We start from the raw sequence: 56384 nt of genomic DNA on the forward strand, positions 1-56384 counted from the left end.
CCCGCTCACGGGGCATCCTCACTCATATATGGGTTCGCGATACCCAGTTTGCCAAGTAGCAGGACCTCAATCCCTTCCATCAATGCGGCATCGCGGTCACGTATGTGATCATACCCCAAAAGGTGCAACAGTCCGTGAATGATGAGATGGCGGGTGTGATCGGTCAGTGCTTTTCCCGCTTCCAGGGCTTCCCGGGCGCAAGTGTCATAGGAAATCGCGATGTCACCCAGCGGGATTTCCCCTGTAAAATCAGCCTCTGGCGCCAGCGGCGTGCCGCCGTCCTCCTCGGCCGCCAGCTCTTCCGCCGGCCAGCTGAGGACATTTGTAGGCTGCGGTTTACTGCGAAATTCGGCGTTAAGTTCAGCAATGCGCGGATCATCACAGGCCAGCAGCGAAATTTCGCAATCCTCCGGGTCCAGTGCAAAATGAGCCAGCACGGCAGCAATGGCCTCTTCGGCCAGCGCCTCAAGCCCGGCATCCTGCCAGCGGCTGTCTTCGATAGTGATATCGAGCGTCATGGTACGGCTGCACATGCGGGGGGCAGCCCCCGCACCCCCGGAGTATTTTTGCAAAGATGAAGCCCGGCGGTTTTTTCGTCAGGCGGGTGGCGTGTCCGCGTCATAAGCCTCAATGATGGCAGCCACAAGCGGGTGACGCACCACGTCGCGGGCCGTGAAATAGTTGAAGCTGATCTTGGGGATTGTTTTCAGCAGCCGTTCGGCGTCCGCCAGTCCGGACTGCACCCCGCGCGGCAGGTCGACCTGCGAGCGGTCGCCAGTTATCACCATGCGCGAACCCTCACCCAGCCGGGTCAGGAACATCTTCATCTGCATGGTGGTGGCATTCTGCGCCTCATCCAGCACCACAAAGGCATTGGACAGAGTGCGGCCGCGCATGAAGGCCAGCGGTGCGATTTCAATCCGCTTGTCCTCAATCAGCTTGGCCAGTTGTTTGCCCGGCAGAAAGTCGTTCAGCGCGTCATAGAGCGGCTGCATGTAGGGGTCGACCTTGTCCTTCATGTCGCCCGGCAGGTAGCCAAGTTTTTCGCCGGCCTCCACCGCAGGGCGGGACAGGATGATGCGGTCGACATGGCCGGTGATGAACATCGAAACGCCCACAGCAACCGCCAGGTAGGTCTTGCCGGTACCCGCCGGGCCGATGCCGAAGGCCAGTTCGTGCTCGAACAGGGACTGCACATAGGCCTTCTGCGCCTCGGTGCGCGGCTCCACCAGTTTCTTCCGGGTCTTGATCTCCACCCGGCCGCCGCGGAACATTTGCAGCTGTCCGTCGGGTTCAGCATCGTCGGTGTCCGGCCCCATGCGCAGTTCCCGGTCGATGTCGCCGCTTTCGACGCTGCGGCCGGTTTCAAGCCGGTCGTAAAGCGCGGTGAGCACACCTGCCGCCTGCTCCCGCGCCGAATCCTCACCCATCACTGACAGCTGATTGCCGCGGCGGACAATCTGCACGCCCAGTTTTTGTTCGATGTCAGCCAGGTTGCGGTCATATTCGCCGCACAGGTCGATCAGCAATCGGTTGTCAGGAAATTCCAGCAGCACTTCGTGGGTTGCGGTCTGGGTCTGCGGGTCATTCAGGGCACTGATGGCCAAGCTGATCTCCTCAATCTGGCGTTGCCCTTTCAGTCTGCCTCCGCCGCAGCATTTGCGCAAGCAGGCGCTGCATAAAATCACTTCATTGAAACAAAACAGCCGCCCCGGACGGGCGGCTGCAATTCACGCTGTATGCAATTCTCAGATCGGGTCGCCGAAGGTCGATCCCTTCTTGAATGGGCCAGTTGCCACATTGCGCGGGAGGTCACTGTTGCAGACCGGCTTGCCGTCAGGCGTGCGCCGCAGGTCTGCATAACCTTCCAGGCCATCATCGATGATCCAATGCTCGCAGCCTTGGGGATCGACCCAAATACCAGCTTCGAGATTGGACAAATGTTGAGACTTGCCATCAGCGACATGACCGTCGGTAGTCTTGTTAACCGCCGGAGTACAGGCGGAAACACCTGCGACTGCGGCAAGGAGAACGGCTGCTTTCACTGTTTTCATCATCCCTCTCCCTCAGCGCAGGCAGTAAATTTCGACGCGGCGGTTTTGCGCCATGTTGGCCGCGCTGGTGTTGGGCACCCGCGGGTCCCGTTCACCATAGGCACGGACATCATTGATCCGGGCGCCAACCGATCGGGCAACCTGGGCCACAGCATTGGCACGGCGCTCTGAGAGGCGAATATTGTATTCATCGGAAGCGCGGCTGTCGGTGTGGCCCGCGATCACAAAGGACCGTGCACCATTCGACCTGGCCTGCTGGAAGAATTCGCCCAGCCGCTGCCGGCCGGCGGCATTGATAAAATGCTTGTCAGTGGCAAAGAATTGATCGGTCGGCATCACACCGCAGATTTTCCCGCGGCGGCAGACAGGCTTGCCGTCCGGAGTCACATGCGGCGTCATGAACCCCTCGGCCCCGTCATCCATCACCCAGTGCTCGCAGCCGTCCGGATCAACCCAGATCGTGGGCACATAGCGTTCGCCCTTGATCGTGCGCTGCCCGGTTTGCGCGCTGGCAGGCGCGGCAGCGATGCTGAGCGCAGCCGTGGCAGCGGCAGCCAGCGCCATCGCATTGTTCAGTTTGAGTATCATCACAACCACAATTCCTTTACCTAAAGTTCCCCCCAGGGTGTTGCCGCGCACAAGCGGCCACCGTTCAGGCCATAAGAGCCAAAATACCTGATAGGGACCGCGTATACATGCTAATTTTATTAATATTCCGCGCAAATTAGGCACCCACCACGAACACTCAATGAATTTTTGAAAAATTGTTTACAAGAGCAAAGCAATGAAGAATCGCCTGAATAAGGCGGCCTGTCACGAGAGGACGGTCCACGAAAAAGCCGCCAATGGATTCGGCCGAAATCCTGCTGATTAGCCGATCAGTTCACCAGCAAGAGAATTGGCGCCGGAAGACACGATCCGGACCCGCGCAAGATCACCAACCTGACGGCTGCAATCAGCAACATGAACAGCGTGCAGATAATCGGACTTGCCAACCATTTGACCCGGCAGGCGGCCTGCCTTCTCAAACAGCACACCAACCTCTCTGCCCACCATGCTGTCCTGAACCTCGCGCTGCTGCCTGGTGAGCAGGGCCTGCAAGCGCTGCAGCCGGTCATCTGCTGCCGCCGGGTCGACTTGCGCGCGCTCTGCAGCCGGCGTGCCGGGACGGGTCGAGTATTTGAAGGAATAGGCGGTGCCGTATTTCACCTCCTCAACCAGATCCATGGTGGCCTGGAAGTCTTCCTCGGTCTCTTCCGGGAAGCCAACAATAAAGTCTCCGGAGATCAGGATATCCGGACGCGCGGCTCGAATGCGCTCGATCAGCCGGATGTAGCTTTCGGCGGTATGTGAGCGGTTCATCCGTTTGAGGATCTTATCGGACCCTGCCTGCACCGGCAGATGCAGATACGGCATCAGCTTGGCGCAAGTGCCGTGCGCCTCAATAAGGTCGTCTTGCATATCATTGGGGTGCGAGGTGGTGAAACGGATCCGTTCCAGACCGTCGATTTTGTCCAGCTCCCAGATCAACTGTGCCAGGGTCAGGTCGCCGTTGGGACCGGCGCCGTGGTATGCATTCACGTTTTGGCCCAACAGGGTGATCTCACGCACGCCGCGCTCCACCAGGTCTTGTGCCTCACGCAGGATGCGGTCCGCAGGGCGCGAGACCTCGGCTCCACGGGTGTAGGGAACAACACAGAAGGCACAGAATTTGTCGCAGCCCTCCTGCACCGTCAAAAACGCGGTTGGGCCGCGTTTGGCCTTGGGCCGGTTCTTGAGCTTTTCGAATTTGTCTTCCTCGGGGAAATCGGTGTCCAGCACCTTTTCCCCTTCACGCGTCTTGGCTTCCATTTCCGGCAGCCGGTGATAGCTTTGGGGGCCAACCACCAGATCGACCAGCGGCTGACGGCGCATGATCTCTTCGCCTTCGGCCTGGGCAACGCAACCGGCAACACCGATCTTCAGGTCCGGTTTTTCAGCCTTGAGCCCCTTGAAGCGGCCAAGTTCGGAATAGACTTTTTCAGCCGCTTTTTCCCGGATGTGGCAAGTGTTGAGCAGGATCATGTCGGCGTCATCTGCCGATTTGGTCTCCACGTACCCCTCACCGCCCAGCGCCTCGGCCATACGTTCGCTGTCGTAGACATTCATCTGACAGCCATAGGTCTTGATAAACAGCTTCTTCGGGGCGCTCATGCGGGTCAGCCTTCCAGCCAGGGTGGGTAAACAGCGGCTTGCAATACAGGCAAATGCCGTTGCTTGCAATGCAGCGGGATTTACCCGATTTTAGCAGCAAAGGCCAGAAAGGCAGGGCAGACCGGCATGATGTATTCTTCGCTGCAGGATTTCCTGAAAGAGGGCAAGCCGCTGCTGGCCAAAGGGCCGGTTGCACTGGTTTTCATCGAAGACGAGGTGGAAATCGCCACCACCCTGCGGCACCATTTGCAAAGCGGCTTCAAGGCGGTCGTAGCACTGATGCCGGATGCCTTTGACCTGCCGCAGGATGTGCGTGCAAGAGTCCACCGAGTCCCCTTTGATTGCGGGCCTGAGGGGGCGGTGACCAGCGCCGTCAATGCTGTCATTGCCAGCGCGCAGCCGGGCTGCTGGCTGTACTACTGCTACAATGCGGAATACCTCTTCTATCCATTCTGCGAATCCCGAGGCATCGGCGAGATGCTGACATTCCACACCGAGGAACGCCGCGATGCGATGCTCACCTATGTCATAGACCTTTATGCCGGCGATCTGACTGAGAGCCCCACAGCGGTATCGCTGGAGAAGGCCTATCTCGACAAGTCAGGCTATTACGCACAGTCACGCAAGGATCCGGAAACGGGTCATCCGCGTGAGCGGCAACTGGATTTCTTTGGCGGTGTGCGCTGGCGCTTTGAAGAGCACATTCCAGCCGCCAGCCGCAAGATCGACCGGATTTCACTGTTCCGCGCTAAGCCTGGCCTGCATCTGCAGCCGGATCACACCTTCGACAATCAGGAATACAATACATACGCTTGCCCCTGGCACCATAATCTGACCGCCGCGGTCTGCTCCTTCCGCACTGCAAAGGCTCTCAAGCGCAACCCTGGCTCCACTTTTGATATCGAATCTTTCCGCTGGCATAACTCGGCGCCATTTGAATGGCACTCGCGCCAACTACTTGACCTAGGGTTGATGGAACCAGGTCAGTGGTTTTGAATGGGCCGGATAGCCGAAGGTTTCGCACCCCGCATTATGAAGAAGCCAATCACAGAGAGTTTCGCCTGGTACCGCATGGTCCAGCGGCCAAACTTCGGCTGTTGCTCCTCAATTTGGCAGGTGGTTTGGATCCGCAGGAGCACGCCAAGTGACGCTCTGCATAGCAACTTGCAGCTGTGAGGATGCTTCCTCAGACGGCAGCTGAGCGAAGGCAGAATGCAACAATTGATGAGCAGGCAAGCCGCGCGCCTGCCACCAGGCTAACCTGCTTGCAGCGGCTTTCGCTCCGCTTGCCAATCACGGGCCCATGCCAGGAACCGCTTGCGGTCCATTGGGCGTCCAAAGGCATAACCTTGCAGGATGTCAGCGCCGATTTCAGAAAGAACCTCCGCCTCGCCGGCGGTTTCCACCCCCTCTACAACCGCTGCCGCTCCGGCGCTGGCGGCCATCTCAATCAGTCCGCGCATCAAGTCGCGGCGGGCCGGCTTGCAATCAATGCCTGTCGTGAACATGCGGTCGATTTTCAACCTGTCGGGCTTAAGCGCCAGCACCCCTGCGATGCTGGCATGTCCGGTTCCGAAATCATCAATCTCAATGCCGATACCCATCGCCTTAAGAGCGTCAATCTGCTTGCCATAATCGTCATTAACATGATCAAGAAAAACCGTCTCAAGAAGCTCGAAGGCGAGGCCGCTTGCCGGGATGTCCGTGCGCTGCCGCAGCTCCTCGATCAGACCGGGGTGGCCAAGCCGCTCTGCAGAGACATTCACTGAGATACTGGGCAGAGCAACGCCCTGTTGCTCAAACTCCCAGTAGGCGGCCAAGGCGATATCCAGCACCCGCCGGTCCAAGTCCGCCAGCATGTTCACCTCCCTGGCGATCGGCACAAAGACGTCAGGGCCGACAATGCCGCGGCGGGGGTGGTTCCAGCGCGCCAGGGCCTCGCACCCTGCTAGCACCCCTGTTTTCCCGTCGATCTGCGGCTGAAAAGTGACTTCAATCTCGTTGTTCACGAACGCCTGTTTAAAGTCCCGGATGAGGTCCATCTTCTCATCATGTGCAGACCCGATAGAGGCGGAGTATGCGTTCACGCAGGATCGCCCGTCGGCCTTCGAGGCATACAGCGCCAAGTCAGCCCGCCGCAGCGCGGACAGCAGGGTTTCATGCGGTTCGCTAAGAGCAAAACCAATGGACGCCCCGACCTGGAGATCGGCATCCTTGTATCTTACCGGCTGAAGCAGCTCGAACAGAAGATCCGAGCAGAACTCAAATGCCTCCGCTTCGCTGCCGGCAAACTCCATCAGCATCGCAAATTCGTCCCCGCCGATACGGAAAGCAAAGTCGCGCCCGGCGTGGATCTTACCGGAAATCCGCTGCGCCGCGTGTTCCAGAACCAGATCACCGGCCTCATGCCCGTAAGTGTCATTGATCTCTTTGAACCGGTCCAGGTCCAGCGCGACAACCATTGTGCCTGCCTGCTGATCCGCCGCCGGAGCGGACGCAATTTCCTCCAGGTGCTTGCGGTTTCCCAGCCCAGTGAGCTTGTCATGCCGGGCCGACCAGGCGCTTTCCTCCTGCGCCTCCCGCATCGCCTCAAAGGCCTCTTCCGCCAGCACCCGGCTCATCCGTTCTTTGCGGATCGAGTCCACACGCAGGCTGATTTCATCTTCGACCCGGTCCAGCACACGGTTGTAACGGAACGCCAGCACTCCCAGATCAGTGGACCGTTCGACACGCACTCGGCTGCTGAAAGACCCGGACCTCTGATGCCGCTTCATCTCCTCCAGCATTTCCAGCAGCGCATTGCGCTGGTTGTTTTCAGCCAAGTTCAACCCCCGCACCTCGTCTCTGGGACGCGCTCGCAGCAGTCCAGCAGCTTTGAGAATTATAGCAAGCGGAACCGTGCACGAGATAACCCAGGCTGCTACAGCAGAAGCCCCCAAGGCCTGAATTCCGAGCTGGCCCAGCCTGCTCCCGGCAGGGAGCAGCTCCAGCGGGACCGTGAATGCCACCGCGAGCGTGCCGACCAGCCCGGCTGCCAGATGTACCGGTACCGCGCCCACCACATCATCAATTTTCAGTGCATCCAGAATGTCCCGTGCGACGATCACTGTCACCGAACCGACGCCCCCTATCAGGAAGGCCATCGGCCCTGTCACAAGATGGATACCCGCGGTTCCTGCCACCAGCCCGCCGAGAAAACCGTTGACCAGGATTTCAGCCCGGACACAACGGAACAGCCCTAGACCTATGATTATGCTGGCAATTCCCGCTCCCGCTGCCGACAGCATAGTGCGGGCGATCACCGGACCCACATTTGTGCTGAAAGCCAAAGCTGAGCCGCCGTTGAACGCGCCCCATCCGACCCACAGCAACAACCCGCCAAGGGTCACGAGGGAGATGGAGTTCTCTTCGAAAAACCGCTTCTTCGGCCCATAGCGGCCCAGCCGCGGCCCCAAGAGAACGACTGCCACCAGCGCTGTCCAGCCTCCGACACTATGCACCACTGTCGCGCCGGCAAAGTCGATGAAGCCAGCCTGCCGCAACCATCCGGCCTCATTCCAGACCCAATGCCCGGCAACAGGATAAATAAAGGCCCCGAGCATCACGGACATCACTAAGTAGCCCAGAAACCTCTCCCGCTCGGCCACGGCACCGGACACAATCGTTGCAGCTGTGGAAGCAAAAGCCATCTGAAACAGGAAAATTGCGGCTGAATGGCCTGCGGAGTTGTCGAGCTGTGGCCAGAAGCCGCCGGTCCCGAACAGGCCACCCAAGCTGGGGCCAAACATCAGACCGAATCCGGTCAGCCAGAATGCAGTGCTGACCACGCAGACATCTGACAAGTTCTTGAGTGCGACATTTGCTGCATTCTTTGCCCGTACCGTGCCGGATTCCAAGCATAGAAACCCAGATTGCAGCACAAGCACAAGAAGCGCGGAAAACAGTATCCAGACAGCGTCGGCCTCAGACATTAAACAACCCCAAGATTAAAAATAACACTCGCTAAAGACGTATATTAAATATCAGACGTCAAAAATTGGTTTCCATGATTTAGCACAGCTCAGGCCGGCCCTGGACTTCTGTGTTCATTTTTACTTGCCGGAATTCCACCCAGGCGCTTCCCGCACAAATCCGGCACCTGGCGCCGCTTAAGTTGCGGCAAATGGCAGCTCCACCCAACTCCCGGACGGCCGTGGGCAGCCACGCAACTAACGCCCGCCTTTGCACCGGCAAAGCGCTGCTGTACATGCGAAAGGCGGGCTACCAGCCGGCAATCACAAGGAACTTATGGAAACAAAGAGGAGACACCTATGCCGACCGCGCAGGGCTCCCTACAAGCCTATTTGTCCGCACTACGCCAAGAGCTTGCCGACAGGGCACCGGCGGCCAAAAGTTCACCACGCGAATCGTGAATTTGCCCGCCAAGTTGGCAATCGCGAAAAGGGTAGCAGCACTTGAAACCCCGAGATCATTTCAAAAAAGAAGACCCCAGTGCATCCAGAAACTGCCTACCCTTTACCGTATGCGAGACCCAAAACTATGGGCAATTTGCGCAAAAGTATGGGTCAAAAACACGCTTTTGGGCGATCCTACAACGGCCTCAGAAATCCAGATTTTCCACGCTAAGGGCGTTCTTCTGAATAAACTCCCGGCGCGGTTCCACCACATCGCCCATTAGCTTGGTAAACAAATCGTCCGCTTCGACCATATCATCAATACGGACCTGCAGCAGCGTGCGGGCATCCGGATCAAGTGTAGTTTCCCAAAGCTGATCGGGGTTCATTTCGCCCAACCCCTTGTAGCGCTGCAGAGTAAGGCCCTTTTCGCCCTCTTCCAGAATCGCCTGCAAGAGGCCCAGCGGGCCATGGATCATCTGGCTGCGGTCGCGGCGGACCAGTTGGGCGGTGGTGCCGTAAACTTCCTGCAGGCTTTTGGTGAAACTGCCAGTCTTGCGGGCTTCGCCCGAGCGCAGCATCGGGCCATCCAAGGTACGTACTTCCTCGACTCCGCGCAGGATGCGGGCCAGGCGGATCCCGTGGTCCTGGGTGATCCGGCCCTGCCAGCCGCGTTCATATTCCAATGCGATCAGGTCCAGCCGTTGGGCAACTTTGTCGGCCACGCCCTGCAGGTCGGAATCCACGGCACCGGGTACAAAGGCGCCGGCCACGGCAGCCTGCTCCAGGATGTGGCGCGGGTAATGGGTCGGGAAAGCATCCAGCACGCGTTTGAGCTGCCGCGCCTCGTCCACTACGCGAGTGAGGTCGGCACCGGCCATTTCAGACCCGTCGCCCAGTTTCAGCACCGCGCCATCGACGCCCTGGTTGATCAGGTAATCGTCCAGCGCCGCCTGATCCTTGAGGTAGACCTCTGACTTGCCGCGCGCGACCTTATAAAGCGGCGGCTGGGCAATGTAGAGGTAACCGCCCTCGATCAGCTCAGGCATCTGGCGGTAGAAGAAGGTCAGCAGCAGGGTACGGATGTGGGCGCCGTCGACGTCGGCGTCGGTCATGATGACGATCTTGTGGTAGCGCAGCTTCTCGATGTTGAATTCATCACGGCCGATGCCAGTACCAAGCGCCATCACCAGATTGCCGATTTCCTGAGAGGACAGCATCCGGTCAAACCGCGCACGCTCCACGTTCAGGATCTTGCCGCGCAGGGGCAGGATGGCTTGGGTCATCCGGTCCCGCCCGGTTTGGGCGGAGCCGCCGGCCGAGTCACCCTCGACCAGGAAGACTTCAGTCTTGGAAGGGTCTTTCTCGGAGCAGTCCTTGAGCTTACCGGCTAGGTAGTTCACGTCCATCGCGGTCTTGCGGCGGGTCAGCTCGCGCGCTTTGCGGGCAGCTTCGCGGGCCAGAGCGGCCTCGACAATCTTGCCGACGATCTGCTTGGCCTCGTTCGGGTTTTCCTCGAACCATTCGGCCAGCTTTTCACCCATCAGGCTTTCGACCACCGGGCGCACCTCGGAGGACACCAGCTTGTCTTTGGTCTGGCTGGAGAATTTCGGGTCCGGCACCTTGACCGACAGAACACAGGTCAGCCCTTCGCGAGCATCGTCGCCGGTGAAAGAGACCTTCTCTTTCTTGGCGATGCCCGACGTCTGCGCGTAGTTGTTGATGGTCCGGGTCAGCGCACCGCGGAAGCCCGCGACATGAGTGCCTCCGTCGCGCTGCGGAATATTATTGGTGAAGGGAAGCACCGTCTCGTGGTAGCTGTCATTCCACCACATGGCAATCTCGACGCCGATGTCGTCCTTCTCCCCCACGATGTAGACCGGAGCGTCCATCACCGGGGTCTTGTGCCGGTCAAGGTATTTGACGAATTCCTTGACGCCGCCCTCGTAGAACAGCTCCGCCGAGAGCTTCTCTGCCGGGCGCTCATCCTCCAGAATGATCCGCACACCGGAGTTCAGAAAGGCCAGCTCGCGCAGTCGCTTTTCCAGCGTCTCAAAAGAGTATTCCAGGTTCGAGAATGTATCGGTCGACGCCATGAACCGGACTTCGGTGCCGGTCTGGTCACCACAATCGCCGACCACTTCCAGATGCTTAACGGTATCGCCGCGTTCAAACCGCGCCACGTGCTCCTTGCCGTTGCGCCAGATGCGCAGCTCCAACCAGTCAGACAGCGCGTTCACCACCGACACGCCCACGCCGTGCAGGCCGCCCGAGACCTTATAGGAGTTGCTGTCAAATTTACCACCAGCGTGTAGCTGGGTCATGATGACCTCGGCTGCCGAAACGCCTTCCTCGGCATGAATATCCACCGGAATGCCGCGGCCGTTGTCGCTGACGGAGACGCTGGAATCCGCATGAATTTTCACGGTTACATGGTCAGCGTGGCCTGCCAGCGCCTCGTCGATGCCGTTGTCCACGACCTCGTACACCATATGGTGCAGGCCCGAGCCGTCATCCGTGTCCCCGATATACATGCCAGGGCGCTTGCGAACCGCCTCCAACCCTTTGAGAACCTTGATGGAATCCGCGCCATATTCTGCGGGGGCCTGCTCGTTTCCGGACATTCACATCTTCCTGTTTTAGCTTCGGGATTTTATACGAAACCCGGGGAGGAATGTCACGAGCAAGCCCCCTTTTTTCATGGGCCCGTCAGGCGATTACGCACCCAGCGCCCCGAGTTCCGCCGCTGTGCGTAGCCAGGCTTTGCGCTCCTCGCTGCTTGACCCCTGCAAAGCGCCGAAATGGCAGGTCTCAACCGGGTCAATTCCGACAAAATTCAGGATCTGGCGTTCCACCTGAACATGCGCGGCATTGTCGTAGTATTGCGCCATCAAATCGGGCGGCGTGTCTGACGCAATCAGGACCCGTCCTGACTTTCCCGTCAACAGCGGCTTGGGCAGGCCATCGGTGACAATGCGGGGATCAAAGGTGCGGCCGGGCAGCAGGATCCGGTCGAACAGCCCCTTCAATTTACCCGGCATGCCGCCCCACCACAGGGGAAAGGCAATGACCACATGGCCCGCCCATTCGAAATCCGAAAGCACCGCCTCAATTTGGGGCTCCAGCTTCTTTGCACCGGAGAACCCGGCCTGCCCGAAATCCGAATCGAACTCCAGCTGCGACAGATTGTGCATGCGCACGTCATGACCGGCGCCGCCAGCGGCAGACGCATAGCTGCCGCACAGCGCCCCGGTAAAGGTATTGGCAGCCGGGTGGCCGTTTAGAATCAGGATTTTCCGGGCAGACATTTCACTCTCCATTGGATAAGTTGACCATGGTCACTTTATTGAATCAAAAATGACCGCGGTCAATTATAAAAATGACCGCGGTCAAAAAATAGCTTGTGAGGCTGATAATGACGCGTGCACCGCAGAAACGGCGGCTGGAAACCAGGGCAAGACTGCAGGAGGTGGCAGCCACCATCGTGCAGGAGCAGGGCTACAGCGGATTGCGGGTGGAGGATGTGGTCGCCCGCGCCGGTGTGGCCAAAGGCACCCTGTTTTCGCATTTCAAGGACAAGGACGGGCTGCTGGCCGTGCTGATCGGGGATGAGGTCATGCGCCTGCTGGACGGGATGGAGGCAGGGGACCCTCCCCAGGATGCGGATGAACTGACCGCCCGACTGGCGCCGCACCTGGACTACGTCGGCCAGGACCGGGTGATCTTTGATCTGCTTTTGCGCTACTCCGGCACCACAGCGGCGGAACCGGATGAGGTGGTCACCGCCAGTTTCATCCGGCAGGTCACGCTGCTGACGCGCTGGCTGCAGGTTCTGCAGACGGCAGGCCAAATTCGCCAGGATCAGCCGCCGGAACTGCTGGCAGAAGGCATTCAGGCCTTCCTGAACCACGTCCTGGGCGTGTGGTTTTGCATGGAACACGATGATGAAACGCCGCCTGCCCGGGCGCTGGCGCCATACCTGCAAGCCTGGCTGCAGCCCGCCCCTTAGGTGAAGGGAATCACCAGCCCGACACAGATCAGCAGCCCGCCGGACACCAGGTTGATCCGCCGCCGGATCCGGGTGGAGGTTACCGCCCGGCGCACGCGGTGCACCATCCCCGCCAGCGCCAGGTTGCCCAAAAGCGGAACCAGGAAGGACAGGGTCACAATTGCAGCGATGTCGCTCCCGGAGATGCCCGACAGGTCAAAGAACCCGGGCAGCACGCCCATGTAGAACAAGATCGCCTTGGGGTTGCCGAGGATCACCGCGATACCGGCCATGAAACCGGCCCAAATGCCGGGACGGGTCAGGGCGCGGTTTTCCTCCACCGCGTCGCCGGCATGGCGGATCAGCAGATACCCCATGCCCAGGAACATCGCGCAGGCCACCCAGCGCAGCACGGTCATGATGCCCTCGATCTCCGAAACCACCCAGGACATGCCCGCAACTGCAATCAGCGGCCAGAAGATGTCGCCGCAGGCGACGCCAACCGCCAGCGGCCAGGCCGCTGGGAACCCGCCGGAAACCGAGCGCGCCATCAGGGCCAGCCACACCGGGCCGGGGGTCAGGAACAGGATCAGCAAGGCCCCGGCATAAAGCGCCAGGTCCCAGGGCGTAACGGTCATTTCTGGGAAACCTCCGATACGCCCTCGTTTTCCGACACTTCCAGCACCTGCGCCCGGCCGCCCAGCTCCGTAAACAGCTCTGGGCCGGTGCCTGTCATCCAGGCCTGGGTGCCAAGCGCGCAGATCTCATCATACAGCGCAGCGCGGCGGCCCGCATCCAGATGCGCCGCAACCTCATCCAGCAACAGAATCGGCGGCGCGCCCTCGCGCTCGGCCAGCGCCCGCGCATTGGCCAGAATCAGCGACACCAGCAACGCCTTCTGCTCTCCGGTGGAGCAGTCCTTGGCCGGGATGCCCTTGGCGCGGTAAGTGCCAATCAGATCGGTGCGGTGCGGCCCTACCAAGGTACGGCCTGCGGCCAGATCGCGGAACCGGCTTTCCTCCAGCGCCTCTTTGAAATCAGCCTCCGAGAACGGCATGCTGCCCTCCGACTGCAACAGTTCCAGCTCCGCAGCCGGAAAGGCGGTCTCCGCCTCGGCCTGTGCCAGCTGCAGCAGCTCCACCGCCTGCACCCGGGCCGCATGAATCCGGTGCCCGGCGGCAGCCATGCGATCCTCCAGCACCCGGTACCAGGCTGCATCGCGGATCTGTTCCTTCAGCAGCCGGTTGCGCTCGCGCATTGCCTTCTCATACGCCAGCGAGGCCTCAGCATGACCCGGCTCGAAACTCAGCGCGATCCGGTCCAGAAACCGCCGCCGCCCCTCTGCAGCCTCAATCCACAGCCGGTCCATTGCCGGAATCAGCCACACCACGCGCGCCACTTGCCCCAGCGCCAGTTGGCTGGCGGACTTGTTGTCGATCTTCACCTGCCGGGCATTACCTCCCTCGGACCAGGTTTCCACCTCGTAAGCCTGCGACGGCGCCTGCAGCTCGCCTCTCAGCTTCCAACCCAAAGCCTCTGGCTGGCGCGCCATATCGGCGGCACTGGCCCGGCGCAGGCCGCGGCCCGGGGAAAACAGAGACACTGCTTCCAGGATGTTGGTCTTGCCCGCGCCGTTGTTGCCGTGAATGGCCACCGGACGCCCGTCCAAACGCAAATCCGCCCGCAAATGCGAGCGGAAATGGGAAAGGGTCAATGCGGTCAGAGCCAGCATGAAGCGCGCGCCCTTTTTCTTCTTTGCAAAATTACTCGCGCTGCAGGCATCGCCGTCAGGCGATCAAACCCGCATCGGCATCACGACGTAAACGGCGCTTTCGTCGTTGCCTTCGCGCATCAGGGTCGGATCGCCGGAGGAGTTGAACATGAACACGGCGTTTTCGCGGTCCACCTGGTTGGCGATTTCCAGCAGGTACTTTGCGTTAAAGCCGATTTCCAGCCGCTCGTCGTTGTAGGCGACGGCCAGCTCTTCCTCCGCCGCACCGCTGTCGGGCGCGTTCACCGACAGGATCAGCCGATCCTCTTCCAACTGCAGCTTCACCGCGCGGGAGCGTTCAGAAGAAACAGTGGCAACCCGGTCAACAGCCTGTGCGAACTCGGCCGCGTCCACTTCCAGGCGGCGGGTGTTTCCGGCCGGGATCACGCGGGTGTAGTCGGGAAAGGTCCCGTCGATCACCTTGGAGGTCAGGGTGATATTCGGGGTGGCAAAGCGCACCTTGGTTTCAGAAACCGAGACCGCGATATCCATGTCGTCATCATCCAGCAGCTTGCGCAGCTCGCCCACGGTCTTGCGCGGCACGATCACGCCGGGCATGTCCTCGGCACCCAGCGGCAGCTCCGCGTCGATGCGGGCCAAGCGGTGGCCGTCGGTGGCCACGGCGCGCAGAACCTTGCCGCCATCCCCCGACGAAACATGCAGGTAGACACCGTTCAGGTAATACCGGGTCTCCTCGGTGGAGATCGCGAATTTCGACTTGTCGAACAGGCGGCGCAGCACCGCGGCCTTGGCGGCAAAGTTCGAATGGTATTCCGACGAGGCCATCACCGGGAAATCCTCGCGCGGCAGAGTCGCCAGAGAGAAATTGGAGCGCCCGGCCTCGACCGCCAGACGGCCGGTTGCGGCATCGGCGGTCAGGGTGACCAGCGCACCATCAGGCAGCTTGCGGACAATCTCGTGCAGGGTGGTGGCAGCGACGGTGGTCGCGCCGGCGCGTTCCACCTGCGCGGGGGCCTTGTCGACCACCTCGATATCCAGGTCGGTGGCGCGGAACTGGACGCTGTCGCCTTCGGCTTCGATCAGCACATTCGCCAGGATCGGAATGGTGTTGCGGCGCTCGACCACAGACTGCGCCTGGGCCACGGCCTTGAGAAGCGTGCCGCGTTCGATGCTGATCTTCATGTCCCAAATCCTCTTCGTCAGGCGCCCGTGTCACATGCCGGGACAAGCAACCTACCTGTTTACCCCTGCCGCACAAGGCTTTTTATGGATTTCTCCAAGGGAATTCAGGCGGGGTCAAGAGGGGCTGAACGGCTAGGCCGTGAAACCGGGGGAAACGTTGCAGCAGAACCCGGGTCTGTCCCCGCGGGGACAGCAACGAAAAACGCCCCGGCACAAGGCCGGGACGCGATACGGGCAGGTGAATGCACTGGAGAGGTGCTTAGGCCTTCACCCGCTCCGATTTCGGATCGTACATCGGCTTGAGCGAGGCTTCCGCCTGCACCTTCACGCCGCAGACGTCGATCTCATAGGTCGAACCCAGCACATCCGCCGCGCTTTCGCCCTCGCAAGGCACATAGCCCATGCCGATGGCGGCACCCAAGGTGTGGCCGTAGTTGCCGGAGCTGAGATAGCCCACATACTTGCCGTCGCGGATGATCGGTTCGTTGTGGAACAGCAGCGGCTCGGGATCGGTCAGCTTGAACTGAACCATGCGGTTCTTGGGGCCGCTCTCCTTGCGCTCCAGCACCGCGGCCTTGCCGATGAAGTCGTCCTTGCCGGTGGCAACCGCAAAGCCGAGCCCTGCGTCGATCACATTGTCCTCGCAGGTGATGTCGTGGCCGAAGTGGCGGAAGCCCTTCTCGATCCGGCAGCTGTCCATCATGTGCATACCGCAGAGCTTGAGCCCCATATCCTGGCCCGCCTCCCAGAGGGTTTCGAAGGCATGGCCGGACATTTCCGCCGGGATATAGATTTCCCAGCCAAGCTCACCCACATAAGTCACCCGGTGCACACGGGCGAGCCCCATGCCAAGTTCGATCTCTTGCGCGGTGCCGAAGGGGTTCACCTCGTTGGAGAAATCATTGGGCGACACTTTCTGCAGAAGTTCACGGGAGTTCGGACCCATCACGGCCAGCACGCCCTCGCCTGCGGTCACATCGGTGAGCACGACGTTGAAACCGCCCTTGTTGCGCATCATCCAGGTCTGGTCGGCGAGGCGGGTCACCGCGGGAGTCACCACCAGATAGACAGTCTCGCTCAGGCGGGTGACGGTCACATCCGCCTCAATCCCGCCGCGGCTGTTCAGGAACTGGGTGTAGACGATCTTGCCCGCCGGAACCGAGACATTGGCACCGCAGATGTAGTTCAGGAACTTTTCGGCATCCGGGCCTTCAACGCGGATCTTGCCGAAGGAGGACATGTCGTACATGCCGACGTTTTCACGGACAGCGCGATGTTCAGCGGCGGAGTTTTCAAACCAGTTCTGGCGCTTCCAGCTGTACTGATACTCGCGCTCTTGGCCGTCGTTGGCAAACCAGTTGGCGCGCTCCCAGCCGCCGATTTCGCCGAATACGGCGCCCTGTTCCTTAAGGTGATAATGGAACGGGGTGCGGCGCACGCCGCGAGCAGTGGCTTTCTGGCGGTAGGGAAAATGGTCTGCATACAGCAGGCCCAGGGTCTCTTTTGAACGCTCGAACAGATAGTGCTTGTTACCCTGGAACGGGTGCATACGGGAGATGTCCACATCGCCGAGGTCAAACGGCTTCTGGCCGTCTTCCATCCACTGCGCCAGCGCCATGCCGGCGCCGCCTGCGGACTGGATGCCGATCGAGTTGAAGCCTGCGGCAACCCAGAAGTTGTCCATCTCCGGCGCCAGGCCAAGGTGGTAGGCGTCGTCCGGGGTAAAGGATTCCGGGCCGTTGAAGAACGTGTGAATACCGGCCTCCGCCAGCATCGGCATCCGGTTGCAGGCGGCCTCCAGGATCGGCTCGAAGTGGTCGAAGTCCTCGGGCAGCTGGTCGAACTCGAAGCTGTCGGGGATGCCGTTCATCGCCCAGGGTTTGGCGTTGGGTTCAAAGGCACCCAAAAGGATCTTGCCTGCGTCTTCCTTGTAGTAGGCGCATTCATCCGGCACCCGCAGCACCGGCATCTGGGACAGGCCTGCGATGCCTTCGGTCACGATGTAGAAATGCTCACAGGCGTGCAGCGGCACGTTGACGCCTGCCATGCGGCCGACCTCGTGGCCCCACATGCCGGCACAGTTCACCACCATGTCGGCTTCGATGTGGCCTTGGAACTGGCCATCATCGCTGGCCCAGTCGACACCGGTGACGCGGCGGCCGTTTTTGGAGATGCCGGTGACCTTGATCCGTTCCTTGACCAGCGCGCCGCGCTGGCGGGCGCCCTTGGCCAAGGCCAGCGCGATGTTGGCCGGGTCCGCCTGCCCGTCGGTCGGCAGCCAGACACCGCCGGTCACGCCGTCCAGATTGATGTGCTCGTAGCGCTCCTTGACTTCCTTGGGCGACAGTTCCTCCACCGGCACGCCAAAGGCGCGGGCCATTGCGGCGTTGCGATAGAGTTCTTCAAGCCGTTCGTTGGTCAGCGCCGCGGACACCGAGCCGACCTGGCGCATGCCGGTGGCGACGCCGGTTTCTTCCTCAAGCCCCAGGTACAGCTCCGCCGAATAGCGGGCGAGCTTGGTCATGTTGGAGGAGGCGCGCAGCTGTCCGATCAGGCCCGCGGCGTGCCAGGTGGTGCCGGAAGTCAGCTGCTTGCGCTCCAGCAGCACCACATCCTTCCAGCCGAGCTTGGTCAGGTGATAGGCCACCGAACAGCCGATCACGCCGCCGCCGATAATCACCACGCTGGCCTTGTTGGGAAGATCGCTCATGTCATCGCTCCTGAATGAGGGTTTGCGCCTGATTATCACGAACAGGCGGCGCAAAATGCATCAAAAACGTCAGACTCCCGGAGCTATTCTCCGGCCTTTAGGATTTTTTCCGAACCATCCTCGCCCAGTCGGCGGCGCTTGCGCAGAGCAAAGGGAGTAATGCCGAAGAAGCTCTTGTAAAGACTGGAGAACCCATTGGGAAACCCACAGGCAAGACCGATCTCGCGGACGCTCATGGTGGTATTGAGCAACAAGTTGTTGGCCTTGGAAAGCCGCATTTCCCGATAAAACCCATTGGGAGTGGTCCCCAGGAAAGTCTTGAACTTGCGCTCCAGCGAGCGGGTGGAGATGCCTAGCTCCCCGACGATGTCGCTGATCGGCACCGGTTCCTCGATGTTGTCCTGCATGATGCGGATGCAGTGGTCCAGATCGCTGTCTCCGGTGATGGTCGGCTTGGCGCCGGCAAAAGGCTGCAGCGAGGAGAAATCGCGCACCTGTTCGTGCAGCATGATGTTGCCCACGGTCATCTGCGCCGCAGCAGAGGTCAGCCTGCCGACCAGCGCCAGGATGATATCGACGGTGGACCCCATGCCAGCGCAGGTCACCACCAGCCCGTCCTCGCTGGCCAGCGCGTGGCTGGAATCGTTCAGCCCCATCCGCTCGCGCAGCAGGGCGGAGTTTTCCCAATGAGTCGTCAGCCGCCCGGCGGCGCCACCCTGGTCACGGATATAGCGCGCCGCGGCCTCGGCCAGCAGGTAGACCTTGATATCGCGGCAGGTGTAGCTGGAAATCACCCGTCCCAGGCTGAGGCCTGGATGGTCCGGGTCCGAGTTGCCAAGGAAGAAGGCAAAATCCGCGTCCGGCTTGGCCGCGAAGGGTTCAGTATCCACGCTTAGGCCCGCCCGGCAGCCCACCCGGCCGCCCTGCAGTGAGCGGACGGTCCATTTGAACGGCGGCTGGGCCAGCACGCGGTTGGCGATCCGCAGAACCTCCAGGATCGCCGACATCTCGATCAGTACGAAGCCTTCGGTGACGATGATGTCGATGTGCCAGACCCGGGCCGGTTCTGCCGCTTTGAGTTTTTCCGGAGCTGCCATGCTGATCCCCTCCCCTGGTCAGACGATCCGATGCCCGGCCGCGCGCAAACAGCGGGCCAGTTCGGCAATATGGTCCGGGCCGACTTCACAGCAGCCGCCGACGATCGTGGCGCCTTGGGCAACCCAGCCCATGGCAAATTCCGCGTAGGCCTTGGGCCCCAGATCCTGACGCTGCTCCAGCGCGTCCACGGTGGGGGCATCTTTCAGAAACCCCTCGGAAATCCGGGTGAACCCGTTGGCATATGCGCCGCAGGGCTTGCCGAAGGTTTTGACAATTTCCAGGCCTGCGCCGACGATCTCGGGGCGCGAACAGTTGAGCAGGACCGCCTCCGGCTGGAAATCCTCGACCACCGCCGCGAGGTCCGCCAGCGGCTCGCCGGAACGCAGCAGCGTTCCGTCTTCATCGGAAACAGAAGCCGCCAGCCACACTGGTTTCGCCGTCCCGGCGCAGCCAAGCAGCGCCCCCCTAGCGTGTTCGATAGATGACACGGTTTCGATCAGGTACAGATCCGCCTGCGGGTCCAGCAGCTGAACAATCTCTGCGTAGACCGGTGCGGCCTCCTGGTGCGGCGGGCAGATATCCGGGCGGTAAGAGGCAATCAGCGGCCCCAGCGCAGCGGCGACACGGCCTGAGCCGTGGGCGTCCCGTGCAGCGGTTGCCTGAGCGGCCGCCGTGGACAGCAGTTCTTCGAAATGCTCCTCGATGCCTGCGCGGACCAAGCGGTCGCGCAGCACCGCATAGGTATTCATGGTGGCCATTGTGGCCCCGGCAGCAAAGTAGTCCGCGTGAATGCCGCCGACCACATCCGGCTTTCCGATCATCACGGAGGTTGACCACAGCGGCGTCGCCCGGTCGCCGGACCGCTTGACAACTTCCTGCCCGATTGAGCCGTCAAGAAGAATGATATCTGTCATGGGGCCTCCTGCGGGGGAATCAGGACCAGTTTGCCCGGAAACGCCTTGCTCATGAAATCGGCTTGCGCCCGAGCGATGTCCTGCAGGGGATAGGTTGCCGAGACCAAGGGACGGATTGCGCCGGAATTGATCAGCTCCACCAGTTCAGCAAAGACCGTACGGGGGGAGAAGGTGCAGCCGTGGACAGTGATGTCGCGCAGGTAAATCTCGCGCAGGTCCGCTGTGACGATCGGGCCGGCAATGGCGCCGGAGACCGCGTAATGCCCGCCGGGCCGCAGCGCCTGTATCAGCGCGGGCCAGGCCGGGCCGCCGACCACGTCTATGACGGCGTCGAAACTGCCTGGTTCAGGTGTTTCCACGCGGCCAATGATGCTGCAAGCCCCCATCGCGGTCACCGCATCCGCTTTGGCGGGCGATGTCTGACCGGTCACCTGCGCGCCAAGATGGGCCGCCAGCTGGACCGCAGCCAGCCCGACCCCGCCGGAAGCGCCGGTCACCAGCACCCGGTGGCCACCGGAGACACCAGCACGGTGCAGCAGGTTCCAGGCGGTTCCATAGGCACAGGGCATCGCCGCGATCTCGGTATCGGACAAGGGAGAGGCGCTGACATCGAACAGCTCTGCCGCCTCCATCAGGCAGTATTGCGCGAAAGCACCGTCAAGCTCTGACCCTAGGGCGACAAAGGCCACCGGATTGTCCGGCTGCGGCCGGGGAATATTGATCTGGCTGGTGACCCGCTGCCCCACGTGGAAGTCACCAACATCTGGGCCGGTCTGAACCACCACGCCGCACAGGTCGCCGCCTTGGATGCGGGGAAAACTCAGGGCGCCACCCCAGCCGCCGGCCTCGACCTCTGCGTCATCGCCGACCGCATTAGTGGCCCCCGTCACATCTGACGAATACCAGCCGATCCGGGTGTTGATGTCGGTGTTGTTGACGCCGGCTGCCAGAACCTTGACCAGCACCTGCCCCGGCCCTGGGACCGGAACAGGAATATCTTCACGCCATTCGAGCGCATTCGGCCCGCCATGCCGGGTCAAACAAACGCCTTTCATCATCTGGGCCATCGCTGAAGCCTCCTGAATAAAGCGTGACGGGCCGACCCTAGCACATCAGGCGCGCAGGCGCTCGTTGGCCGGATCCCACAACGGTTCGTCCTTCTGAACCACCGCGCGGCACTTCTCACCGTAGATCTCTACCTCCAGTTCGGTACCCGGAACGGCCAGCTCAGGACGCACCATGCCCAGCGCGATGGAGGCATTCACACGGTAGCCCCAGTCGCCGGACGTCGTTTCGCCCACGATCTCGCCATCTTTCCAGATGCAGGACATGTAAGGCGCGTCTGCCTCGCCAGCTTCGACAATCAGGGTCACAAAGGACTTTTTCACGCCCTGCTGCTTTTCGTTCTGGATTGCAGCCTTACCCGGGAAATCCTGCGGCTTGTCCAGTTTGACAAACCGCTCCAACCCGCCTTCGAGCAGCGAGTAGTCGGTCGACAGATCACCCTTCCAGGTGCGGTAGCCCTTCTCGATGCGCAGGGAATTCAGCGCATACATGCCGAACGGCTTGGCGCCGCCTGCGAGCAAGGCATCATAGATTGCCGGCTGATGCTCATTGGCGCAGTGCACCTCCCAGCCCAGTTCGCCGGCAAAGGACACCCGCGCCAGGAAGGCGGGTTTGCCCGCGACCGTGGCTTCCTGGTGGGTCAACCAGCCAAGCGACAGGTCGGCGTCGGAGATACCTGCAAACAGCTCACGCGATTTCGGGCCGGTGACGATCATAGTTGCGAATTCGGTGGTGTGGTCGGTCAAGGTCAGGCCGTCAGGCAGCGCCTTCTTCAGGATTTCGAAATCGTGCCACTGGGCCGAGCCTGCGGTGATCATGGTAAAGTGGTCTTCGCCATGACGGACACAGGACATCTCGGTCAGGATACGGCCGCGGTCGTCCGAGAAGTAGACCAGGTTCATCCGGCCCACCTTGGGCAGACCGCCAGTCACCAGGCCGCGCAGGAATTCCGCAGCGCCTTCACCGCTCAGGTTGAAGCGGGAGAAGCCCGGCAGGTCAAGCACACCGGCGCCGTCACGGACCGCTTCGCATTCTTCCTTGATGCGCTGCTGCCACGGGCCGGAGCGGCCCCAGGTGTGGGTGGCCTCTTCCGAGGTATCGTCACCCGGCTGCGCGAACCAGTTGGCGCGTTCCCAGCCGTTGTAGGCGCCCATCACGCCACCCAGTTCTTTGATCTTGGCATGGACCTGGCTGACCTTCTTGTCGCGCGCGGCCGGCCACTCGTGGTGCGGGAAGTGCATGGCATATTCGTTGCCGTAAACTTCCATGCCTTTCTGGTTGCAGTAGTCCTGATCGGTGTAGTCGGTATAGCGGCGCGGATCGACGGCCCACATGTCCCACTCAGTGTGGCCATCGATGATCCATTCTGCCAGCACCTTGCCGGCGCCGCCGCCCTGGGCAATGCCGAAGGTAAAGCTATGTGCCTCGAAGGCGTTTTTCACACCCGGCATCGGGCCGATCATCGGCAGGCCATCGGGCGCATAGGGGATCGGGCCATTGATCACGCTGGAAACACCGGAGGTCGCCATCAGCGGCACCCGCTCCATCGCATCGGTGACAATATCCTCGATCCGGTCCAAATCTTCTTGCCATAGCTGGAACGAGAAGTCCTCAGGCATCGGATCGTCTTCGGTCAGCCAGTGGCCTTTGCAGTTCGGCTCATAGGGGCCGAGGTTGTAGCCGTGCTTTTCCTGACGCAGGTAGTAAGACACATCCACATCACGGATCAGGGGCAGCTTGCCGCCGTGTTCCTTGGACCAGGCTTCGACCTCGGGGATCTGTTCGGTCAGCAGGTACTGGTGCTCCATCACCATGGCAGGCACGGTCCGGCCGCCGTAGGGCTTGAACATCTCGCCCACGCGCTGCGCGTAGTATCCGGCGGCGTTCACCACATACTCGCAGTCGATGTCGCCTTTTTCAGTGTGCACGGTCCATGTTCCGTCTTCGTGCTGGGTCACACTGGTTGCCGGCGTGAAGCGCAGGATCTTCGCGCCCAGGTCGCGCGCGCCCTTGGCCAGGGCCTGGGTCAGCTGTGCCGGGTCGATGTCGCCATCGGTCGGGTCATAGAGAACACCAGCCAAGTCATGCGTCTCCAGGAACGGATAGTGTTCCTTGGTTTCTTCCGGGGTCCACATCTCCATCGGGATACCCTGGTAACGGCCCATGGACATGGCGCGTTCGAATTCCTGCATCCGCTCTTTGGTGTGTGCCAGACGGATCGAGCCCGAAACATGGTAGTTCATCGGGTAGTCGACCTCTTCGGCCAAGCCTGAATACAGCTCAGTCGAGTAGCGCTGCATGTTCATGATCGCCCAGGAGGTCGAGAAGGTCGGCACGTTGCCGGCCGCATGCCAGGTCGAACCGGCAGTCAGCTCGTTCTTCTCCAGCAGCACACAATCGGTCCAGCCTTTCTTGGCCAGATGATAAAGCGACGAGCAGCCGACGACGCCGCCGCCGATGATGACCACACGGGCCTTGGTTGGAAAATCAGACATGTTCGCTCCCTAGTCTCAGTCTTCTTGCGGCACGCCGTCCGCAATCCGGTAGTAGTCGCCCTTGGAGGCGGTAAAGATGTGCTTTTCGACGCTGAGACCGGTGTTCCCGTCGACAGCGCCCAAAGCGAAACTGGTGGTGTCTTCCCCCGTCCCCTTCCAGAACAGGAAGGAGCCGCAGCGCGGGCAGATCCCGCGCTTGGCCTGCGGCGTTGCCTCGAACCAGCTCACCGGTCCGGTGATCGTGAGGTCTGCGTCGCGCACCTGCGCAGAGACCCAGATGCCGCCGGATTGCTTGCGGCACTGGCTGCAATGGCACATTGAGGCATTTTGCGGTTTGGCCGCAGTTTCAAAACGGATGTCGCCGCAGAGGCAGGATCCCTTGATCATAACCTTCCTCCTAATAGACCGGCGGCGCGATAACCCAGACAGCCACCGCGGGCTCTTCATAAGGGTTTGACCACTGATACGGCTCATGCTTGATCCGGAAACTGTCGCCAGGGCCAACAGTAAAGCTGCGGCCTCCGATCAGCAGATCCAGCTTGCCCGAGATCATGTAGCCGACCTCCTGTGTCGGCCGGTTCGCCGGGGTCTGCATCCGCGAGTTGGGCTGGAAGGTGGAGTGCACCATCTCGAAATCGTCGGTCAGGTCGGGGGAGAGCAATTCCTCGATCAGCCCTTCCTCACCGGAGCCCATCGGGCGGCGGGAGCCTGCACGCACGATATAGCCATGTTCATCTGCCGGGGCGCCGGAGTGGGCAAACAGCATCGACATCGGTACGCCCAGCGCTTCGGCAATCTGCCGCAGGTCGGAGATCGAGGGCTCGGACATGTCCCGTTCAACTTGGCTCAGCCAGCCGACCGAGCGGTTCAGCATCGCGGCAATATCCGACAGGGTCAGACCGCGCGCCTTGCGCAAGGCCCGGATATCCGCCCCCAGTGTCGCCGTTGCCACCGTCTGATCGTTCACCGGCTCTCTCCCCGCTCCGTGAAAAAATCCTCTCGTTTTTCACGATGGACCGAGTTCGTGAAATTTCCAAGCCTTTTTTCACAGGGCGGAAGAGTGCCATGAAAAAAACCCAGCGCCATCAGGCGCCGGGCGGCTTTTTCTGGTCGATTGTCCCTTGGAAGAAGGCTGCAAGGCCGGGGGCAAAGCCCCGAATATGCGAATCAGCCGCGGCTGAACACCTGCCGCAGGATTGCCTCCAGCTGGTCAGCGTCTTCCTGAGTGAAGGCATCGGGCTTGTCGCTGTCAATGTCAAACACCCCGATCAGTTCTCCAGCACCGTTCCAAACCGGCAGCACCAGCTCCGAGCGTGTAGAGGACGCGCAGGCGATGTGGCCGGGAAAGGCATCGACATCCGGTACCAGTTGCACCACACCAGTGCGCGCCGCTGCGCCGCAAACGCCGCGGGAGAATGGGATCTGCAGGCAGCCATGGCCGCCCTGATAAGGCCCGATCTTCAGCAGCTCCGGTGCCACGACGCGGTAAAAGCCGGTCCAGTTGAAGCGGCCGTCCGCGTGGTGCACCTCGCAGGCCACGGTGGCCATCAGCGCCACTTCATCCGTTTCGCCTTCGGTCAGCGCCGCGATGGTCTTGGCCAGGGTTGCGTATTCAACCTGCATGTGCAGCTCTCCTGAAACGTATTGAGGGGGCTGTCTGCCCCCTCTTGACCTCACGGTCAATTCACCCCCGCGAGTATTTCGCAAAAGTGAAGATCAGACCCGCTCAATCGCAATTGCGGTACCTTCGCCACCGCCGATGCAAATCGCTGCCACGCCGCGCTTGAGGCCGCGTTTTTCAAGAGCGTTCAGCAGGGTGACCATGATCCGCGCGCCGGAGGCGCCGATCGGGTGGCCCAGCGCGCAGGCGCCGCCGTGCACGTTCACCTTATCGCGTGGGAGGCCCATTTCATGCATGAAGGCCATCGGCACCACGGCAAAGGCCTCATTCACCTCCCACAGATCAACGTCTTCGACGGTCCAGCCGATTGACGTGAGCAGTTTCTGAGCAGCCGGCACCGGAGCGGTGGTGAACCAGCCCGGCGCTTGGGCGTGGCTGGCGTGACCTAGAATGCGGGCGCGGACTTTCAGGCCTTGCGCTTCGGCAGCTTCAGCGGAGGCCAGTACCAAGGCCGCAGCTCCATCAGAAATGGAGGAGGCATTGGCTGCGGTCACTGTACCGTCCTTGCGGAACGCCGGTTTCAGCGTCGGGATCTTTTCCGGGCGTGCGGATTTTGGCTGCTCATCCGCATCCGTGATGACATCGCCCTTGCGGGTTTTCACGGTCACGGCTGCGATTTCACCGTCAAACGCACCGCTTTCCTGCGCTTCCAGCGCATTGGACAGCGATTTCAGCGCATATTCGTCCTGCGCCTCACGCGTAAACTGGTATTTTTCGGCGCAATCTTCGGCAAAGGTGCCCATCAGGCGGCCCTTGTCATATGCGTCTTCCAGACCGTCCAGGAACATATGGTCGATCACCTGGCCGTGGCCGATGCGGGCGCCGCCGCGCATCTTGGGCAGCACGTAGGGCGCATTTGTCATGCTCTCCATGCCTCCTGCAATCATCGTGTCCGCCTGGCCCAGCGCAATCTGGTCAAATGCGATCATCGCCGCCTTCATACCCGAACCGCACATCTTGTTGAGCGTGGTGGCTGGCACTTCTTCGCCCAGGCCAGCAGAGAAGCCTGCCTGGCGCGCCGGTGCCTGACCCTGCCCTGCCGGCAGCACGCAGCCCATCAGCACCTCGTCCACGGTGGCAGTGCCGGCCCCTTCCAAAGCAGCCCGGATTGCCGCGCCGCCCAGCTCTGCAGCCGTCACCCCGTCATACATGCCCTGGAACCCGCCCATAGGCGTCCGGGCCGCTCCGGCGATAACAACATCTTTCATGCAATTTTCCTCCAATCGTCAAAATTATACCTACAGAAAAGTAAGCTTTGCGGTCTAGAGTACAGCCTAATGACGTTACATCCCGGGGGACTAAAATGAGCCTGACCACCACCATGACGGACGGTGCACAGATCGTCAAAGTCAATGCAGAGCGCATTGATGCCGCCATGGCCATCCAGTTCAAGGAAGACATGCGCACCGAAACCGAAGCCGGGGCCGAGCGCGTCATTCTGGACCTGTCCGAGGTGCAGTTCATCGACTCCAGCGGACTTGGCGCGATTGTTGCGGCCATGAAGCAGCTGGGCGGTGGCCGCAAGCTGGATCTGGCCGGGCTGACCCCCATGGTGGAGAAAGTCTTCAGGCTGACGCGCATGGACACGATCTTTGATCTGTATAGTTCGCTGAGCGAAGCAACCGCCCCGGCCAGCGCAAATTCCTGAAGACGACTGCGCTGGCGGCGCAAAGCGAGAAATTGATGGTAAAAACCTTTGCTTGCTCGTTCACAGCCACGAATACAGATGCCCGCTCCAGCATCTCATCGGTCGTGGCCCGACTGCGGACCTTGGGTATCCCCTCGGCCCGCGCTGACGAGGTGCAAATTGCCTTAACTGAAGCCGTGAACAACGTGGTAGAGCATGCCTATGCAGACGCAACACCTGGGGATGTTCGTATCAAAGCGGAACTTACCCACGATCGGCTTTGGATCAGCATCCAGGACGCTGGTTCTCCTTTCCCGAACGGGCAACTGCCTGAAGGCAAGCCCGCCGATGTCAATGTTCCGGTCAAGAGCCTGCCCGAGGGCGGATTTGGCTGGTTCCTGATCCGGGAATTGGCCAGCCAAGTCCAGTATGAGCGGTCCGAAGGAAGCAATAATCTGACGCTCTGCTTCGAGATTCAGGTTACCAGTCCCTCTGCCGAGGCTTGAACCTGATCTTGCGTTGACGGCCTCCAACACCACTTAAACGCAACTTTAACGTTTCGCCACAATAGCGCCGCATTTCCGGCCCGCCACGGCCCAACAGGTATGCGAAACGTTACTTGTAGCTGAAACGAGCTTCCCCTGGTGCCGTGTGTTCTTGCCCCCACCAGAGCACGGCACCGGGGACATCTCTTTCAGCGCTCCCTATCTTCCCTCACCACCGTATCTCCAGTTCCTACACCCTCGCTGAGGAATTGGCTTGTTTTCCGGCGCGTGTTGCCTAGGCTCTCGGCGTCAATACGGGAAGCAAGGCCATGCGAGATTTTCATTTACCCGGACGCTCGGCAGTTTTTGCTTCCGCCGGCATGTGCGCCACCTCTCACCCGCTGGCTGCCGGTGTGGCGCTGGACATGCTAAAGCGCGGCGGCAACGCCATGGACGCTGCAGTGGCCGGGGCGGTTCTGCTGGGGATCTGCGAGCCGCAAATGACCGGGATCGGTGGCGACTGCTTTGTGCTGTTTTCGCACCCGGAGCAAGGAATTCAGGCACTTAACGGATCCGGCTTCGCCCCAGCAGGAGCCAATGCAGCCGCTTTAAGAGCACAAGGTCTTGGCGCAGTTCCGCTGGGCAGCGCGGACGCCGTTACCATCCCTTGCGCCATTGATGCATTCTGCCGCCTGGCGGAGTCCGAAGGCTGCCTTGGGCTTGATGTCCTGCTGCAACCTGCCATCCGGCACGCAGAAGAAGGCGTGCCCGTAGCGGCACGCACAGCATTTGACTGGCAGAACAGTGCCGGAACCTTAACCGGTGCGGCGCGTGACCACTTTCTGAAAGACGGAAAACCGCTAAACTCGGGTGATCTGTTCCGTGCACCCGGCCAAGCCGAGGTGCTTCGCAGGATTGCAAAGCACGGGCGTGACGCGTTTTACTTAGGTGAAGTAGCTGACGACATGGTGTCAGCACTATCGGCTGTTGGAGGTACGCACTCGCTGCAGGACTTTGCCAGTGCCTGCAGTTTCTTTACCCAACCGGTTGAAGGCTCCTACAAGGATATGGGGTTAGCCGAGCATCCTCCCAACGGCCAGGGCGCTACGGCGATCCTTCTGCTGAATATTCTTAAGCAATTTGACCTTGCAGGAATGGACCCTTTAGGTGCGGAACGCGCGCACATCGAGGCTGAGGCCGCCAAGCTGGCATATGACGCGCGCAACCGGTTTTTAGCAGATCCTGACCACACCTCCCGGCTGGAGCACATGCTGGCGCCGGAAACTGCCTCACGTCTTGCCGCTCTGATCGACCCCAAGCAGGCCATACCTGCCGCCGCGCCACTGACGGAAGCGGTTCACAAGGACACAGTTTACATCACGGTGGTGGACAAAGACCGGATGGCGGTTTCGCTGATCTATTCCATCTTCCACGGCTTTGGCTCTGGAATCGCGTCAGAAAAATTTGGCATTCTCTTGCAGAACCGCGGCGCGGGTTTCACTCTCGAAAAAGGCCACCCCAACGAGCTGGGGCCCGGCAAGCGACCAATGCATACCATCATTCCGGCAATGCTGACGCAAGATGAAGAAGTGACTATGCCTTTTGGCGTGATGGGCGGTGGATATCAGCCTGCAGGTCACGCCCGTCTGGTGTCGAACCTTCTGGATTTCGGCATGGACCTGCAATCCGCCATTGATGCCCCGCGCTGCTTTGCCGATGCTGGCTTGCTGAAGGTGGAGCGAGGCTACTCAGATGCGGTCCGCCAGCAGCTGACGGATTTGGGCCACAAAGTCGAGGTTCCAGACACTCCGCTGGGAGGTGCACAGGCAATCCGCATCCATGCTTCCGGCGTACTGGAAGGCGCCAGCGACCCGCGCAAGGACGGCTGCGCACTGGGATACTGAAAACCCGGCGTCAGACAGGCCCCTCTGAAAAATTCAGTTCAGTTGATAGTGCAGCGCATAGGCGCCGCCATCGAAGTTTCCGAACATTTCAGACACATCAGGGTGACCAACAGGCTCTCCTGAATAGTCCGCAACCAAGTTCTGTTCGGAAACGTAGGCCACATAATAGCTTTGGTCGTTCTCCGCCAGCAAATGGTAGAAAGGCTGGTCCTTAACGGGACGGCTGTCTTCCGGGATCGCCTCATACCATTCCTCAGTATTCGAAAATTCCGGGTCAACATCAAAGACGACGCCGCGAAAGGGATGCTTCCGGTGGCGGACGACCTGCCCAAGATTGTATTTTGCGCGTGTTCTCATCATGGTCTTTATGCCCCCGTCTTTTCTAAATAGCGCGCGCTTCGGGGAAATGTCCAACTGTTGAGGCAAATTTTCGGGGAAACAGACTGTGGACTCCATTTTGACAGTACCCGGAGACGCCGTCGTGAAACGTGCAGGCAACTGACCTGGCGGATCAACCTCACAGCTGGAACTTGTCCCCGCGTAGCAGACGGCGGAACAGGCAGTTTCACCCCGAAATCACCGATTTTTTTTCACCACCGCAGCTGAAATCGTTTCAGGAAATGTGATTTCCTCGCCTGCTGCAATCGGCTAAACTCGCCGCAAAACATACCCAAAACAAAATGGGCAGAGGCAATGAGCAGACTTATCAGCGCCCTCGTTCTCCTCATGGCGGTTGCGTCTTGCGGAGGCGGGCACAAAGCGCCGCCGCGCAATCTGGACAATGCTTGCAGCATCATCCAGCAGCGGCCTGAATACCTGAAGGCATTTCGCGCAACCCAGCGCCGCTGGGGCGTTCCAGTGCATGTGCAGATGGCCACGATTTATCACGAAAGCCGGTTTCGTGGTGATGCCCGCACGCCGCATCAGTACCTTCTGGGCGTGATCCCGATAGGCCGGCAATCAAGCGCCTATGGCTACAGCCAGGCGTTGGACGGCACTTGGGACGATTACCGCCACGACACTGGCCGCCGCCGTGCCAAGCGCGACCGGATCAGCGATGCCACCGACTTCATGGGCTGGTATATGCGCAAGAGCTTGGAGAAGAACGGCATCCCTCTTTATGATGCGCGCAACCAGTATCTGGCCTATCATGAGGGCCACTACGGCTACTCCCGAGGAAGCTACCGATCCAAAGCTTGGCTGATGCGCGTTGCAGGCCAGGTCGAGGCACGCGCACAAACCTATCAAGCACAGCTGGCAACCTGCCGCAAATTCCGGTGACCCGGGCCAAAACTGGATATTGAACGCCTCTCCCCTAACATTCAGGGGGGAGGACACAGAGTATGGAACGCAGGCTCGCTGCCATTCTGGTCGCCGATATGGCCGGATACTCCCGCCTCATGGAAGAGGACGATGAGGGCGTTTTGACGCGGCAGAAAGGCCATCGCAAGGAGCTGATCGATCCCCAGATCGCGGCACACCGCGGCCATATAGTGAAAACCACCGGTGACGGCATGCTTGTTGAGTTTGCCTCTGCGCATGATGCCGTCCGTTGCGCCCTGGCGATCCAGAAGGAGATGGCGATCCGTGAGGCGGATATGCCTGAGAAAATCAGGATCCGCTACCGGATCGGGATCAACATCGGCGATGTGGTCTTCGACGGTGCGGATATCTTCGGCGACGGCATCAATGTGGCTGCCCGGTTGGAAGGCCTTGCGGAACCCGGCGGCATTAGCATCTCTGGTATCGTGCATGAAACTGTGACTGGGCAGCTTGGGGAACGTTTCCGCGACATGGGTTCACAACGGGTCAGGAACATCTCCCGTCCAGTCCGGCTTTGGCAGTGGGTTCCCGAAGCCCGTCCCGAACGTGAACCGCCGGAAGCGGCGCTGCAGCAAAGGGTCAAGTATTGCTCCTCTCCCGATGGAACCCATTTGGCCTATACCACGATCGGTCACGGGCCGCCTGTGCTGAAGGCACCGAACTGGATCAACCATATTGAATACGAGTGGCAAAGCCCTGTGTGGGGTCAGTTTCTGGCTGAATTTGCAGGCAAATGCAGCCTGACCCGCTTTGATCAACGCGGCAACGGGCTGTCGGATTGGGAGGTGGACGAGATTTCCGAAGACCGGATGATCGACGACATGTTCACCGTTGCCAATGCCGCGGGCCTGGACCGGTTTGCCTTGTTTGGAATCAGCCAGGGCGCAGCCTTTTCCATGCGGTTCGCGGCGCAGTACCCGGAGCGGGTCAAATGCCTGATCCTGCTGGGCGGCTATGTGCGCGGACGGATGCGGCGCAAGGACCCGGAGGCGGACCGGTTCTATCAGATCGGCTACAACATGATCCGCGACGGCTGGGGATCACCCGATTCCATCTACCGGCATTTCTTCACGACCACTTACATTCCTGATGCCACTGCGGCGGAAGGTGAGTCCTTCGATGAGTTGCAGCGGCTTTCAACCAACACAAAAAATGCGCTTCGCATAGTGGAGATGAACGCGGAAATCGACGCTGCCCCCCACGCAGAAAAGGTCCGGGTCCCTACCCTTGTTTTGCATTGCGGCGGCGACCGGGCGGTGCCGGTTTCGGAAGGCCGGCTGGCGGCAAGGCTGATCCCAGGTGCCAGCTTTGTAGAACTGCCCGGCAACAATCACGGCATGGTCGGCGGGCACCCGGGATTTCAGGAATTCTTTGACGAGGCTATGCCCTTCATTCACCGCCACGCTTAACAGAGAGAAATCGCTGTTCAGCGGGACCGGCCAGTAGTCGTGAACAAGCTGGAGGACAGCTTTACGCCAGTTTCCATCGCCCCGAGAATGACGGTTGTTTTACCACCTGCGCCGTCGTGGATAACCCATTTGCGCAATTCCACGGGGCTGCCGGTGAACATCATCTCAATACTGCCATAGTCCGGATGCTCCGGGTCCTGCGCCCGCACGATGGTCGAGGTGCCGTCAAAGCTGTGCCCCACCACCATGTTGGCCCGGCCCAAGTCCACCCTGCGGTCCAGAATGATCGACAGCGGCGTCCGCTTCAGCGGATAGGTTTCAGGCGGCTGGTTCGACTTGGGATCGTGGATCACCACCGCACCGCCGCCGGCCACCACAGTGCCGCCTCCGTTGCCATCATATTCAAACCGCATCCGCCCTGGCCGGTGCATATACAGTTTGCCTGTAGACAGGCTGCCATCGTCATTGATTTGCGTGAAAGGCGACGACGCCGTGGAAATCCCGTTCAGATAGCGGGAGATCTCGTTAAGGCTCAGTTTCTCTGCCGCCCAGGAAGCCGGGGCAATGAGGGTCAGCGCAAGCGCAAGTGCAATCCGTTTCATGGGCTCAACATAGGTACGCTGCTACAGAAGTGAAGATGCCGGACCTGCAAGGATCCGGCATCGGCAGTTTTTCGTCAGCTCACTGTTCGGGAACCAGAATTTCCCGTTTACCCACGTGGTTGGCTGCGGAAACGACGCCCTCGTCCTCCATCTGCTCAACAAGCCGCGCGGCCTTGTTGTAGCCGATTGCCAGCTTCCGCTGGATATAGGAGGTGGAACACTTGCGATCCTTGGTGACGATGGCAACAGCCGTGTCATAGAGGGCATCCTCGGTATCGGTATTGCCACCGGTGTTCAGGCCCAGAACCGCATCGATATTGTCGGCCTTGTCCTCATCCGGGCCATCCAGAACGCTTCCGACGTAATCCGGCGGACCGAATTGCTTGAGGTGGTTCACCACTTCCTCGACCTCTTCATCCGAGCAGAACGGGCCGTGGCAGCGGGTGATTTTGGCGCCGCCCGCCATATAGAGCATGTCGCCCATGCCCAATAGCTGTTCAGCACCCATCTCGCCCAGGATGGTGCGGCTGTCGACTTTTGAAGTGACCTGGAAGGAAATCCGGGTCGGGAAGTTTGCCTTGATAGTGCCGGTGATCACGTCGACCGAGGGGCGCTGGGTTGCCATAATCAAGTGGATGCCAGAGGCCCGCGCCATCTGCGCCAAACGCTGAATGCAGGCCTCGATCTCCTTGCCAGCAACCATCATCAGGTCGGCCATCTCATCGACGATTACAACGATATAAGGCAGTGCCTTGGGTTCGAACTCTTCGGTCTCAAACACCGGTTCGCCCGTATCGTCGTCAAAACCGGTCTGCACCGTACGGCTGAACATCTCGCCTTTGGCCAGCGCCTCTTTCACGCGGCCATTGTAGCCCGCGATATTTCGCACGCCCATCTTGGACATCTTGCGGTAGCGATCCTCCATCTCGCCCACCACCCACTTGAGGGCCACGACGGCCTTCTTCGGATCGGTCACAACGGGCGAGAGCAGATGCGGAATGCCGTCATAGACGGAAAGTTCCAGCATCTTGGGGTCGATCATGATCAGGCGGCATTCATCTGGTGTCAGCTTGTAAAGCAGCGACAGGATCATGGTGTTGATCGCCACCGACTTACCGGAGCCGGTCGTACCCGCGATCAGCAGGTGGGGCATTTTAGCGAGGTTCGCGACCATGGCGTCGCCGCCGATGTCCTTACCCAGCGCCAGCGGCAACGCATGGTTGCCGTCGCCGAAGTCGCGGGAGGACAGGATTTCGCGCAAAACCACCTTCTCGCGTTTCTCATTCGGCAGTTCGATGCCGATCACCGTGCGGCCAGGGACGGTCGAAACCCGAGCCGACAGCGCCGACATGGAGCGCGCGATGTCATCCGCCAGGCCGATCACGCGGGAAGCCTTGAGGCCCGGCGCGGGCTCCAGCTCATACATGGTGACAACAGGGCCGGGGCGAACCGAGACGATTTCGCCCTTCACGCCATAGTCGTCCAGCACTGTCTCCAGCATCCGGGCGTTTTCTTCCAGCGCCTCGTCACTCAGATGGTGGCGTTCGATGCTGACCGGATTGGTCAGCAGGTTCAGCGGCGGCAGCTCAAAATCGCTGCTGCTGTCATCAAACGCGAGGTTGGGCTGGGCTTCCGCCTTGGCCCGCGTTGAGGGCTGCACCGGCTTGCGCGCCGGTTTCTCGACCACCGCCTTGCGCGGTTCAGCCACCGGCAGATCAACGGTCAGCCGCGGCCCCGGCGTCTTGGGCGCTTGGGGTGCGTCCTGGAGCGGAGCGGTTGCATCAGGAAGGGTCTCCGCAGGCACATGGTCCGGAGTCAGCATCTGAGGCGCGCTGTCAAAGCCGCTGCTGGCATCTTCCTGCTGAACACGTGCTTCCGGTGCCTGCGAGACATAATCTTCTTCTGCAGTCTGCCAGGACAGCGGCGGCTCTTCCGGCACCGGCATTTGCGCAGCGGTCAGCGGCGGCTCCGCAGGCAGGCCGCCCTGTGCGGCCGCGGGATTGAAAATCAGCGGTGCCGGCCGTTGGCCGCGGCCCTTTGTCAGCGGCAGGTTCGGATCCAGTTCCGGCGGTGTGTCCGCCGCACGGCGTATCCTTACCGCGTTGGCGATCTTCTGTGAGATCCGGTCTTCGCCGTCTGCCCCGCCATCACTTTCTTCCGCGCCGGAGTACTGCTGGTCTGCAGCATAAACGTCTTCAGATGCCGGCGCAGCAGGTGCAGCCCTGCGAATGAGCCCCGGCACCCGCGACAGCAGCCCGCCTTTGGCGGGAGCTTCGGGCGTCTCCTCGATGCTTTCAACTGCATAGGTATCTTGCGGGTAATCCTCGAACATTTCGGGATCGTCGCCGGTGCCCGCGTAGGTGTTCGCGCCGTCGTCATGCACGCATTCGGCCCGTTCCTTGCGGTAGGTCATTGCAGCCTGCAGCCCGCTGGACGCCCCCCGGCCAAGCAAGGCCGCAACCGCGCCATAGCCCAGGATGAGGCCAACCATCACCTTGTTCAGGCCTTTCTTCACCTCAGGCCAGGTGAAACCCAGCACCACACACCCAAGCGCCAGCATGCCCGCGGCGCTCAGCAAGGACATGATTTTGACCATGAAGTGCAGGCCCACTGGCAACAGCGCCAGCAGCGCACCCAGGAAGGTGTAGCCAACCATGCCGCCAAGGCCGAAGTCATAATTCTGCTGCCAGCTGGTGCTGGCATTCAGGGTCTCCATGTGCAGGGCCACCACAAGCAGCCATGGCACCGACAGCAAAAGCGGCCAGACCACGCGGTCCTCGCCCCGGTGCAGCACAAAGCGCAGGCCCCAAGCCGACAAGAACAGCGGCATCGCCCAGCTTGCCTTGCCGAAAAGGGTGATCAGGATAAAGGAGACAGAAGCGCCCGGGCGGCCCAGCCAGTTCTGTACCGGCGCGTCGGTGGACACCGTCCAGTTCGGGTCCTCGGGCGTGTAAGAACCCAGCATGGCCGCAACCATCAGCCCCACCAGGATCAGGGCAATCCCGATCAGTTCCTTGCCACGCTTTTCAATGGCCGCCTGCATATTGCTGTCGAGCAGCGGATCGCGGCTGCGGGTTTGAAATGCCATGCCTACCTCAGTTCCGTTTCATTTGCCCCTGCCCCGCTGTTCACCGCGGGGTCACGGGCCTGTCCGTTCTTGGTTTTGGCTGCACGGCCCCCAGCCAAGGGCCGCTCAGCAGAATTCAGTAAAGACAGCCGCGCAGCGTGCTCAACGCTTTGCGGGTGTCCTCAGCAGGGGCGACCAGCGCCACCCGGATGTAAGTCTCGCCCGGGTTCTGGCCGGTCGCGCCTTGCGCCAGATAAGCGCCGGGCAGCACCCGCACCCCGGTTTCCTTCCACAGCTTCAGCGCGGCCTGCTCGCCGTTTTCCACCGGAAGCCAAAGGAAGAAGCCCGCCTCGGGCGCCATGTAGCCGTTGAGGCCGTCAAAGACCTCATCCGCAATTTTGTATTTTTCCTGATAGAGCGCACGGTTCTCCGCCACATGCGTCTCATCCGCCCAGACCCTGGCAGCGGCGGCCTGCAAGGGCGCTGGCAGAGGAGCACCTGAATAGGCCCGCAGCTGTTTAACCCGCTTAATGGTTTCCGGTCCGCCTGCAATCATCCCGGAGCGCAGCCCCGGCAAGTTCGAACGCTTTGAGAGCGAGTTGAACAGCACCACCCGCTCGGGATCGGCGCCCAGTTCCTGCGCAACGGTCAGCGCTCCCACGGGAGCTTCATCGCGGTAGATCTCGGAGTAGCATTCATCCGCAAAGATGCGGAAATCATACTTGTCGGCCAGCTGAATCAACCGTTTCCAGTATGCACCTGAGGCCACTGCACCCTGTGGATTCGCGGGAGAGCAGATGTAGGCCACGGCGGTTCGGTTCAGTATTTCCTCTGGCAGGTTCTCATAGTCCGGTAAATGACCTGTTGCCGCGGTCGCGGGGACAAACACAGGCTCTGCCCCAACGGAAATCGTCGCCACCATATAGACTTGGTAGAAGGGGTTCGGGATCAGCACTACGGGCTTTTTCCCGTTCTTCTGCTCCGGGCACAGCGCCATGGCGGCATTGTATAGCCCCTCGCGGGTGCCGTTCAGCGCCATGACCTGCGTTTCGGGGTCAGCGGTCACACCATAGCGGCGGCTGATCCAGTCCGAAATCGCACCGCGCAGTTCCGGCGTGCCGTCGTTGTTGGGGTATTGGTTAAACCCGGCGGCATTTTCTGCGATGACATCGGTGACCCAGGCCGGAAACGCATGTTTCGGCTCGCCAATGGTCATATGCACCACATCCCCGCCAGGGGTGTGATGATCCAATAACGCCCGCAGGCGCGGAAACGCATAGGCTGGCAGGTTCGAAAACCGCTCAGGAAAATCCATATCTTATGCCTCGGTCACGGGATCATTGGCGCCCCGTTTGCGCCTCAGGTTACAGGGGGCGGGCGGACGCGTCCACCCGGTGATGCGGCCGATGGGCCGAATGTGGCTTTCAGGCCAAGGCAGCCTCGATCGCGGCGCCGGTGCGCAGCAGGGCTTCCTCGCAGTCCGGCTGCCCCAGCACCTGCAGCCCGCAGCTGGGGGTGCCGGTGGGCAGCGACAGGCCGCACAGCCCCATCAGGTTGCCGATCCTGGTGTTACGCAGCGCCATCAGGTTGGACTGGATGTAATAGTCGTGGTCGCTCTGCAGCCGGTCCAAATTGGGCGGCAGAATGGGCGAGACAGGGCTGAGGATCGCTTCAAATCCGACCACCGCCTGATCCCAGGCCATCCGGCACTGCTCCAGCTTGGCCCAGGCCGCAACATAGTCCGGGCCGCTGAACTGCGCACCGGAGCGGAAGCGTTCCAGGATCTCCGCGTACATCAGCTGCGGAGACGCCTCGATCACGTCCTTCCACAATCCATAGGCCTCTGTCGTGTAGAGAATAGGGCTGAGGCCCATCGCCTCGTCCAGCGCAGGCACCTCCAGCGGCACGATCTCTGCCCCGGCGTCCCTCAGCCTCTGCAGCGTTTCGCAGTGGGCGGCGGCAACTGTTGGATCGAGATCGTCCTGCGCCACATTCTGGAGATCGGCGAAACGGCGGCCCTTAAGGGAGCCAGGATTGCGCAGGTCAGGACCCGCAGTCCCTTCCAGAACGCCCAGCAGCAACCCGGCATCTTCGACTGACCGGGCCAGCGGGCCTACGGTGTCGAACTTCAGGCACAGGGGCACGACGCCCTCCAGCGTGATCCGGCCGGAGGTTGTCTTAAGCCCAACAAGATCATTCCACGCAGAGGGAATGCGGACAGAACCGCCCGTATCAGAACCTATGCCGCCCGCCGCCAGCCCATAAGCCACAGAGGCTGCCGCGCCGGAGGACGACCCTCCTGGAGCGGCGTCTTGGTCGTTCACACAGGGCGGTGTTTCCTTGACCGGGTTGAAGCCCAGACCAGAGAACGCCAGCTCGCTCATGTGGGTTTTGCCGAGGCAGACCGTGCCCATGAGGGTTGCATTGGACAGAACGGCCGCATCTTGATCCGGCACCCGTCCTTTCAAGAGGTCAGAGCCGGATTCGGTTGCTGTATCTGCGCTGTCGAACAGGTCTTTCCAGCTGATCGGCACCCCATCCAAGAGCGAGCGGCGCAAACCCAAACGGGCACGCTGCTCAGCCGCTTCCGCCTCCGCCAGCGCGCGGTCATGGGTCACCTGCGTGTAGATCCGGTCTTTCAGGGGATGCGCGTCGATAGCATCCAAATAGCAGCGCGTCAGTGCCACCGGGCCGATTTCACCGGCCGCAATCCCGCGTCCCAGATTGGCGGCACTCATCGTCAGCCAGTCTTGCATCAGCATCTCTCCTCTTGGCAGTTGCCGGTGACGGTAGCGGCAGCGGGACGCAGGCACAATCCCGCGCTTCCTGCATGGACAATCCCGCCAGCAGGCGCATATTGCGGGGCATGAAAAATACGTCCGATATCCTGATCGTAGGCGGCGGGCTGAATGGTCCGGCCCTGGCCCTGGCCCTGGCTCAGACCGGCCACAGCGTTACCGTGGTCGACTCGCTGACTCCAGACAAATTGGCCGACAAGTGTTTCGACGGCCGCGGCTATGCGCTGGCGCTGGCCTCGCAGCGGCTGCTGCAGCAGACCGGTGTCTGGCAGCATGTCGGGGACAACGCGCAGCCCATGCTGGAGATCAAGGTAACGGACGGCCACGCGGGCCACGGGCCATCGCCGTTCTTCATCCACTTCGACCACGCCGAGCTGGAAGAAGGTCCGATGGGATACATGGTTGAAGACCGCTTCCTGCGCCGCGCCTTCCTGCAGGTGATGGAGGATGCGCCCGGGATTACTTTGGTATCGGGCCGCACAGTTGTCGGACAGGCGCCGGATCAGACCGGCGTGACAGTCACTCTGGATGACGGCGGAGAGCTGCGCGGCCAGGTTCTGGTCGGCTCCGACGGGCGCCGCAGCGGCACAGCACAACGGGCGGGGATCAAGCGCACAGGTTGGGACTATGGCCAGACCGCGCTGGTCTGCGCCATCGACCATGAAAAACCGCACCACGGCATTGCCCACCAGTTCTTCATGCCGCCCGGGCCGCTGGCGATTCTGCCGCTGCCAGGCAACCGGTCGTCTATTGTGTGGAGCGAACGGACCGAAACCGCCAAGGCGATCCACGCGTTGGACGACGCGGATTACATCCAGGCGCTGCGGCCCCGGTTCGGAGATTTCCTGGGGGAGATTTCCCTGGCCGGAAAACGCTTCACCTACCCGTTGAACCTGACCATCGCCAACAGTTTCATCGGCGACCGGATAGCGCTGATCGGCGACGCCGCGCACGGGATGCACCCGATTGCGGGTCAGGGGCTGAACGCGGGCCTGCGCGATGTTGGTGCGCTGGCTGAGGTGATCACCGAAGCCACCCGGCGCGGCGAGGACATCGGTTCCTCTCTGGTGATGGAGCGCTACCAGCAATGGCGCCGCTTCGACACTGCCTCTCTGACTGCGGCGACAGACGTGTTCAACCGCCTGTTCTCAAACGACAACCCGCTGCTGCGGCTGGGCCGGGATATCGGCATGGGACTTGCGGGCGCGGTCCCCGGCTTGCGCCGCGGTTTTGTACGCGAGGCAGCGGGCTTGACCGGTGATCTGCCGAAGCTTCTGAAAGGGCAGGCGATTTAAGGGGAATTGGGGCCGCTGGCCGGATCAGTCCAGCTCGCGCGCCTCATCCACCAGCATCACCGGGATGCCGTTGCGGATCGGGAAGGCCAGATTGGCTGCACGCGAAACCAGTTCCTGCGCCTGAGCATCATACTCCAGCACGGCCTGGGTCAGCGGGCAGACAAGTGCTTCCAGCATCCGCCGGTCAAAGGCAGGCGCCTGTGTCTCGGTCATTGCAGGGTTTCCTCCTGAGAGCCGCCGCGCAGGGCAAACTCGATCAAAGTGACAAGTGTTTCCCGCCTTGTGGCAAGGCAAGGCGCCTCAAGCAAGGCCTGTTTGTCCTCAGGGTCGAATTCCAGCAGCATCGCCAGCGAGTTGATCAGCAATTCGTCATCCGCATCCTTCAGCGCTTCCCAGTCCGTGGACAGGCTGCGGGCTGAAAAGAAGCGCTCCAAAAGATCCAGAAAGGAGGGCCGGTCCAAGGTTTCATCCGCCTCGCAGCGGCCCAGATCCCTGTCAAACCCCGCCCAGCTGACGTCACAGCGCCGGTAAGGCGTAAACCCATTGGCCTCCCGGGTGATCCGGAACCGGGAAACTCCCGACAGCGTGACAAGATACCGCCCGTCCTCAGTTTCAGAGAACTGGGTAACACGCCCGGCGCAACCAATGTTATGGAGGTCTTCTCCGTTGCCGTGAGGCGGGGGGCAGGGCTGGACCATGCCGATCAGCCTCTGCCGCGTTTTCAGCGTGTCTTCAAACATTTGCAGATACCGAGGCTCAAAGATGTGCAGCGGCAGGCGCGACCGGGGCAGCAATAGTGCCCCGGGCAAGGGAAACACGGCAATCGTGTCCGGCAGATCGGCAGGCTGGATCATGGGACAGAGTGTAGTGCTACCCTGGTGTTAGGCAAATATCATTGAGCTGAGCTTGCGGCGTCCGTTCAGCACCACTGGGTCATTCGGTTTCAACGCGTCAAAAATGGTGAACAGCTGCGTCTTTGCGGCACCGTCATTCCACTCGCGGTCGCGGCGGAACAGCTCCAGAAGCTCTGTCACGGCAGCCTCAGCATCGCCTGCCGCATGCAGTGCCTGTGCCAGTTCGAAACGGGCTTGCAGATCGTCCGGGCTGGCATCCACTGCGGCGCGCAGTTCGGCCACTGGTCCGGCATTTTCTGCCTGCCGTGCCAGTTCGATCTGGGCATGGGCTGCTTCAATTTCTGCTGCAGTGGAAATTTCCGCGGGTGCGCCGTTCAGCACCGCCTCTGCCTGATCCAGATCACCCAGCGCGATGTGGGCGCGGGCCAGACCGCCATAGGCGGCAGCATTCTTGTCATCCTCACCCAGAATAGCTGCGAAGGTCTGGGCCGCATCCGCCACCGCGCCTTCGGCCAGCATCTGCTCCGCCGCTTCCAGCGCCTCTCCTAGACCGCCATCGGCAGTGCCGCCTGCGGCTTCGATCACCTTCTTCACAAAGGCATCAATTTCGGACGCCGGCAGCGCGCCCTGGAACATGTCGATGGGGCGGCCCTGCACGAAGGCCACAACTGTCGGGATCGACTGCAGTGGCAAGCCCTGCTGAGCCAGCGCCTGGGCCAAGCGCTGGTTCTCATCCACGTTGATCTTGGCCATAGTGGCCGCACCCTTAGCTTTGGTAACTGCAGCCTCCAGCATCGGGCCGAGGGTCTTACACGGGCCGCACCACGGCGCCCAGAAGTCCACGATTACGGGGGCCTTCATGGAAGCGTCTACGACATCCTGCATAAAGGTGGCTTCGGTCACGTCTTTGATCAGGTCATCCGCCGGTGCGGCATTGCCAAGAATTTCGCTCATCAGTTTGTTCTCCGCTAGGAACTTGCCCCCTATATGGAATCCTGCGCGCCGGAAACCAAGAGAGGAGTTTGCCGATGGCCAGCCGCAAGTTTGATATCTTCGCTGCGTCAGAGCGGCTGATGAAGATGGATGACGCCGCTTGGGCGCGGCACGCAAACCCGTGGAGCGTCTACAGCCGGATGTCGGTACTGCCACTGATTACACTGGCCGTCTGGTCCAGAGTCTGGCTGGGCTGGGGTGCTCTGCTGCCGGTTCTGCTGGTGCTGGCGTGGATTTGGTGGAACCCGCGCGCCTTTGCCCGGCCTGTCGGCACGGACAATTGGGCCTCTCGCGGCACATTCGGCGAACGGGTATTTCTAAACCGGAAACACGTCCCTATTCCGCCCCATCACGAAAAGTGGGCAAAGGGTCTCGCCTTGGCTTCAGGCGCCGGCGTGATTCCTTGGGTTCACGGCCTGTGGGCTTTGAACCCGGGAACCGCTCTGGCCGGGCTGGTTTTGATGCTTGGCGGCAAGCTGTGGTTCGTGGACCGGATGGCCTGGCTGTATCAGGACATGCAGGATAAACATCCCGACTACGCACGATGGCTGCGCTGACCCAGACTGCTTACGCCCCCGCTGAAGGAGCGGCACAGAACGTCAGCGCAGTACCATGCCCAACTGTCACAGATCGAAGGTTGCAAAGACCGGAGCATGGTCGCTGGGCTTTTCCCAACCGCGGGCAGTTCGCAAAATTCGGCTGGAGTGGGCTGCGTTGCTGATATCAGGTGTCGCCCAGACGTGGTCGAGCCTGCGCCCTTTGTCGGCGGCATCCCAATCCTTGGCCCGGTAGCTCCACCAGCTGTAAAGACGTCCATCGGGGATATCTGCCCGCGTTACATCCGACCAGCCGCCCGCCTCCATAACTTCAGCAAAATGCTCGACCTCAATCGGGGTGTGGCTCACAACTTTCAAAAGCTTCTTGTGGTCCCAGACATCATCCTCGCGCGGGGCGATATTGAGATCGCCAACCAGGATGGACTTCTCAGGCTTCTCCGCGTGGAACCAGTCGCGCATGTCCGTGAGGTAATCCAGTTTCTGGCCGAATTTTTCGTTCTGCTCCCTGTCCGGCACATCGCCGCCCGCAGGCACATAGAAATTGTGGATAACCACTCCGTTCTCCAGCCGGCCCGCAACGTGGCGGGCATGGCCGAGACCGGCAAAATCCTTGTCGCCGGCATCCTCGATCGGCAGCCGAGACAGGATCGCGACACCATTGTAGCCCTTCTGGCCACGGGCAATCATGTGCGTATATCCCAACGCCGCAAAACCCTCCATCGGGATCTTCTCCACCGGGCTCTTGCACTCTTGAAGACACAGCACATCCGGCCCTTCCTCCTGCAAAAGCTTCTGCACAATCGGCTCGCGCAGGCGGACAGAGTTGATGTTCCAGGTGGCAAGAGTAAATGGCATCGCGCGCCTCGTCATGTGATCCGGGTTCAGCGGCGATACTGCCTGCGCGGGGCTGGAAGCGCCAGAGACGTTTTGCAGGCAGCCCTTACAAAAAAGGCCGGGCAGGCAGCCCGGCCAAGTCCAACAGGGAGGTGCATATCGTGACCCGGATATGCGCGGGTTCGGGGTTACTCTAAATATGAACCTCAGGTCCCTCTTTGATCTGGCTCAACGCCAGCCGCATCAGGCAACTAAGCGGTAGCCGCCAGATTCTGTCACCAGCAGGCGTGCATTCGAGGGATCAGGCTCAATTTTCTGCCGCAGGCGGTAGATGTGTGTTTCCAGCGTATGGGTCGTCACGCCTGCGTTATACCCCCAGACTTCATGCAGCAGCACATCGCGCGGCACCACCCCGTCGCTGGAGCGGTACAGAAACTTGAGAATATTGGTTTCCTTCTCCGTCAGCCGGATCTTGCGCTCATCCTCTGTGATCAAGAGCTTCATCGAGGGCTTGAACGTATATGGGCCAAGCGCAAAGACAGCATCCTCTGACTGCTCGTGCTGCCGCAGCTGTGCCCGGATTCTGGCCAAAAGCACAGGAAACTTGAAGGGCTTGGAGACATAGTCGTTCGCGCCAGCATCCAAACCCAGGATCGTGTCCGCATCAGTGTCGTGGCCGGTCAGCATCAGGATCGGCGCTTTTACGCCTTGCTTGCGCATCAGGCGGCACAACTCGCGCCCGTCAGTATCGGGCAGGCCGACATCCAGGATAATCAGGTCGTACAGGGCTTCCTTCGCACGCTCCATCGCGCTTTGACCATTCTCGGCCTCGAACACATCGAAGTCTTCGGTCATCACCAGTTGCTCGCTCAAGGCCTCGCGCAGGTCCTCGTCGTCATCAACCAGCAGAATTTTCTTCAGTTGCGCCATCGGCTCGCCCTCCTGTTCTCCTGACCACACATGCGCATCCCTTGCGCCCGCGGCAAGATTTGCTGCAAAACTCTCACGCCGACGTGTCCATGGCATGGAAAATGTTTCACATCCGTTGCATTTAGGCGTAAAGACAGCGAGCTTCTGTTACAAAATAACACCAGGACCCCCGCATGAGCCTGATGCCCACCATGATCGAACTGCTGGCCCGCGCCCGGGTCGATCTGCGCATGGGTCTTCCGGTAGTATTGACGGACGGCCGCGAGGCTGCGCTGGCAATTGCAGTGGAAGCTTTGACTGAGACGCGCCTGTCTGACATGCGGTCCCTGGGCCCGTTGTCTCTGGCGCTAACGGCCCGCCGGGCGGAAACGCTGAAGGCGCGGGTTTACGACGAGGATACCGCCCGTGTATGCGTCCCGGAGACCGAAGGGCTGAACTGGATCCTGGCCCTGGCAGACCCGGCAGATGATCTGAACACGCCAATGAAAGGCCCGCTGTCCAGCCAGCGCGGCGGCAGCGCGGACCTGCACCGGCTGGCGATTGCCCTAGCGAAATCCGCCCGCCTTTTGCCTGCTGCCGCGCTGGTGCCCATCAGTGATCCGTCGGCCTTTGCTGCATCCCACGGCCTGACCGCCGTTTCACGACTGGCAGCTGAACCGCTGCTGAGCGAAAGCTCTCCGCTGCATCCGGTAGCAGCAGCCCGCTTGCCGATGACGGCCGCCGAAGCTGGCAGGCTCCATATCTTCCGCCCTGAAGATGGCGCTGAGGAGCACTATGCGGTGGAAATCGGCCGCCCCGACCGCAGCAAACCGGTGCTCGCCCGGCTCCATTCCGCCTGTTTCACCGGCGACGTTCTGGGGTCCCTCAAATGCGACTGCGGTCCGCAGCTGCACGGCGCACTGGCACAGATGGGAACCGAAGGCGCAGGCGTACTTTTGTACCTCAACCAGGAGGGCCGCGGCATCGGCCTGGCCAATAAGATGCGGGCCTATTCTCTGCAGGATCAGGGCTTTGACACGGTGGAAGCCAACCACCGGCTGGGTTTTGAGGATGACGAACGGGATTTCCGGCTGGGCGCGGCCATCCTGAAGAAGATGGGCTTTTCACAGGTGAAGCTGCTAACCAATAACCCGAACAAGATCGCCATGATGGAGAAAACGGGCATTCAGGTGGCCGAACGGGTGCCGCTGAAAGTTGGTGAAAATGCCCATAACCAGCATTACCTTGCCACCAAAGCCCGCAAGTCAGGACACATGCTGTAATGACTCCTGCGGATCTTGTCCTGACCCGGGCCGGCGTCCGGTTTATGGGCCGTGTATTGCCCTGCACAATCGGTAAGGGCGGGCTGTCAGGCAGCAAGCGTGAAGGCGACGGCGCAACGCCGGTCGGCACGCACAGAATCGCTGGAATGATTTACCGCCCGGATCGCTTGTCCCGGCCGGCGCAATGGGCAAAACCCATCGGTCCCAGGGATTTATGGTCGGATGATCCCCGCCATTGCAGCTACAATCTGCAAGTGCGGGCTCCATACGGGTTCAGTCATGAAAAACTGCGCAGGGCAGATCCGCTGTACGATCTGGTTCTGATCACCGACTGGAACTGGCCGGATGCCATTCCAGGCAGAGGGTCGGCCATCTTCATCCATCAATGGCGCCGCCCCGGTTACCCCACCGAAGGGTGTGTCGCCTTTTCCAGACAGGACCTCCATTGGCTCGCCGCCCGGGTTCAAATTGGCACGCGGGTCATAGTTCCAGAACTGGCCGGGACTTGAAGCAACCCAGGCCTTTCAATGTCTTGGCAAAAGTGTTTTGAGAACTTTTGCACCTCAGTAGGTGCGGTCACCGAAAATTGCCGATCCGACCCGAACGTGCGTTGCACCAAGGGCAATTGCTGACTCGAAATCTCCACTCATACCCATCGAGAGACCTTGCAAGCCGTTGCGCTCGGCGATCTTGGCCAGCAGCGCGAAATGCAGACTCGGCTCTTCATCCACCGGCGGGATGCACATCAAGCCTTTAACCGGCAAGTCCAGCGTGCAGCACTCGGAGATAAATGAATCTGCATCGGCCGGCATCACGCCAGCCTTCTGCTCTTCTTCGCCGGTATTCACCTGCACAAAAAGGTCCGGGCATTTCCCCAGCTCCTGCGCCAGCCGGGCGATTGTATTGGCCAGCTTGGGACGGTCCAGCGAATGAATGCTGTTGAACAGCTCCATCGCCTGGCGCGCCTTGTTGGTTTGCAAGGGGCCAATTAGGTGCAGATCAATTCCGTCGAACTGCTCGGCGAACCCCGGCCATTTTCCGGCCGCTTCCTGCACCTTGTTTTCACCAAAGCAACGATGGCCTTCCTCCAGCACCGCCTGCACCCGCTCGTTCGGCTGCACCTTTGACACCGCAATCAGCTGCACGCTGCCCGGTTCACGGCCAGCCTTGCTCTCGGCCTTGGCAATTCTGGATTTGATCTCTGCAAGCGGCATGGGTCCGGCCTCATCACTGTTTGGCCGCAAAAAACACTGTTTGGCTGGAAATGTTAAGGGGCAAAAGAAAAGGGCGGGTCCCGAAGGAACCCGCCCCGAAAGTCACGCTAGGCGTGCTTCAGCTTAGAAGCTGAAGTGCAGACCTGCCTGCAGGGAGTTTTCGTTGGTGGCTGCTGCGGTGTTCACATAGCCAGCAACGAAGGTCACGCCGCCGCCGAGGTCATACTCGTAGTTGATGCCGAAGGCGGTGCCGTCGGTGCGGGTCTGACCAGCAACCACGTTGGTGTCGACGTCGGTGGAGCTCACCCAGCCAACGATGGTGGAGGCTGCGCCGATTTCCGCTTCACCTGCCAGGGTCACAGCATCAGCTTCTTCAGTGGTACCATAGGACAGGGTTGCACCGAACTGGCCGAAGTCACCGCCGATGGCGAAGAAGCCGAGGCCGTCGCCTTGGCTTTCGACAGCGCCGTTGTTGAAGGTCACGGTGTTGGTGTTGTTGTCTTCGGACTGGTATGCACCGGTCACGAAGTAGTCACCGAAGGAGTAGCTCAGCATGATTGCGGTGCGCTCCAGGCCCTGTGCGGAACCGGCAACGGTGCCGCCGTTGGACTGCGAGTAGGACACGTGGCCGGTGAAGCCGCCAGCGGAGTAGATGGCTTCAATGCCGTTACGGCCAGCACCTGCGGAGGTGAAGGTGTCCCAAGCGAAGCTGTTGCCGATGGCCAGGGAGTTGAAGCCCATGCCGTCGATGCCGGTGCCAACGGAGGTGGTGTTCAGGTACAGGCCCGGTGCGGAGTCGATCGCGCCCCAGATGTTGCCAACGTTCACACGCAGGCCGCCGTATGCGACGTGGAACTGCGGTGCGGACCATGCTGCGGTGCCCGGAGTGCCGTCACGGCTTTCAGCCTGGGCACGGATACGGCCGCCAACGGTCACGCCGCCGTCGGTTTCGGTCGACGCGTCGAACTGCAGACGGAAACGGCTGGTGATGTTGGTGTCGGAACGGCCGGCAACAACGTCGTTTGCTTCGTTCCAGTCCAGACCAAAGCGGCCATAGCCGGACACTTTGACTTCTGCCGCGGCCATGCCTGCGGTGGCGATCAGCGCGGTAGTCGCGAAGAGAACCTTTTTCATGTTTTTCCCTCGGTTTTCTAATCCTATGCCCAAACCGGGGAATCCGGCGTGGGTATGCCAAGGGGTTTCGCTCTTTCACCCCCGTTTTGGCAAGGCTTGGGAAAGTCAGGTGAAACGATGCGGTCCGGGATGGTGCAGCTTTGCCACAGTCCGCCCCGTCCGAGCGCCAGAAACGGCCCTGATCCGCACGCAAGCAAGCTGGTTAACTTGAAAATGCCCCACAGGTGCAGAGTCATAGAAGCCAAAGCCCTTGCTCAGCCGACGCGGCTTGCGTTAGGTGTTCGCGCAGAAATTGGCTCCGGGAGCGGTTATGAAATACGGAAAGACCCTGCGGGTAACAGTGATCAGCGCGATCTGTCTCAGCCTCGCGGCTTGCGGCGGCCGGGGCGGAAAAGCACCAGCAAGCACGGCCCGGACAACAAGCCACAAGGAAGAGATCCAGGGAGAGGCTACCAAATCCTCCGTCTTTGACTTTCTGAATGCCAAGCCGGACCAGACCGTGCAGGTGAACCGCTACCTTTGGACGGCTAGCCTGGATGTGCTGAGCTTCCTTCCGGTGCAGTCGGTTGATCCATTCACTGGTGTCATCGTGACTGGCTATGGCACCCCGCCTGGCGGCGGCCGCTCCTATCGGGCGACGATCCATATCAAGGATCCGGCCTTGGACGCACGCTCTTTGAACGTCGCCCTGCAATCCAAGGGCGGCCCGGTCAGCGCCAGCACCACCCGCGCTGTCGAGGACGCGATTCTGTCCCGCGCGCGCCAGCTGCGGATTGCAGACAAGAAACTCTGACCCTGCGCCCTCTGGAAACGCCAGCCAAACCTCATTATCAGAAGCGCCGGGCCCGAAGCCCGGCGTTTTCATGCAAAGGACAGCTCTGATGCCGCGTTACATAGCTCCTGAAATCGAAGCACGATGGCAGAAGGCCTGGGACGAGGCCGGAATTTTCCAGGCCAAGCGTACCGGCGGCAAGCCCAAGTATTATGTGCTGGAGATGTTCCCCTACCCGTCGGGCAAGCTGCACATGGGCCATGTGCGCAACTACACGATGGGCGACGTGATTGCGCGTTACAAGCTGTCCACCGGCCATAACGTACTGCACCCGATGGGGTTTGACGCCTTCGGCATGCCGGCAGAAAACGCCGCGATGGCCTCTGGCGGGCACCCCAAGGACTGGACCTATTCGAACATCGACACGATGGTCGAGCAGATGAAACCGCTGGGCCTTTCCCTGGACTGGTCCCGCATGTTCGCAACTTGCGATCCGGAGTATTACGGCCAGCAGCAGGCGCTGTTCCTCGACTTCCTGGAAAAGGGCCTTGTCTACCGCAAGAATGCGGTGGTGAACTGGGACCCCATCGACATGACCGTGCTTGCCAACGAGCAGGTCGAGAACGGCCGCGGCTGGCGGTCCGGCGCACTGGTGGAGCGGCGCGAGCTCACCCAATGGTTCTTCAAGATTTCCGATTTCTCCGAAGAACTGCTGTCAGCGCTGGACAGCTTGGAGAACTGGCCCGCCAAGGTCCGCCTGATGCAGGAAAACTGGATCGGCAAATCGCGCGGGTTGCAGTTCTCGTTTGAGCGCACCGATGGCGCAGAACCGATTGAGGTTTACACCACCCGCCCCGACACGCTGCTGGGCGCGTCCTTTGTCGGCATTTCTCCTGATCACCCGATTGCCAAGGCGCTGGAGACCGAATCGGAAGAGGTTGCCGCGTTTGTCGCCGAGTGCCGCAAGGGCGGCACCACTGAGGAAGCTATCGAGACAGCCGAGAAACTGGGCTATGACACCGGCATCCGTGTGAAGCATCCGCTGAACCCGGAGTGGGAACTGCCGGTCTGGATCGCCAACTTCATCCTGATGGAGTACGGCACCGGCGCGATCTTCGCCTGCCCGGCGCATGACCAGCGCGACCTGGACTTCTGCCGCAAATATGATCTGCCAGTCATCGACACGTTCTTTGCGCTGGACAATGACACTCCGGTTGCAAACGAAGCCTTTGTGCCGGCAAAAACCGAAAAGGTCCGCTGGGTCGACCACTTCGCCGGTCTGACCGAGGCAACCGGCGAGGACGCCATCAACGCCACCGTTGATTTCGCGGAGAAGGCAGGCTGGGGTCAGGGCGTCACCAAATACCGCCTGCGCGACTGGGGCCTGAGCCGTCAGCGCTATTGGGGCTGCCCGATTCCCGTGGTGCATTGTGAAGACTGCGGCGTGGTTCCCGAGAAGAAAGAGAATCTGCCGATCGCCCTGCCCTATGACGAAGACGGCAAGGCCATCGACTTCTCGGTGCCGGGCAACCCGCTGGACCGCCACCCCAGCTGGCGCAACTGCGCCTGCCCGTCCTGCGGCAAGCCGGCTTTGCGCGAAACCGACACCATGGACACTTTCGTCGATTCGTCCTGGTATTTTGCCCGTTTCACCGCCCCGCGCGCCGAGACCCCGACCGACATGGCCGAGGCCGAATACTGGATGAACGTCGACCAGTACATCGGCGGCATCGAGCACGCGATTCTGCACCTCCTGTACTCGCGCTTCTTCGCCCGCGCGATGCAGATCTGCGGCCACCTGCCGGAGAAATCCATTGAGCCGTTTGATGCGCTGTTCACGCAGGGCATGGTGACCCACGCGATCTACAAGACCACTGAAAATGTCTTCCACAAGAATACCGACTGGGGTTCCAGCGATCCAAATGCGAAATTGCCTGCGTACTCAAAGGCAATCTACCACTATCCCGAGGAAGTGGAGCTGCGCGACGGCAAGGGCTTCCTGAAGGACGGCACCGAAGTGGAGATCATCCCCTCTGCCAAGATGTCCAAGTCCAAGAACAACGTGGTGGACCCGCTGCACATCATCTCGTCATTCGGCGCGGACACCGCGCGCTGGTTCGTGCTGTCCGATTCGCCGCCCGAGCGTGACGTGGAATGGACCGCAGCAGGCGCTGAGGCGGCCTACAAGCACCTGAACCGGGTCTGGAACCTGTGCGACCGTATTGGGGAGATGGACCCGGAAGCGGCTGGTGAAGGCGACCAAGAATTGCTGCGCGAGATGCACAAGTGCATCCGGGACGTGACCCTGGGTGTTGATTCCTTCGGTTTCAACGCTGCAATTGCCAAGCTCTATGCCTTCACCAACACGCTCGCCAAATCCAAAGCCAGCGCCAAGATTCAAAAACAAGCGATCATGACGCTTGCGCAGCTGATGTCGCCAATGACCCCGCACCTGGCGGAGGACATCTGGAACCATCAGGGCGGCGAGGGCCTTTGCGCCACCGCGCCTTGGCCTGTTGCCGACGAATCGATGCTGGTCGAGAACACAGTCACCCTGCCGATCCAGATCAACGGCAAACGCCGCGGCGAAATCGAAGTCGCCAAGGATCTGGACAAAGCCGAGGTTGAAAAACTCGCACTGGCACACGAAGCTGTGCAGAAGGCGCTGAATGGCGCCGCGCCGAAAAAGGTAATCGTGGTGCCAGGCCGGATTGTGAATGTCGTTGCTTAACTGCAGAACCCTGCTGCTGGCCCTGCCCCTGGTGGTAGCGGCCTGCGGCTTCACTCCGGTTTACGCCCCCGGCGGAACCGGGGCAGAACTGCATGACAATATCGAAGTGCAGGCACCGGAAGAAATCAAAGGCGCAAGCGGCTCTGATGCCTATTTTCTCGTGCAGAACCTGGAACAACGGCTTGGCCGCGGCAGTGGCGCCGCGTACAAGCTGGACCTGACACTCAGCACCCGGGAAGAGGGGCAAGCGATCACAGCGGACAATGAAATCACCCGGTATTCGGTGATCGGCACCGCAGCGTATTCTCTGACCCGTCTTTCGGATGGCAAGGTCACCTCCAGCGGCACAGTTCGGAACTTCACCGGTTACTCTGCTACCGGTTCCACCGTGGAAACACTGGCCGGGGAACGGGATGCGCATGAACGGCTTATGGCCGTACTGGCCGATCAGATCACCGCACAGATCCTGGCAACCGCGGATCTCTCCGCTGCGGCTGAATGAAGCTCTCACCACGCGAAGCGGACGGCTATTTCGCCAAGCCGGATCCGGGCAAGACCGGCATCCTGATCTATGGCGCCGACGCAATGCGCGTGTCCTTGAAGCGGCAGCAGGTGCTGGCGGCGTTGCTTGGCCCTGGCGCCGAGGAAGAAATGCGCCTGACCCGCCTGCCCGGCAGCGACCTGCGCAAAGATCCGGCGCAATTGCTGGACGCGGTCAAGGCGGTCGGGTTCTTTCCCGGTGTCCGTGCGGTGTTTGTCGAGGGCGCAAATGACACAGCCACCCCCGCAATCACTGCAGCGCTTGAAGAATGGCAGCCCGGTGACGCCCAGATCGTGGTTACGGCAGGCCAGCTGAAAGCGTCCTCCAAGCTGCGCAAGGCGTTTGAGGGCCACAGCAACGCCTATGCGGTTGGCATTTACGACGACCCGCCTTCGCGTGCCGAGATCGAACGCATTCTGGGCGAGGCTGGCATCCGCGACGTGCCCGGCGACAGCATGTCGGCGCTGACCGACATCGCCAATGACATCGGCCCCGGCGACTTTTCCCGCATGATCGAGAAGCTGGCGCTTTACAAGCACGGCGACAGCAGCCCGCTGTCACTGGACGACATCGGCGCCGTGGCCCCGCAATCAACCGAAGCTGCGCTGGATGACGTGCTCAATGTGGTGGCTGAGGGCCGCAGCCCCGAAATCGGACCGCTGATCCGCCGTCTGCAGGCGCAGGGCACCAACGCCGTAACCCTCTGCATTGGTGCCACCCGGCATTTCCGCACGCTTTACACCATTGCCTCGGCACCCGGCGGCCCGGCCCAGGGCATCGGCCAGCTGCGCCCGCCGCTTTATGGCAAACGCCGCGACCGGATGCTGCGGCAGGCGCAAAACTGGGGCGCAAACCGGTTGGAAACAGCGCTGACGATCATTACCGACACCGATCTGGCGCTGCGCTCTGCCGGGCAGACTGCCCCAGCGCTGGCATTGATGGAACGCGCCCTGATCCGGCTTGCCATGCTCAGCCGCGCCCGCTGAGCTGCCAACGCTCCGTCCTGCTTGATCCTCCCGCTGTTGCTGCCCATCTTGGACGGGAACCAACAGGAGAAGTATGATGTATACGGTCATTGGCACCCCTCTCACCCGCACTTTCCGGGTGCTGTGGGAGCTTGAGGAGCTTGGACAGCCCTATCAGCTGAACCTGCATGGGCCCCGCAGCCCTGAAGTGCAGGCGCTGAATGTCTCGGGCAAGGTGCCAGTGCTTCAGGCTGAAGGTGAAGTTATCACCGATTCCACAGCCATTCTTACCTACTTGTCTGACAAACACGGCGCGCTGACGGCTCCTGCGGGAACGATTGCGCGCGCAAGACAGGACGCAATGACCCATCTCCTGCTGGACGAGATCGACGCCGTTCTTTGGGCCGCGGCCCGGCACAGCTTCATCCTGCCTGAGGAGCAGCGGGTGCCGGAAGTGAAAGGCAGCCTGAAGTGGGAATTCGCCCACAACCTGGCCCGTCTCGAAGACAAAATGGCCGGCCCCTTCCTGATGGGGGAAGAGTTCACCATCGCCGATATCATCTGCACCCATTGCCTGAACTGGGCGCGCAGCGCCAAGTTTCCGGTCGAGGGTGAAAAGCTGCAGGACTACGGCAAACGGATGCGGGAACGCCCTGCGTTTCAGCGGGTTGCGGCACTGGCCAAATAATCCGCAGCCCCCCGCCCCGCCCAGCGCCCAGTCGCCAGGCAGGCGGTCAGCAAATAACCGCCCGTCGGGGCTTCCCAATCAAGCATCTCCCCGGCGCAGAAAGTTCCGGGGATTTGTTTCAGCATCAGGTTGCCATCCACAGCATCGCGGCTAACGCCGCCCGCGGTCGAAATCGCCTCGTCCATCGGGCGCAAACCTGCGTGTTTCACCGGCAGCGCCTTGATCAGCCTTGCCAAGGTCTGCGCCTCCTGCGGCAGCGGGCGCCCGAATTCCTGCAGAAGCGCCACGGATGCCGGTGACAGCTTCAAGGCTTTGCGCAGGTGGTTGGAGAAACTCGCCTTACCGCGCGGGCGCGACAGGCGGCGGGCAACTTCCGCCTCTTCCAGATCCGGAAGCAGATCCATATGCAGCACCGCTCCCTCCCGCACTGCGGCACAGACGGAATAGATGCCGCCGCCCTCCAGCCCGCGCTGCGAAATTACCGCTTCACCGCGCGAAACCTGGCCACCCGCCCGCAGCGCAATCCCTTTGAGCGGCTGGCCGAATTGCGGTGCCATATGCCTGGACCATTCCACCAGCAGCCCGGCATTGGCAGGCTTGAATGGCGAAACTTCTACCGCTCGTTCCTGCAACAGCGGCCGCCACGCCCCGTCCGACCCCAGCCGCGCCCAGCTTGCGCCGCCGAGCGCCAGAATCGTGGCACCCGTCTCAATCCGCACCGAACCGCCCGGCGTTTCAAAGACTAAGGCCGCACCGTCCCAGCCGGCCCAGCGCCAGCGGGTGCGGATCTGCACGCCATACCAGTCCAAGCGCCCCAGCCAGGCCCGCAAAAGCGGCGATGCTTTCATCACCGTCGGGAACACCCGGCCGGTGGAGCCGGTGAACAGCGCGCTCCCCAGCTCCTGCGCCCAGGCCTGTACTGCCTGCGCATCAAAGGCCTGGATCATCGGCGCCAGCCAGTCCGCGGCCTCTCCATAAGATGCAATCAGCTGCTCGAAAGGCTCGTCCTTGGTCAAATTCAGACCGGATTTGCCGGCCATCAGGAACTTTCGGGCAGCTGACGGCTTGGCCTCAGCCACCAGCACCCGGTGCCCGGCGCGGCCCAGTTCTTCGGCAGCCATCAGCCCGGCTGGCCCGGCTCCGATCACCACAGCGTCCCACGCCTCTGTCATGCCATCCCCTTGCCAGCCCTTGCCGCCGGCGTGTCTAGTGCCCGCACGAAACCAGCTGAGGCCTGTGCATGTCTGATCCGAATTGCCCGCTGTGCGGCCGCCCAATCCCAAAGGGCGCGCCGCAAAGCCTGCACCATCTGATCCCAAAACTGAAAGGAGGCAAGGGCGGACCAACCGTTCTGCTGCATGACATCTGCCATCGCGAGATTCACGCCACGCTGACCGAGGCGGAGCTGGCCCGCGACTTCAACACTCCGGAAGCGCTGCAGGCCCACCCCCGGCTGGCGAAATTCATCGCCTGGATCCGGAAACGCCCGCCCGAATTCCGCTCCCGCGTGCCCGGCAAACGGCGCAAGCGCTAACTGACCTCAACCCCCATGAAGGCCGGGCTGTCGCGAAACTGCGCCCCGGGAATGTGCTGGAACTCCAGCGTTGTATAGGAGCGCCGCCACAGCCATTCCCGGTTCGCCACGGACTGCAGATCCGGGTTTGGCGGCGTTTCTTCGGTAAAGGCAAGGAAATGCAAGTCAAATCCAAACTCCGCTACATCCTGAACTGACAAGAGTTTCATGTCGGCACGCAAGGCAAGCTCAGCCGCGATGTCTCCGGTCCGCAAAGTGATCTGCCCGACATGCGCACCGCCGCCCAGCGGAAGCGCCGGATTACCAGCACCGTCTGGCCGGTTGCCTAGGAAATCATGCTGCAGGAGTTCTACCGAAAATCCTTCGGGATCGTGCAGATGCGCCATGTAGCCGATGTTACGGAACTGATGCGGCGCTGACACCTCAATGCCCTTTTGCCGCAGGTGTTCACACGCAATGTCCAGATCGGGCAGGCAAATACCGATCTTCCAGTACCGTTCATCGCGCGTATGCGGAGCCCGTGTGCCGCCAGGCAGCAATACCAGATCCGCATCCTCACCCGCATACCCGGCCCGCCAGGTCTCACCTTCAACCCGCGCTTCCATGCCAAACACATCCGCATAAAATGCAGCCAACCGCTCAGGGTCTTCGACCTGCAGTTGAAGTCCGGACAGCCGCTTCACCGGCACATCCTAAGGATCCCGGCCGCAATTTCCGGTTTGGCCTCCAGCGAGTGTGCCAGCATGTCCTCCGCCGTTTCCAGCAAGGCCTCAGGCTCCACAATCCGGTCTACGAGGCCGTAGTCGTATGCCTCCTGCGCGATGATCTTCTGCCCGGCCGCCAGGATCACCTTGGTCCGGGCAGGCCCGATCAGTGCTGCCATCCGGCCCGCGTCCGAAGGCTGTGGCAAATAGCCAAGCTTCATCACAGGGTAGAAGAATTTGGCCGACGGCACCGCAATGCGGATATCGCAAGCCAGCACCATGCCATTGGCGCCGCCCGCCAAGGTACCGTTCAGTGCAGCCACCTTGAGGCAGGGAACAGCAGCCATTGCCGCCGACAGCCGCTCCCATACCGGCGAGGTCGCCAGGCCCGCCCGCGCTTCGTCCAGGTCGGCCCCGGCGCTGAACACCTTGCCGGTTCCGGTCAGGATCAGCCCGCGGGCCTCCTGCGCGCGTTCGGCGATTTCCGCCAGTTCCGTCAGCATCGCTTCTGTCAGCGAGTTCGCCTTGTCCGGCCGGTTGATGGTAACAGTCCACAGACCGTTTTCCGCGATCTCCAGTCCGATCATATCAGGCCCACCCGTTGGCGGATGCTGTCTTCTCGCAGAGAGACTTCCTGACCTATGCAGTCATCCGC

At 61.1% G+C, this 56384-nt stretch carries 53 protein-coding genes (1 of these 53 running past the window's edge); 17 read left to right on the forward strand and 36 right to left on the reverse strand.

The window, feature by feature from the left end:
- Positions 1-5 precede the first annotated feature (5 nt).
- The 5 genes from ybeY to miaB all read right to left on the reverse strand — a co-directional run bounded on the left by ybeY (position 6) and on the right by miaB (position 4247).
- Positions 6-518 (reverse strand): rRNA maturation RNase YbeY, encoded by a 513-nt coding sequence (gene ybeY / locus GC1_RS18475; RefSeq protein ID WP_029204967.1) that lies wholly within the window; start codon positions 516-518, stop codon positions 6-8.
- 78 nt (positions 519-596) lie between these two features.
- Positions 597-1607, reverse strand: a complete 1011-nt coding sequence (locus GC1_RS18480) for a PhoH family protein (protein ID WP_029204966.1) — start codon at positions 1605-1607, stop codon at positions 597-599.
- Between the two features lie 141 nt (positions 1608-1748).
- Positions 1749-2054, reverse strand: a complete 306-nt coding sequence (locus tag GC1_RS18485; RefSeq protein ID WP_029204965.1) for a hypothetical protein — start codon at positions 2052-2054, stop codon at positions 1749-1751.
- Positions 2055-2066: 12 nt separating this feature from the next.
- Positions 2067-2642 carry an OmpA family protein gene (locus GC1_RS18490; RefSeq protein WP_029204964.1) on the reverse strand — a complete coding sequence of 192 codons (576 nt, stop codon included), beginning with the start codon at positions 2640-2642 and terminating at the stop codon, positions 2067-2069.
- Between the two features lie 282 nt (positions 2643-2924).
- On the reverse strand, positions 2925-4247 hold the full coding sequence (miaB, locus tag GC1_RS18495; RefSeq protein WP_019297659.1) for a tRNA (N6-isopentenyl adenosine(37)-C2)-methylthiotransferase MiaB: 1323 nt from the start codon (positions 4245-4247) through the stop codon (positions 2925-2927).
- Between the two features lie 126 nt (positions 4248-4373).
- Here miaB and GC1_RS18500 point away from each other — a divergent pair, with 126 nt between their 5' ends.
- Positions 4374-5243, forward strand: coding sequence for a hypothetical protein (locus GC1_RS18500; protein ID WP_029204963.1), 870 nt, complete (start codon positions 4374-4376; stop codon positions 5241-5243).
- A gap of 260 nt (positions 5244-5503) precedes the next feature.
- Here the strand turns inward: GC1_RS18500 and GC1_RS18505 are convergent, their stop codons facing one another.
- The 3 genes from GC1_RS18505 to GC1_RS18515 form a co-directional block, all read right to left on the reverse strand.
- Positions 5504-8218, reverse strand: coding sequence for an ammonium transporter (locus GC1_RS18505; RefSeq protein WP_019297657.1), 2715 nt, complete (start codon positions 8216-8218; stop codon positions 5504-5506).
- Positions 8219-8847: 629 nt separating this feature from the next.
- Positions 8848-11265, reverse strand: a complete 2418-nt coding sequence (gyrB, locus tag GC1_RS18510) for a DNA topoisomerase (ATP-hydrolyzing) subunit B (protein ID WP_019297656.1) — start codon at positions 11263-11265, stop codon at positions 8848-8850.
- Between the two features lie 93 nt (positions 11266-11358).
- Positions 11359-11949, reverse strand: coding sequence for an NAD(P)H-dependent oxidoreductase (locus tag GC1_RS18515; protein WP_019297655.1), 591 nt, complete (start codon positions 11947-11949; stop codon positions 11359-11361).
- Positions 11950-12056: 107 nt separating this feature from the next.
- On the opposite strand from GC1_RS18515, the gene GC1_RS18520 reads away from it, so the two are divergent.
- Entirely contained in the window at positions 12057-12650 is a 594-nt protein-coding gene (locus GC1_RS18520; protein ID WP_019297654.1) for a TetR/AcrR family transcriptional regulator, read from the forward strand.
- Here the strand turns inward: GC1_RS18520 and GC1_RS18525 are convergent.
- From GC1_RS18525 to GC1_RS18580, 12 genes are all read right to left on the reverse strand, one after another.
- Complete coding sequence (locus GC1_RS18525; protein ID WP_019297653.1) at positions 12647-13267, reverse strand: LysE family translocator; 621 nt, start codon at positions 13265-13267, stop codon at positions 12647-12649. The genes GC1_RS18520 and GC1_RS18525 overlap by 4 nt on opposite strands.
- On the reverse strand, positions 13264-14361 hold the full coding sequence (gene recF, locus GC1_RS18530; protein ID WP_019297652.1) for a DNA replication/repair protein RecF: 1098 nt from the start codon (positions 14359-14361) through the stop codon (positions 13264-13266). Before recF ends, GC1_RS18525 begins: the two co-directional genes overlap by 4 nt.
- 63 nt (positions 14362-14424) lie before the next feature.
- Complete coding sequence (gene dnaN, locus GC1_RS18535) at positions 14425-15543, reverse strand: DNA polymerase III subunit beta (RefSeq protein WP_019297651.1); 1119 nt, start codon at positions 15541-15543, stop codon at positions 14425-14427.
- A gap of 259 nt (positions 15544-15802) precedes the next feature.
- The gene (locus GC1_RS18540; RefSeq protein WP_019297650.1) at positions 15803-18253 is read right to left on the reverse strand and encodes a GcvT family protein; all 2451 of its coding nucleotides are present in this window, start codon (positions 18251-18253) and stop codon (positions 15803-15805) included.
- Between the two features lie 83 nt (positions 18254-18336).
- Positions 18337-19350 (reverse strand): GlxA family transcriptional regulator, encoded by a 1014-nt coding sequence (locus GC1_RS18545; protein ID WP_019297649.1) that lies wholly within the window; start codon positions 19348-19350, stop codon positions 18337-18339.
- 18 nt (positions 19351-19368) lie between these two features.
- Positions 19369-20265 carry a homocysteine S-methyltransferase family protein gene (locus GC1_RS18550; protein WP_019297648.1) on the reverse strand — a complete coding sequence of 299 codons (897 nt, stop codon included), beginning with the start codon at positions 20263-20265 and terminating at the stop codon, positions 19369-19371.
- Positions 20262-21332 carry an alcohol dehydrogenase family protein gene (locus GC1_RS18555; RefSeq protein WP_019297647.1) on the reverse strand — a complete coding sequence of 357 codons (1071 nt, stop codon included), beginning with the start codon at positions 21330-21332 and terminating at the stop codon, positions 20262-20264. The genes GC1_RS18550 and GC1_RS18555 overlap by 4 nt, the downstream gene beginning before the upstream one ends.
- A 45-nt stretch (positions 21333-21377) precedes the next feature.
- On the reverse strand, positions 21378-23825 hold the full coding sequence (locus GC1_RS18560; protein WP_019297646.1) for a GcvT family protein: 2448 nt from the start codon (positions 23823-23825) through the stop codon (positions 21378-21380).
- 15 nt (positions 23826-23840) lie between these two features.
- On the reverse strand, positions 23841-24212 hold the full coding sequence (locus tag GC1_RS18565) for a GFA family protein (RefSeq protein WP_019297645.1): 372 nt from the start codon (positions 24210-24212) through the stop codon (positions 23841-23843).
- A 10-nt stretch (positions 24213-24222) separates the two neighbouring features.
- Positions 24223-24792, reverse strand: coding sequence for a helix-turn-helix domain-containing protein (locus GC1_RS18570; RefSeq protein ID WP_019297644.1), 570 nt, complete (start codon positions 24790-24792; stop codon positions 24223-24225).
- Between the two features lie 200 nt (positions 24793-24992).
- On the reverse strand, positions 24993-25448 hold the full coding sequence (locus tag GC1_RS18575; RefSeq protein WP_019297643.1) for a GAF domain-containing protein: 456 nt from the start codon (positions 25446-25448) through the stop codon (positions 24993-24995).
- 93 nt (positions 25449-25541) lie between these two features.
- On the reverse strand, positions 25542-26714 hold the full coding sequence (locus GC1_RS18580) for a thiolase family protein (RefSeq protein WP_019297642.1): 1173 nt from the start codon (positions 26712-26714) through the stop codon (positions 25542-25544).
- 95 nt (positions 26715-26809) lie between these two features.
- Here GC1_RS18580 and GC1_RS18585 point away from each other — a divergent pair, with 95 nt between their 5' ends.
- From GC1_RS18585 to GC1_RS18595, 3 genes are all read left to right on the forward strand, one after another.
- Complete coding sequence (locus GC1_RS18585) at positions 26810-27154, forward strand: STAS domain-containing protein (RefSeq protein WP_019297641.1); 345 nt, start codon at positions 26810-26812, stop codon at positions 27152-27154.
- A gap of 35 nt (positions 27155-27189) precedes the next feature.
- On the forward strand, positions 27190-27639 hold the full coding sequence (locus GC1_RS18590) for an ATP-binding protein (RefSeq protein ID WP_019297640.1): 450 nt from the start codon (positions 27190-27192) through the stop codon (positions 27637-27639).
- Positions 27640-27947: 308 nt separating this feature from the next.
- Positions 27948-29522, forward strand: a complete 1575-nt coding sequence (locus GC1_RS18595; RefSeq protein ID WP_019297639.1) for a gamma-glutamyltransferase family protein — start codon at positions 27948-27950, stop codon at positions 29520-29522.
- A 33-nt stretch (positions 29523-29555) separates the two neighbouring features.
- Here the strand turns inward: GC1_RS18595 and hspQ are convergent, their stop codons facing one another.
- Entirely contained in the window at positions 29556-29882 is a 327-nt protein-coding gene (gene hspQ / locus GC1_RS18600; RefSeq protein WP_019297638.1) for a heat shock protein HspQ, read from the reverse strand.
- A gap of 333 nt (positions 29883-30215) precedes the next feature.
- On the opposite strand from hspQ, the gene GC1_RS18605 reads away from it, so the two are divergent.
- Together GC1_RS18605 and GC1_RS18610 are read left to right on the forward strand one after the other, a co-directional pair.
- Positions 30216-30803: a transglycosylase SLT domain-containing protein gene (locus GC1_RS18605; protein WP_019297637.1), complete on the forward strand. Its 588-nt coding sequence runs from the start codon at positions 30216-30218 to the stop codon at positions 30801-30803.
- A 62-nt stretch (positions 30804-30865) separates the two neighbouring features.
- Complete coding sequence (locus GC1_RS18610) at positions 30866-32254, forward strand: alpha/beta fold hydrolase (RefSeq protein WP_019297636.1); 1389 nt, start codon at positions 30866-30868, stop codon at positions 32252-32254.
- A 17-nt stretch (positions 32255-32271) separates the two neighbouring features.
- Here the strand turns inward: GC1_RS18610 and GC1_RS18615 are convergent, their stop codons facing one another.
- The 4 genes from GC1_RS18615 to GC1_RS18630 form a co-directional block, all read right to left on the reverse strand.
- A complete protein-coding gene (locus GC1_RS18615) occupies positions 32272-32856 on the reverse strand; it encodes a LolA family protein (protein ID WP_019297635.1) in 585 nt (194 codons plus the stop codon).
- Positions 32857-32935: 79 nt separating this feature from the next.
- Complete coding sequence (locus GC1_RS18620) at positions 32936-35944, reverse strand: DNA translocase FtsK (protein ID WP_019297634.1); 3009 nt, start codon at positions 35942-35944, stop codon at positions 32936-32938.
- Between the two features lie 115 nt (positions 35945-36059).
- A complete protein-coding gene (locus tag GC1_RS18625; RefSeq protein WP_019297633.1) occupies positions 36060-37238 on the reverse strand; it encodes an aminotransferase class I/II-fold pyridoxal phosphate-dependent enzyme in 1179 nt (392 codons plus the stop codon).
- A gap of 109 nt (positions 37239-37347) precedes the next feature.
- Positions 37348-38679, reverse strand: a complete 1332-nt coding sequence (locus tag GC1_RS18630; RefSeq protein ID WP_029204961.1) for an amidase — start codon at positions 38677-38679, stop codon at positions 37348-37350.
- 110 nt (positions 38680-38789) lie between these two features.
- Here GC1_RS18630 and GC1_RS18635 point away from each other — a divergent pair, with 110 nt between their 5' ends.
- Positions 38790-40016, forward strand: coding sequence for an FAD-dependent monooxygenase (locus GC1_RS18635; protein WP_019297631.1), 1227 nt, complete (start codon positions 38790-38792; stop codon positions 40014-40016).
- 24 nt (positions 40017-40040) lie between these two features.
- Here GC1_RS18635 and GC1_RS18640 read toward each other — a convergent pair whose 3' ends face one another.
- From GC1_RS18640 to GC1_RS18650, 3 genes are read right to left on the reverse strand one after another with little or no spacing between them, the layout of a single operon-like run.
- Positions 40041-40229, reverse strand: coding sequence for a Trm112 family protein (locus GC1_RS18640; RefSeq protein WP_029204960.1), 189 nt, complete (start codon positions 40227-40229; stop codon positions 40041-40043).
- Entirely contained in the window at positions 40226-40870 is a 645-nt protein-coding gene (locus GC1_RS18645) for an LON peptidase substrate-binding domain-containing protein (protein ID WP_019297629.1), read from the reverse strand. Before GC1_RS18645 ends, GC1_RS18640 begins: the two co-directional genes overlap by 4 nt.
- Before the next feature lie 27 nt (positions 40871-40897).
- Positions 40898-41824, reverse strand: a complete 927-nt coding sequence (locus GC1_RS18650; protein ID WP_019297628.1) for a tetratricopeptide repeat protein — start codon at positions 41822-41824, stop codon at positions 40898-40900.
- A gap of 74 nt (positions 41825-41898) precedes the next feature.
- Between GC1_RS18650 and GC1_RS18655 the strand changes: the two genes are divergently transcribed.
- On the forward strand, positions 41899-42420 hold the full coding sequence (locus tag GC1_RS18655; RefSeq protein ID WP_019297627.1) for a DUF6653 family protein: 522 nt from the start codon (positions 41899-41901) through the stop codon (positions 42418-42420).
- A 66-nt stretch (positions 42421-42486) separates the two neighbouring features.
- Here the strand turns inward: GC1_RS18655 and GC1_RS18660 are convergent, their stop codons facing one another.
- Both GC1_RS18660 and GC1_RS18665 read right to left on the reverse strand, forming a co-directional pair.
- A complete protein-coding gene (locus GC1_RS18660; RefSeq protein WP_019297626.1) occupies positions 42487-43275 on the reverse strand; it encodes an exodeoxyribonuclease III in 789 nt (262 codons plus the stop codon).
- 222 nt (positions 43276-43497) lie between these two features.
- A complete protein-coding gene (locus GC1_RS18665) occupies positions 43498-44184 on the reverse strand; it encodes a response regulator transcription factor (RefSeq protein WP_019297625.1) in 687 nt (228 codons plus the stop codon).
- 173 nt (positions 44185-44357) lie between these two features.
- On the opposite strand from GC1_RS18665, the gene ribA reads away from it, so the two are divergent.
- Complete coding sequence (gene ribA, locus GC1_RS18670) at positions 44358-45446, forward strand: GTP cyclohydrolase II (protein WP_019297624.1); 1089 nt, start codon at positions 44358-44360, stop codon at positions 45444-45446.
- Positions 45446-45955, forward strand: a complete 510-nt coding sequence (locus GC1_RS18675) for a L,D-transpeptidase family protein (RefSeq protein ID WP_019297623.1) — start codon at positions 45446-45448, stop codon at positions 45953-45955. The genes ribA and GC1_RS18675 overlap by 1 nt, the downstream gene beginning before the upstream one ends.
- 54 nt (positions 45956-46009) lie before the next feature.
- On the opposite strand, the gene GC1_RS18680 is transcribed toward GC1_RS18675, so the two are convergent.
- Positions 46010-46660, reverse strand: a complete 651-nt coding sequence (locus tag GC1_RS18680) for a YggS family pyridoxal phosphate-dependent enzyme (RefSeq protein WP_019297622.1) — start codon at positions 46658-46660, stop codon at positions 46010-46012.
- Positions 46661-46783: 123 nt separating this feature from the next.
- Positions 46784-47794, reverse strand: a complete 1011-nt coding sequence (locus GC1_RS18685) for a porin (protein WP_019297621.1) — start codon at positions 47792-47794, stop codon at positions 46784-46786.
- A 310-nt stretch (positions 47795-48104) separates the two neighbouring features.
- On the opposite strand from GC1_RS18685, the gene GC1_RS18690 reads away from it, so the two are divergent.
- The 5 genes from GC1_RS18690 to GC1_RS18710 all read left to right on the forward strand — a co-directional run bounded on the left by GC1_RS18690 (position 48105) and on the right by GC1_RS18710 (position 53491).
- Complete coding sequence (locus GC1_RS18690; protein ID WP_019297620.1) at positions 48105-48587, forward strand: DUF3576 domain-containing protein; 483 nt, start codon at positions 48105-48107, stop codon at positions 48585-48587.
- 88 nt (positions 48588-48675) lie between these two features.
- Entirely contained in the window at positions 48676-51297 is a 2622-nt protein-coding gene (gene leuS / locus GC1_RS18695) for a leucine--tRNA ligase (protein ID WP_019297619.1), read from the forward strand.
- Positions 51284-51799, forward strand: a complete 516-nt coding sequence (lptE, locus tag GC1_RS18700) for an LPS assembly lipoprotein LptE (protein WP_019297618.1) — start codon at positions 51284-51286, stop codon at positions 51797-51799. The genes leuS and lptE overlap by 14 nt, the downstream gene beginning before the upstream one ends.
- Entirely contained in the window at positions 51796-52824 is a 1029-nt protein-coding gene (holA, locus tag GC1_RS18705) for a DNA polymerase III subunit delta (protein WP_019297617.1), read from the forward strand. The genes lptE and holA overlap by 4 nt, the downstream gene beginning before the upstream one ends.
- 76 nt (positions 52825-52900) lie before the next feature.
- Positions 52901-53491: a glutathione S-transferase family protein gene (locus GC1_RS18710; RefSeq protein ID WP_019297616.1), complete on the forward strand. Its 591-nt coding sequence runs from the start codon at positions 52901-52903 to the stop codon at positions 53489-53491.
- Here the strand turns inward: GC1_RS18710 and GC1_RS18715 are convergent.
- Positions 53464-54663, reverse strand: a complete 1200-nt coding sequence (locus GC1_RS18715) for a TIGR03862 family flavoprotein (protein ID WP_019297615.1) — start codon at positions 54661-54663, stop codon at positions 53464-53466. The genes GC1_RS18710 and GC1_RS18715 overlap by 28 nt on opposite strands.
- A gap of 68 nt (positions 54664-54731) precedes the next feature.
- Between GC1_RS18715 and GC1_RS18720 the strand changes: the two genes are divergently transcribed.
- Complete coding sequence (locus GC1_RS18720; RefSeq protein WP_019297614.1) at positions 54732-55025, forward strand: HNH endonuclease; 294 nt, start codon at positions 54732-54734, stop codon at positions 55023-55025.
- On the opposite strand, the gene GC1_RS18725 is transcribed toward GC1_RS18720, so the two are convergent.
- The 3 genes in view from GC1_RS18725 to GC1_RS18735 are tightly spaced (each overlapping or abutting the next) and all read right to left on the reverse strand, a layout consistent with a single transcriptional unit that may run on beyond the window.
- Positions 55022-55708 (reverse strand): VOC family protein, encoded by a 687-nt coding sequence (locus GC1_RS18725; RefSeq protein ID WP_036762493.1) that lies wholly within the window; start codon positions 55706-55708, stop codon positions 55022-55024. The genes GC1_RS18720 and GC1_RS18725 overlap by 4 nt on opposite strands.
- Positions 55705-56316, reverse strand: a complete 612-nt coding sequence (locus tag GC1_RS18730) for an enoyl-CoA hydratase/isomerase family protein (RefSeq protein WP_019297612.1) — start codon at positions 56314-56316, stop codon at positions 55705-55707. Before GC1_RS18730 ends, GC1_RS18725 begins: the two co-directional genes overlap by 4 nt.
- Positions 56313-56384: the end of an SDR family oxidoreductase gene (locus GC1_RS18735; protein WP_019297611.1), read on the reverse strand. Its footprint extends 678 nt past the window's final position; 72 of the gene's 750 nt are visible here — the last part of the coding sequence; the start codon falls outside the window, past its right edge — the gene reads right to left on this strand; it ends in the stop codon at positions 56313-56315. The genes GC1_RS18730 and GC1_RS18735 overlap by 4 nt, the downstream gene beginning before the upstream one ends.

The organism is Leisingera sp. ANG1, assembly GCF_000203975.2.
Classification (GTDB): domain Bacteria; phylum Pseudomonadota; class Alphaproteobacteria; order Rhodobacterales; family Rhodobacteraceae; genus Leisingera.

Coding starts and splice junctions, on each gene's coding strand:
- hspQ (WP_019297638.1), bottom strand. CDS start 29,882: ATGATGAGAACACGCGCAAAATACAATCTTGGGCAGGTCGTCCGCCAC.
- GC1_RS18650 (WP_019297628.1), bottom strand. CDS start 41,824: ATGAGCGAAATTCTTGGCAATGCCGCACCGGCGGATGACCTGATCAAA.
- GC1_RS18545 (WP_019297649.1), bottom strand. CDS start 19,350: ATGGCAGCTCCGGAAAAACTCAAAGCGGCAGAACCGGCCCGGGTCTGG.
- GC1_RS18715 (WP_019297615.1), bottom strand. CDS start 54,663: ATGACAGAGGCGTGGGACGCTGTGGTGATCGGAGCCGGGCCAGCCGGG.
- GC1_RS18625 (WP_019297633.1), bottom strand. CDS start 37,238: ATGGATTTTCCTGAGCGGTTTTCGAACCTGCCAGCCTATGCGTTTCCG.
- gyrB (WP_019297656.1), bottom strand. CDS start 11,265: ATGTCCGGAAACGAGCAGGCCCCCGCAGAATATGGCGCGGATTCCATC.
- GC1_RS18660 (WP_019297626.1), bottom strand. CDS start 43,275: ATGCCATTTACTCTTGCCACCTGGAACATCAACTCTGTCCGCCTGCGC.
- GC1_RS18730 (WP_019297612.1), bottom strand. CDS start 56,316: ATGATCGGACTGGAGATCGCGGAAAACGGTCTGTGGACTGTTACCATC.
- holA (WP_019297617.1), top strand. CDS start 51,796: ATGAAGCTCTCACCACGCGAAGCGGACGGCTATTTCGCCAAGCCGGAT.
- GC1_RS18505 (WP_019297657.1), bottom strand. CDS start 8,218: ATGTCTGAGGCCGACGCTGTCTGGATACTGTTTTCCGCGCTTCTTGTG.
- GC1_RS18585 (WP_019297641.1), top strand. CDS start 26,810: ATGAGCCTGACCACCACCATGACGGACGGTGCACAGATCGTCAAAGTC.
- GC1_RS18550 (WP_019297648.1), bottom strand. CDS start 20,265: ATGACAGATATCATTCTTCTTGACGGCTCAATCGGGCAGGAAGTTGTC.
- GC1_RS18525 (WP_019297653.1), bottom strand. CDS start 13,267: ATGACCGTTACGCCCTGGGACCTGGCGCTTTATGCCGGGGCCTTGCTG.
- GC1_RS18690 (WP_019297620.1), top strand. CDS start 48,105: ATGAAATACGGAAAGACCCTGCGGGTAACAGTGATCAGCGCGATCTGT.
- GC1_RS18645 (WP_019297629.1), bottom strand. CDS start 40,870: ATGATCCAGCCTGCCGATCTGCCGGACACGATTGCCGTGTTTCCCTTG.
- GC1_RS18620 (WP_019297634.1), bottom strand. CDS start 35,944: ATGGCATTTCAAACCCGCAGCCGCGATCCGCTGCTCGACAGCAATATG.
- GC1_RS18685 (WP_019297621.1), bottom strand. CDS start 47,794: ATGAAAAAGGTTCTCTTCGCGACTACCGCGCTGATCGCCACCGCAGGC.
- GC1_RS18610 (WP_019297636.1), top strand. CDS start 30,866: ATGGAACGCAGGCTCGCTGCCATTCTGGTCGCCGATATGGCCGGATAC.
- GC1_RS18490 (WP_029204964.1), bottom strand. CDS start 2,642: ATGATACTCAAACTGAACAATGCGATGGCGCTGGCTGCCGCTGCCACG.
- GC1_RS18590 (WP_019297640.1), top strand. CDS start 27,190: ATGGTAAAAACCTTTGCTTGCTCGTTCACAGCCACGAATACAGATGCC.
- GC1_RS18710 (WP_019297616.1), top strand. CDS start 52,901: ATGTATACGGTCATTGGCACCCCTCTCACCCGCACTTTCCGGGTGCTG.
- GC1_RS18515 (WP_019297655.1), bottom strand. CDS start 11,949: ATGTCTGCCCGGAAAATCCTGATTCTAAACGGCCACCCGGCTGCCAAT.
- recF (WP_019297652.1), bottom strand. CDS start 14,361: ATGCTGGCTCTGACCGCATTGACCCTTTCCCATTTCCGCTCGCATTTG.
- GC1_RS18485 (WP_029204965.1), bottom strand. CDS start 2,054: ATGAAAACAGTGAAAGCAGCCGTTCTCCTTGCCGCAGTCGCAGGTGTT.
- GC1_RS18630 (WP_029204961.1), bottom strand. CDS start 38,679: ATGCAAGACTGGCTGACGATGAGTGCCGCCAATCTGGGACGCGGGATT.
- GC1_RS18540 (WP_019297650.1), bottom strand. CDS start 18,253: ATGAGCGATCTTCCCAACAAGGCCAGCGTGGTGATTATCGGCGGCGGC.
- GC1_RS18655 (WP_019297627.1), top strand. CDS start 41,899: ATGGCCAGCCGCAAGTTTGATATCTTCGCTGCGTCAGAGCGGCTGATG.
- lptE (WP_019297618.1), top strand. CDS start 51,284: ATGTCGTTGCTTAACTGCAGAACCCTGCTGCTGGCCCTGCCCCTGGTG.
- GC1_RS18680 (WP_019297622.1), bottom strand. CDS start 46,660: ATGCCGCTTGCAGAGATCAAATCCAGAATTGCCAAGGCCGAGAGCAAG.
- GC1_RS18720 (WP_019297614.1), top strand. CDS start 54,732: ATGTCTGATCCGAATTGCCCGCTGTGCGGCCGCCCAATCCCAAAGGGC.
- GC1_RS18555 (WP_019297647.1), bottom strand. CDS start 21,332: ATGGCCCAGATGATGAAAGGCGTTTGTTTGACCCGGCATGGCGGGCCG.
- GC1_RS18560 (WP_019297646.1), bottom strand. CDS start 23,825: ATGTCTGATTTTCCAACCAAGGCCCGTGTGGTCATCATCGGCGGCGGC.
- GC1_RS18605 (WP_019297637.1), top strand. CDS start 30,216: ATGAGCAGACTTATCAGCGCCCTCGTTCTCCTCATGGCGGTTGCGTCT.
- GC1_RS18595 (WP_019297639.1), top strand. CDS start 27,948: ATGCGAGATTTTCATTTACCCGGACGCTCGGCAGTTTTTGCTTCCGCC.
- GC1_RS18665 (WP_019297625.1), bottom strand. CDS start 44,184: ATGGCGCAACTGAAGAAAATTCTGCTGGTTGATGACGACGAGGACCTG.
- miaB (WP_019297659.1), bottom strand. CDS start 4,247: ATGAGCGCCCCGAAGAAGCTGTTTATCAAGACCTATGGCTGTCAGATG.
- GC1_RS18565 (WP_019297645.1), bottom strand. CDS start 24,212: ATGATCAAGGGATCCTGCCTCTGCGGCGACATCCGTTTTGAAACTGCG.
- ribA (WP_019297624.1), top strand. CDS start 44,358: ATGAGCCTGATGCCCACCATGATCGAACTGCTGGCCCGCGCCCGGGTC.
- dnaN (WP_019297651.1), bottom strand. CDS start 15,543: ATGAAGATCAGCATCGAACGCGGCACGCTTCTCAAGGCCGTGGCCCAG.
- leuS (WP_019297619.1), top strand. CDS start 48,676: ATGCCGCGTTACATAGCTCCTGAAATCGAAGCACGATGGCAGAAGGCC.
- GC1_RS18580 (WP_019297642.1), bottom strand. CDS start 26,714: ATGAAAGATGTTGTTATCGCCGGAGCGGCCCGGACGCCTATGGGCGGG.
- GC1_RS18615 (WP_019297635.1), bottom strand. CDS start 32,856: ATGAAACGGATTGCACTTGCGCTTGCGCTGACCCTCATTGCCCCGGCT.
- GC1_RS18675 (WP_019297623.1), top strand. CDS start 45,446: ATGACTCCTGCGGATCTTGTCCTGACCCGGGCCGGCGTCCGGTTTATG.
- GC1_RS18520 (WP_019297654.1), top strand. CDS start 12,057: ATGACGCGTGCACCGCAGAAACGGCGGCTGGAAACCAGGGCAAGACTG.
- GC1_RS18575 (WP_019297643.1), bottom strand. CDS start 25,448: ATGCAGGTTGAATACGCAACCCTGGCCAAGACCATCGCGGCGCTGACC.
- GC1_RS18640 (WP_029204960.1), bottom strand. CDS start 40,229: ATGACCGAGACACAGGCGCCTGCCTTTGACCGGCGGATGCTGGAAGCA.
- ybeY (WP_029204967.1), bottom strand. CDS start 518: ATGACGCTCGATATCACTATCGAAGACAGCCGCTGGCAGGATGCCGGG.
- GC1_RS18635 (WP_019297631.1), top strand. CDS start 38,790: ATGAAAAATACGTCCGATATCCTGATCGTAGGCGGCGGGCTGAATGGT.
- GC1_RS18500 (WP_029204963.1), top strand. CDS start 4,374: ATGATGTATTCTTCGCTGCAGGATTTCCTGAAAGAGGGCAAGCCGCTG.